This window comes from Streptococcus sp. SCPM-O-B-15277 (M60) (assembly GCF_058200335.1).
The window spans coordinates 56,666-114,336 of record NZ_JBYQGR010000005.1; the positions used below are offsets into that span (position 1 = coordinate 56,666).

Sequence of the window (57,671 nt, forward strand, 5' to 3'; positions counted from 1 at the left end):
GATACAGTAGAAGAAGGCCGAGTTATTCGAACAGATCCAAATGCTGGTTCAGCTCGCAAGGAAGGGACTAAAGTCAATCTTATTATTTCTTCAGGTCAGCAATCGTTTAAGATTGGAAACTATGTTGGACGCAAATCTACGGACGTCATAGCAGAACTGAAAGGGAAAAAAGTCCCTGAAAATCTCATTAAAGTTGTAGAAGAAGAATCAAGTGAAACAGAGGCAGGCCTTGTTATGAAACAGAGTTTGTCAGAAGGAACCACTTATGATCTCAGTAAGGCGACAGAGATTACTTTGACAGTAGCCAAGAAGGTAACAACTGTTCCTATGCCAAGTTATATTGGATCAAGCCTTGAATTTACCAAGAATAACTTGATTCAGATTGTAGGTGTAAAAGAGGCTAATATTGAAGTGGTAGAGGTCTCAACAGCTCCTGAAGGAACTGCTGAAGAGACTGTAGTTAGTCAAAGTCCAAAACCAGGTGAAGGTGTAGATTTGAATAAAACTCGGATTAAGATTTCTATCTATAAGCCGAAAACAACTACGACAACAACAAATCCTTTACAAGTAAATCCAAATCGTGGAGAGACTTCGCCACAGATTAGAGAACCTCAAACTACTACAGCTCCATCATCTAATGTTCCGTCTGAGAATCATAATGGTGATCACTAATCAATCTTTGTCACAGTTTTTGTGGCAAAGATTTTTTTTCCTTAAAATTTATGATAAAATAAAAGAAGTTTAAAAAGGAGGGGAACATGGACGAATCAAGAAAACTGAACGCAGTTATTGATCTCATTATGCTAGCAGGAACGATTCTGCTTCGCAATGGCTCTGAAATTTATCGTGTCGAAGATACTATGATTCGGATTGCGCATTCACAAGGCATTATGGATTGTAATGTTTTGGCCATGCCTGCAGCCATTTTTTTCTCCATTGAGAACACAAATATCTCTCGAATGAAACGAGTGACTTCCTCTTCCTATAATATCGAGAAGGTTTGCGATGTCAATCAGATTTCACGGCAGCTTGTATCAGGGCAGCTTGATTTGGAGACAGCCTTTATCCGACTCAAAGAATTGAATACCAAGCCCTCACCTTATACCAATGTTCAATTGACGGTTGCGGCGACCTTTAGTGCTCCTTTCTTTTCAATCATGTTCGGGGGGAATGTCTACGATGCCATTGGTGCAGGAGTGGCAACCATATTTGCTTTCACCTGTTCTCTTTACGTAGAAAAATTTATTCGTATTCCCTTTATGACAGCTTTTGCAGGTGCTCTTGTTTTTGGTTTGATTGCACAATTTTGGGCGCGCTATTCTGGCTTTCCTTCGACAGCTGATTTGGTCATTGCAGGTGCGGTCATGCCGTTTGTACCGGGAATTGCTCTGACCAATGCTGTTAGAGATATTATGACCAATCACATTAACTCTGGTATGAGCAAGATGTTTGAATCCTTGCTGGTTACCCTTGCCTTAGGGGCAGGCACCTCTGTCGCCCTCCTACTCATGAACTAATATGACTCTAACAACATTTTTATTGCAGGCTCTAGCTAGTCTGCTAGCTATTATCACTTTTTTAATCGTTTTAAACGTCCAACGTTCCATGCTCATTCCTGGCGGAGTTTTGGGAATGTCAATCTGGCTGCTCTATCTAATACTCAAGGAGCCAACTAATGTTATTTTGGCGACCTTTATTGCTGCGGTGATTGGTTCTTGTGTTAGCCAGATTATGAGTATTCTCTACAAAACTCCAGCAGTGGTTTTTGCCCTAGCTATTCTGGCACCACTAGTGCCAGGTTATCTGTCCTATCGAACCACTTCCTTCTTCGTTACAGGTGACTACGGCCATGCCATTTCTAGTGCCATGTTAGTCATGATGTTGGCTCTCGTTATCTCCATTGGAATGGCCAGTGGGACAGTTCTGTTGAAATTGTATCATTATCTCAAAAAGAATCGAGCTAGCTAAGACTCGATTTTTTCGTGGGTAGAGTGGCTGAAAGAATATGGATGCTCCGATGGAAATGAACTTGATTTGGGGAATCAAGTCTTTTTTCGCTCATTTGACTTCAATTGTGATAAAATAGAGGTGAACGAATTTTTACAATGAATGATAAAAATAGAGGTAAATATGACAATCGGTATTGATAAGATTGGTTTTGCGACCAGTCAATACGTTTTGAAATTACAAGATTTAGCAGAAACCCGAGGAATTGATCCTGAAAAATTGAGTAAAGGACTCCTTTTAAAAGAATTGAGTATCGCTCCTTTAACAGAGGATATTGTTACCTTGGCTGCTAGTGCAGGAAATTCTATCCTGACTGAAGAAGATAAGCAAGAGATTGATATGGTTATCGTAGCGACAGAATCTGGGATTGACCAGAGTAAAGCTGCAGCTGTCTTTGTACACGGTTTACTTGGAATTCAACCTTTTGCTCGTAGTTTTGAAATCAAAGAAGCTTGCTATGGTGCAACTGCGGCTCTTCACTATGCTAAGTTACACGTAGAAAATTCTCCTAAATCAAAAGTTCTGGTGCTGGCTAGTGATATTGCAAGATATGGTGTCGAAACTCCTGGAGAACCAACTCAAGGTGCAGGATGTGTTGCTATGTTGATTAGCCAAAATCCACGTGTGATGATTTTCAACAATGATAACGTTGCGCAGACTCGTGATATCATGGACTTTTGGCGTCCAAATTATTCAATGACACCATTTGTAAATGGAGTATATTCAACACAACAGTATTTGGATAGCTTAAAAACGACTTGGGAAGAGTACCAAAAGCGTTATGATTGCGACTTGAATGATTTTGAAGCTATTTGTTTCCATTTGCCATATCCAAAGCTAGCTCTCAAGGGATTGAAAAAAATTCTTGATAAATCCTTGTCTCAAGAGAAGAAGGACTTGCTTCAAAAGCACTTTGATGAATCTATTATTTATAGCCAAAAAGTTGGGAATATCTATACAGGTTCACTCTTTTTAGGCCTCTTGTCTCTTCTTGAAAATTCTGATAGTCTTAAAGCAGGGGACAAGCTAGCTCTCTATAGCTATGGTAGTGGTGCTGTATCTGAGTTCTTCAGTGTGGAATTGGTTGAAGGGTATGAACAGCAATTGCAGAAAAATCGCTTAGAATTGCTAGACCAGCGTCAAGCATTGAGCGTAGCTGATTATGAACGAATCTTCTTTGAGGAAGCAAACTTGGATGAGTCAGGTTCTGCAACCATGTCAGGCTATGAAGGACAGGACTATGCTCTGGTTGAGATTGTAGACCACCAACGTCGCTACAGCAAGGTTGAAAAATAATGAAAAAAAATTGGAATGGATTTGCTAAAAAATCAATTCAAGAGCGCCTAGAGCTTGTTAAGTCTCAGGCGCTTACTTCTATGGAAGCCCAAGAAAGTCTCGAGCAAAATGAAAATCTTAGTATAGCAGTTGCGGACCAACTGAGTGAAAATGTAGTGGGGACCTTCTCACTTCCATACTCAGTGGTGCCAGAAGTACTGGTAAACGGTCAAGAATACACCGTTCCTTATGTGACCGAAGAGCCATCTGTTGTTGCTGCAGCTAGTTTTGCTAGTAAGATTATCAAACGTGCGGGTGGCTTTACTGCTCAGGTTCATCAACGTCAAATGATTGGTCAGGTAGCTCTTTATCAGGTTTCAGATAGGGATAAAGCTTGTCAGGCTATTTTGAGTCAGAAAGCAGAGCTACTCGAACAAGCAAACCAAGCCTATCCATCTATTGTCAAACGTGGTGGTGGAGCGAGAGAGCTAAAAGTTGAGAAAATTTCTGGTGAGGCTAACTTTTTAGTGGTTTATCTCCATGTGGATACTCAGGAAGCCATGGGAGCCAATATGCTCAATACCATGCTTGAGGCTTTAAAACCTAGCTTAGAGGCTCTAAGTCAAGGGCAAAGTTTAATGGGCATTCTATCCAACTACGCGACAGACTCTCTAGTAACTGCAACTTGTCGGATTGCTTTTCGTTATTTGAGTCGCCAGAAGGATGAAGCGCGTGAACTAGCTGAAAAAATGGTTTTAGCCAGCCAGTTTGCTCAAGCAGATCCTTATCGAGCAGCCACCCATAACAAAGGAATCTTCAACGGGATTGATGCTCTCTTGATTGCGACAGGAAATGATTGGCGTGCCATCGAAGCAGGAGCGCATGCCTATGCGAGTCATGATGGTGCTTATCGAGGTCTCAGTCGTTGGACTATGGATTTGGAAACAGAAGAGCTAATCGGAGAGATGACTATGCCGATGCCGGTTGCTACCAAGGGTGGATCAATTGGTCTTAATCCTCGAGTAGTTCTCAGTTATGAGTTGCTAGGTCATCCATCAGCTAAGGAATTGGCCCAAATTATCGTATCAATTGGTCTTGCACAAAACTTTGCAGCTCTTAAAGCTCTTGTCAGCACAGGGATTCAGCATGGACATATGAAACTACAAGCAAAATCCTTGGCTCTTCTAGCAGGAGCCACAGAGACTGAAGTACCTAAGTTGGTAGAAAGCTTGATTGCTGAAAAAACTTTTAATTTAGAAAAAGCCCAAACTCTTTTGAAAAACTTAAGATCATAAGAAAAAACTCAGACGAAACTAGTCTGAGTTTTTTGTTTAAATACTTTTACCTGGTAAGAGACTAACTGGTAAGAAATAACCAGTCGTAGCAACTTCTTTCCCCTCGATTTTTTGAAGTAGTAAATCAACTGTCAGGCGAGCAATTTCCTCCAAAGGTTGTTTAATGGTAGTGAGGTGAGGATAGAAATTCTCGATAAAATAAGTTCCGTCATAGCCAATCACCTTAAGCTGTTCAGGAACAGAGATACCAAGCTCCTGGGCGATTTTGATAATGAGGATAGCTGTCAAATCATCCGATGCAAAGATGGCGTCGGGTTTTTGTTTGGTTAGGATATTTTTGATTTCCATTTCCTTACGAAGAGGAGAAAAATCACTGGAAACATTGATAATAGGAGCCTTTGGTAAGATCGAAGCGAAACCTGCATGACGAAGACCAGTTGGAGAGTTGGAATTGTCATTACCTGTAATCATGATGATCGATTTGGCTCCGGTTTTAGCCAAGGTCTGAGCGGCTAGGACTCCGCCAGCATAGTTATCAGAAGAAACAACAGGAATGTCTGGAGATAGGTTACGGTCGAATGAAATGATTGGAGCCGTCACGCGATTGTAGTCCTCAATCCCAAGGTTGTGACTTCCCGAAATGATACCGTCCACCTGGTTAGCTTCTAACATTTCGATGTATTCGCGTTCTTTTTCCGAATCGTGTTCACTATTACAGATGATGGTCTTGTAACCTTTTTTGAAGAGTTCGTGTTCCAATTTATCAATCAATTCAGCATAGAAAATATGGCTGATTTTAGGGAAAATCAAACCGATTAACTTGGCTGATTTACCTTGAAGACTGCGAGCTAGGTTGTTGGGTTTATAGCCCAGCTCACGCATAGCATCATTGACTTTTTGAATGGTTTTTTCTGACAGATAACCCTTTTTGTTGATGACACGTGAAACAGTAGTAGGGCTGACGCCAGCTAATTTTGCGACATCAGTTAGTTTTGCGACCATATTCTAATTCGTAGTATGTTCCAGTTGGGTTTCCAGATTTAATCACGATTCCATTTTGGTTCTCATGTGGGAAGACACGACCAGAAAATACTTTTTCTCCTTTATTAATGAAAATTTCAAAGACTGAATTATCGATGAAGATATTTACAGTAGCGGCTTGGTTATCAATTGGACATGAGCGAGTAGTTCCAAATTCTTGAGCATATTGCTCACCTGCTTGACTGCGGTCAACGGTTACTTGGCCATTGACAAGATCGAAATTGATAGAGAGCCCCTTGCCGTCTTTATCAGCAAGAAGGATGATTTCACTTTGGCTATTAGCCTCTAAGTTTAGTTCAAGTTCGTAGGTGTTCTTAGTTTCAAATCGATTTGAAAATTCCTCTTTTGAAGCACGGAGGTCCTTGATGGCTGCTACAGGATACTGATAGAGTTTTCCATCTTTAATAGTTAATTCTTTGACCAATGAGAAAGTTCCTTGGTGATCAAAGCGATCAGATGGATAAGACACATCTGGTAAACCAAGCCAACTAACAGCAAGGGCACGTCCATCAGGGGCATTGAAGGCTTGAGTGGCATAGGCTTCAAATCCATAATCAAGATTGTGAAGTTCAGACACATCTACCATACGAGCATTTTCTGGGTCAAAGGAAGCACCGATTTTATACATATTTGGATAGATATTGTCATAGTCAAGAACCTTTTTATCCAAACCTTGTGGGCAGTAAAGAAGGACAGGTTGTTCTCCGACAAAGACAAGATTTGGGCACTCCATCATATAAGCAGTGCGGTCATTGTTGAAGTCAAGGTCACCAACTTCTTGCCAGTTTGTATAATCATTATCGATAGCCTTATAGAGACGAACAAAACCTTTTTTCTCCAAGTCCTGACCACCGACGATAGCGTAGTATTGGCCTTTAAAGTTAAAAATCTGTGGATCTCGGAAGTGGTCAGTAGCATCAGTAGGTTGGTCAATCAAGATTTTATCAATTTTTTTAATCTTGCCATCCTTGTCCACTAAGGCACCAATCTGATAAGGGTGACGGATCCAGTTTTCATCACGGACATTTCCTGTATAAAATAGGAACAATTGATCGCCAAACTGCATAGCAGAACCAGAGTAGGCACCGTGGCTATCTAGTGGAGTATCAGGTAGAACTTTAACTCCAGTTTCTGAAAAATGAACTAAATCATCACTTTCAAGTTGCACCCAAGATTTTAAACCATGAGCGGCTCCGAAGGGGAAGTTTTGGTAAAAGACAACCCACTTGCCATCGAAATAAGAAAAACCATTTGGATCGTTTAAAAGACCTTGCTTTGGTTCGATGTGATAGCTTGTATGCCATGGAGACTGAGCCATATTTTCTTGAATTTGTTTGATTTCTTCTTGAGTCCAATCTTCATAGCGTCTGTAGCGACGTTCCGTTGTCCATTCCATTTATATTCCCTCCATAAATTCTACTATCTTTATAGTAAACGTTTCCTTTTAAAAAAGCAAGTCTTTTATATCGGATTTAAGAAAAAAATGTCAAACGATTGACAGAAAATAAAGGCGATGTTTTATGAAAATGAATGAAAATATGAAAGTTTTTGAAAATTATCTAGCAAAAACCTTTTAATAATAGGCAATTAACAAGAATATTCTATTCAAAAACCTCAAAAACAATCAAAAAATTAAAATACTAAAATTTTTTCTGCAAAACGCTTGACATATTTTAAAAACATGATAGAATTATATGCGTAGGGCGGATAAAATCGCTTTCAAACATTTTACAAATTTTTTATAAGGAGATTTTTGCAAATGACGAATACAGAAATTGCAAAAAAAGTCATCGAAGCCTTAGGTGGACGTGAGAACGTTAACAGTGTTGCGCACTGTGCGACTCGCCTTCGCGTTATGGTTAAAGATGAAGCGAAAATTAACAAAGATGCTATCGAGAGCTTGGAAAAAGTTCAAGGTGCTTTCTTTAACTCAGGTCAATACCAAATCATCTTTGGTACTGGTACAGTAAACAAGATGTACGATGAAGTCGTAGCCCTTGGTTTGCCAACTTCAACAAAAGCTGAAATGAAAGCAGAAGCTGCTAAACAAGGAAATTGGTTCCAACGTGCCATCCGTACTTTCGGTGACGTCTTCGTTCCAATCATTCCAGTTATCGTAGCAACTGGTCTCTTCATGGGTGTTCGTGGTCTCTTGACTGCTCTTGGAATGACACTTCCAGAAGATGTGACAACTTATACTCAGATCTTGACAGACACTGCCTTTATTATCTTGCCAGGTTTGGTTGTGTGGTCAACTTTCCGTGTATTCGGTGGTAACCCAGCTGTTGGTATCGTTCTTGGTATGATGCTCGTTTCTGGTTCACTTCCAAATGCCTGGGCTGTTGCGTCTGGTGGTGAAGTAACTGCAATGCAGTTCTTCGGATTTATCCCAGTTGTAGGTTTGCAAGGTTCAGTTCTTCCAGCCTTCATCATCGGGGTTGTCGGAGCTAAGTTTGAAAAAGCAGTTCGTAAGGTTGTTCCAGATGTACTTGATCTCTTGGTAACACCGTTTGTAACACTCCTTGTAATGTCAATTCTTGGATTGTTTGTTATCGGACCAGTCTTCCACGTTGTTGAAAACTACATTCTCATTGGAACTAAAGCAATTCTTAACTTGCCATTCGGACTTGGTGGTTTCTTGATTGGTGGAGTTCACCAATTAATCGTCGTATCAGGTGTTCACCACATCTTCAACTTGCTTGAAGTTCAATTGCTTGCTGCTGACCATGCTAACCCATTCAACGCTATCATCACAGCTGCCATGACTGCTCAAGGTGCTGCGACAGTAGCCGTTGGTGTGAAAACTAAAAATCCTAAACTTAAAACACTTGCTTTCCCAGCTGCTCTTTCTGCCTTCCTAGGTATTACTGAGCCTGCTATCTTCGGGGTTAACTTGCGTTTCCGTAAACCATTCTTCCTTTCATTGATTGCTGGTGCAATCGGTGGTGGATTGGCATCTATCCTTGGACTTGCTGGTACTGGTAATGGTATCACAATCATCCCTGGTACAATGCTTTACATTGGTAACGGACAACTTCTACAATACCTTCTTATGGTAGCTGTATCATTTGCACTTGGTTTCGCTCTTACTTACATGTTTGGTTATGAAGATGAAGTAGAAGAAGCTGCAGGTGCTGTTACTGAAGCAGAAACAGATCGTTTGGCTGAAGAAGCAGTAACTGGTGCTGTTGTTGCACCGAGCGAAGGCGTTATCCAAACACCAATCGTTGGTGATGTTGTTGCTCTTTCAAATGTGAATGACCCAGTATTCTCAAGCGGAGCTATGGGACAAGGTATCGCTGTAAAACCAAGTGAAGATGTCGTTTACGCACCAGCTGATGCTGAAGTGACAATTGTCTTCCCAACAGGACATGCTTATGGCCTAAGAACAGCTAACGGAGCTGAAATCTTGATCCACGTTGGTATCGACACTGTTTCAATGAATGGTGAAGGATTCAACCATAAAGTTGCTCAAGGTGACAAGGTTAAAGCTGGAGATGTTCTTGGAACGTTTGACTCAGCTAAGATTGCTGCTGCAGGTCTTGATAACACAACAATGGTTATCGTAACAAACACTGCAGACTTTGCTTCAGTAAATCCAGTTGCTTCTGGATCAGTTGCTAAGGGAGATGCAATCATCGAAGTTAAAGCTTAATAAATCAAAAAAACGAACAAATGTCATGTTTGTTCGTTTTTGCTTGAATGGTAAAATTTACAGAGGAAAATCTAAAATATTGAGCAATTTTCAGTCTGGAAATATGCTATAATAAAGAAAATAAATACAAGAGGTTTATCATGACAAAACTATACGGAAGTTTGGAAGCAGGCGGTACAAAATTTGTCTGTGCTGTCGGAGATGAAAACTATAACGTTGTAGAAAAGGTACAATTTCCTACAACAACACCTATTGAAACAATCGATAAAACCATCGAGTTCTTCTCAAAATTCGACAATCTTGCAGGACTTGCCATTGGTTCATTTGGTCCAATCGATATCGATAAAAACTCAAAAACTTACGGATTTATCACAACAACTCCAAAACCTAACTGGGCAAATGTCGACTTGCTTGGTGCTCTTCGTCGCGCTCTAAACGTGCCTATGTATTTCACAACAGACGTAAATAGTTCTGCATACGGTGAAGTGGTTGCTCGTAATAATGCCGGCGGTCGTATCGAAAACTTGGTTTATTACACTATCGGTACAGGTATCGGTGCAGGTGTTATCCAACGTGGCGAGTTTATTGGCGGTGTTGGTCACCCTGAGATGGGTCACTATTATGTGGCTAGACACCCAATGGATATTGAAAAAGAATTTAATGGTGTTTGTCCTTTCCATAATGGATGTTTGGAAGGTTATGCAGCTGGTCCAAGTTTGGAAGCTCGTACAGGTGTTCGTGGGGAAAACATTGAACTCAACAACTCTGTTTGGGATGTTCAAGCCTACTACATTGCTCAAGCTGCAGTAAATGCTACTGTAACTTTCCGACCAGACGTTATCGTCTTTGGTGGTGGGGTTATGGCTCAACAACACATGCTTGATCGTGTGCGTGAGAAATTCACATCCTTGCTAAATGGTTACCTACCAGTTCCTGATGTACGTGACTATATTGTAACACCAGCTGTTGCAGGTAATGGTTCGGCTACACTTGGAAACTTCGTTCTTGCTAAGAGCGTAGCAAAATAAGAATAAAAAATTAGAGGCTAGGACAAAAGTCCTAGCCTCTTTTTGATGTTGGATTGTCGAGCAAGACGCAGTGGTTGAGTGGGCTCTACTAGGCTGATTTCATCAGCTTTTACAGCCCTACTCAACTGTGCGGAGGTTGGACGACGAAATCGAATTCTAACGAATTACCGATTTCTGTCCCACTCTCTTTTTCTATTTTCGTTTCCTGATGGAAAATATTTTGCCAAGTTTCGTGGCGGCGCCAGATGCTGGTATGAATGGTATCACCGACTTGATATCGGATGAGTTTTGTTTTCTGGCTGATAGAGGTTAACTGAAGCTCTTTAATGGCAGAGGTTAATTCTTTTTCAGCCTTATAGGCATCCTTTCCCAGTTCATGTCCGTCCTGGCGGATATAAATGAAGTCTTCTGCAAGTAATTCTTCCAGTTGATTTCCTTGGTCAATCAGTTGCTCTCTCATGAGCAATTTTTTATAGACATTATCTAGGATTTCATCCTCAGGGATTGGTGCTGGTTCGATATGAATGTCTGTATCAAAGACACCAAAGCGTTCTGATAACATGGATTCGACCTGATCCGCGATTTCATGACTTTCAAAAACAGAGAGGTCTGGGTTCATCTCAAGTGTGATGTCCAGATAGATATTACTTCCGTAGGTACGACCGCGTTGTGATTTGACCTTGCTAATCTTAGGAATTTCCATGATAGCTTTTTGATAATCTTCTAGCAAGTGTTCATCAAAACCATCAGAAAGGCTGAAGGATGACTCGATAAAGATGTCATAGGCTGTTTTGAGGATAAAGAAGGTGATGATAATAGCGACCAACTTATCCACGATTGGATAGTTGAAGCTACTAGCCAGGATAGCAATAGAAGTTCCAAGAGATGTTACGGCATCTGACAGATTGTCCTTAGCTGCAGCCTTGAGGGCCTTTGATTTAGCTTGCTTACTCAGATGGGTATTGTAGAGATAAACGGCGAACATGATGATGGCAGAGATGACTCCCAGAGTCGCACCAAGTGGGTCAATGACCGTTTGTTCTCGGCTGAGTATCTTTTGGATGGTGTCACGTAGAACATCAAAGCCAACGTAAAACATGATGATGGAAGTGATGAGACTTGCCAAATCCTCGATTTTCCAGTGGCCGAAGCGATGATCTCTATCAGCCGGTTGGCGAGCCAAACGAATCCCGATGAGAAGGGCTACATTTCCAACAATATCTGAAACGTTATTAAAACCATCTGCTACCAAACTGGATGAATGGAGCAAATGTCCGGTCGCTAGCTTAGCTGCAGACAAGAATAGATAGGTCAAAATGCTGATAATGGCACCACGCTCAGCTAATTTTAAGTTTGAAACCGATTGATTCATCTAACTCCCCTTCTAGCATTTTAGTATTCTTTCATTATACTGGTTTTCCAAGGAAAATTCAAATGGAGGGGTTGGGGAGATTTGCATTGATTCAACAGATTTTTTGATTGAAATATGATAGAATATAAAGTAATCATAATTTTAGAGAGAGTTTTCCATGACCCATAAACAAATCACAGATAGAATGATTCGAATTGGTTTGCTGTTGCTACCATTTCTTATTTTTTATGGCTATAGAGTAGTTAAGGGGTTTGATTATCCAGTGGTTGATGATATCATGGTCAATCAAACCATATTATCTGGTGATAATATGTTGCTTCCCTATATTGGAATTTTGTTATCATCTGCTTTAGTATTTCTTCAACAATTATTTACAAATTGGAATATTTATTTTATTTTTTTAGCTCTCAGTTTTTGCTTGAGTTTTAGTATCTATTTGGAGTTCTTCTTTAGAAAGAAATATTATTTCTTACTTCCCTTAGTAGTTTTGCTTCAAATGGTTTTAATGAAGTATTTCTCGTTTTCAGTAATTGCTTACTTGTTATCGACAGCAGGGATACTATTATTATTTGACAGAAAATACGTAACGGGAATGCTTTTGTCTGTAATAGGTTTATCGATTAGGCCGCAAATTATTGCCAGTTTATTATTGCTTTTGCTTCCCTTCCTAGCTTTTGAAGTAATCAAAGGAAAAAAGAAAAAAGAATTATTCTTGTTATCTGCTGTCATTTTACTTATCTTTGCTTCCAATAAAATTTATACCTTAATGAGACCAGATGTTCAAGAATACCTTAATTGGAATACTCTAAGTACCAATTTGAGAGATTTCCCTGCGATTGAGTATGAGAAGCATGCCAAGGAATTTCATGAATTGGGGGTCAGTGAAAACGACTTATCTGCTTCAACCTACTGGTTGTTTGCAGAAAAAGATGCTTTGAACAATGAGTTGTTAACAAAAATTCAATCCGTACGTTCTTTCTCTGAAAAGTACTCCTTTAATGTATTTCAGATGGTAAAAGATTATTTCCAAAATATCATTTTGACAACCTTTCTTCTTGTTATGGTTGGCTGGTTTTTGTTCTTCAAGCCTAAGAAAGTCTATGGCTGGTTACTCCCCCTTGTTCCATTTGTACTAATCGGTGCACTATTTGTTAGGCAGAGAGTAGTAGAACGTGTCTATATCCCAATTATCATTAGCTTTTTAATCTTTTTTGTTTATTATGCACCTTTGTTTTACAATAAGCGTAAACTGTTGAAAAAAAGAGGAATTTTTTATAGTCTACAACTTGTAGGAATGCTGGCGAGTATGGCCTGGGTAAATAGTGTGGGACAAGAACTTTACTGGTTCCCAATCATTCAATCATCCATGGTATCAGAGTATCATGATGTAGTGGAAAAACATTCTGATAAATTGCTTGTTTTTGGCGGTTATGGAACACTTGTCAATTCTCAACCGAGCTTGGCTACGATTAGAAGGAAGCCTGATCAGTTGATTGAAAATACAACAACCTTAGGTAACTGGCAAACTTTTTCGCCACATTATTATCAATTAATGAAAAAGTATAATGTTGAGGAGCCTAGTAATCTTCTTTCTTCTGCTATTGATAATGAGAATATCCTATTCTTTTGGTCACCCTCTTCAGGAAAGATGGATCAAGTCAAGAAAATAATGAAAGAACATTACCAGAAAGATGTTTATTTTGAAGAAGTTGAGGTGGTCACTTCTGATATGAGTATCTATAAACTTAAAGCAGATTAAGGAGGGAAATATGAAAAAGCGAATTGGATATATTGACATGGCGAAAGGATTAGCTATTATTTTAGTAATTGTTGGGCATATATCCTTTACACCAAGCATGGGGAAAACAATTCTTTATCTATTTCATATTCCTTTGTTTTTCTTCTTGTCTGGCTTTACATTTTCAATTGATAAGTATGCTAATATTAGTAACTTTTTCTGGAATAAATTTAAAGGGATTGTTGTTCCATTCTTTCTAATGAATGTATTTGTATTTCTAGTGCAAATCTTTATTTTATATCCTGATCAAATCCTAAGTTTTAATCTGATTCAATTTGCAAAACAATTGCTTTTATCAGATAGATTGCATAATTATTTCCAATTATGGTTTTTAAATGTCTTGTTTTTATCTGAAATTGTATGTTATTTTGTTTTAAAATATGCTCGGAATAGAAACTTGCAAATAGGTGTTGCGCTTACCTTAGTGTTCCTTGTATTTGTAGGGCAAAAAGCGTATGAGTCTAACTGGTATTTAATTTGGAACTGGGATTTAGTTCCGGTAGCAACTATTTTTATTTTGCTAGGGTTCCTTGCAAGAAGATATTTAACAGAGATAGAAAAGTACCTAACTCTTAAGTTTTTACCGATTGCTGTAGTAATCAGTGTTGCAGTAGGGTTAGTAAACTATAAACTAAGTGGCTACAGAGTAGATTTATATTACCAACAAATTGGTAACTATTTGTTATTTTATATTTCTGCAATAGCAGGAATCTGGGCTACAATTACTTTGTTCAAAGTGATTCCAGAAGCAGAGTGGTTTAAATCAATTGGCAAAAAGACATTAATTTATTATGGTGTGCATTCACCAATTGTTCTTGTACTTGCTGAAAAATTAGTAGCACAATTAGCATCAAAATATACGGGCATATTCGTTAGCGGATATGTTTCAGCAGCACTCACAACAGTTTTAGCTGTTTTGGGATGTGAGATCATTGTACAAATTTTCAGAGGGACCAATTTCCCTTTTGGTTTAAAAGTGATAGGAGAGAAGAATGAGTAGAAATAATCCGATTTTATATATCGTGATTCCATGTTATAACGAAGAGCAAGTGTTGCCTCATACTAACCCAATGTTTATTGAAAAGATTGAATCTTTAATCAAGACTGGACAAGTGCATCCAAACAGTAAAGTGATGTATGTCAATGATGGTAGTAAAGATGCGACGTGGTTACTAATTCAACAATATGCAAAAGAAAATAGTCATGTTGTTGGTATTGCACAAAGCAGAAATCGCGGTCATCAAAGTAGTGTTCTTGCTGGTATGTACGAAGCTGCAGAATTTGCGGATATCGTGATTACCATTGACGCAGATGGTCAAGATGATATCAACTGTATGGATCAAATGGTTGCTGAATATAAAGACGGTTCAGAGATTGTTTACGGGGTTCGAGACAATCGTGATACTGATTCAGCATTTAAGAGAATCACAGCTGAAGGATTCTATAAGGTGATGCATTTATTTGGAGCAGATGTCGTTTTTAATCATGCGGACTATCGTTTAGTCTCCAAACGTTTTATTCATGAACTTGCTAAATTTAAAGAAGTAAACTTATTTCTTCGAGGCATTATGCCTCTTGTAGGATTTAAATATTCCTTCGTGACTTATAAACGACATGAGCGGATTGCTGGAGAAAGTCACTATCCACTCTCTAAAATGCTTGGTTTAGCAATGGATGGGATTACTAGTCTGTCTATTAAGCCCATTCGCTTGATTACTAGCTTGGGAGTTATGACTTCACTTTTTAGTTTTTTGTTGATCATCTGGGTTTTGTGGAGCAAATTTGCTGGTAATGTGGTAGCTGGATGGGCCAGTACCTACGCCATTGTAAGCTTACTTGGCGGGGTTCAACTCATTAGTCTTGGTGTAATTGGGGAATATATCGGAAAAATCTATCTAGAAACGAAACAACGTCCAAGATATATTATCAGCGACCGCACCTATGATGAGAGTGATGAGTAACCCCACCTCAAAACTTGAAAACTTTTGAATTTCTGATATAATAGAACTACTCAAGGGAGTAGCTGGCGGGTATCCGCGATAGTGTCGTCATTCCGAATTATTTCCGGCACTATATTAAACAGCGAGACTTGTTTTTTTTAAAAACAGGTCTCTTTTTTTGTAAAAAGAGGCCAAAAAGGAGGAGACTGTTTTGTCAAAAGAACAAAATAAAGATTTGTTTTACACGCAATCTTCTGAGGAAGTCCTAAAGAATTTGGACTCATCTATCGAAGGTTTGTCAACTGCTCAAGCTCAAGAACGCCTAGCGACATATGGGCGTAATGAGTTGGATGAGGGTGAGAAACGTAGCCTGCTAGCTAAATTCCTAGATCAATTTAAGGATTTGATGATTATCATCTTGCTTGCGGCAGCGGCACTTTCTGTGATTACAGAAGGGATGGATGGTTTAACAGATGCCATTATCATCTTGGCCGTTGTTGTCTTGAATGCAGCCTTTGGTGTTTACCAAGAAGGGCAAGCAGAAGCAGCGATTGAAGCACTGAAAAATATGTCTAGCCCCATGGCTCGTGTTCGTCGTGATGGCCATGTTATTGAGATTGACTCAAAAGAATTGGTACCCGGAGATATCGTCTTGCTTGAAGCGGGAGATGTCGTGCCTGCAGATATGCGTTTGCTGGAAGCAGCTTCTCTTAAAATCGAAGAAGCAGCTCTTACAGGGGAGTCTGTGCCAGTTGAAAAAGATGTGACAGGACTTGTTGAAGCAGATGCTGGTATTGGGGATCGCGTTAATATGGGTTACCAAAACTCAAATGTAACTTATGGTCGTGGTATTGGTGTCGTAACAAACACTGGTATGTATACAGAAGTTGGTAAGATTGCAGATATGTTGGCTAATGCCGATGAGACTGAAACACCATTGAAGCAAAGCTTGGAACAATTATCTAAAGTCTTGACTTACTTAATCGTTGTGATTGCGGTCATTACTTTCTTAGTTGGTGTCTTCGTTCGTGGAGAGCATCCATTAGAAGGCTTGATGGTTGCGGTAGCCCTTGCGGTTGCGGCGATTCCAGAAGGACTTCCTGCCATTGTAACTATCGTTCTATCTTTAGGAACAACTACTCTTGCTAAACGTAATTCTATCGTTCGTAAATTGCCAGCGGTTGAAACTCTTGGTTCAACAGAAATCATCGCATCTGATAAAACAGGTACTTTGACCATGAACCAAATGACTGTTGAGAAGGTCTACACCAACGGTCAATTGCAAAGCTCTGCAGCTGAGATTGCTCCTAGCAACAATACCCTTCGTATCATGAACTTTGCCAATGATACTAAGGTGGACCCATCTGGCAAGTTGATTGGAGATCCAACGGAGACAGCTCTTGTTCAGTTTGGTTTGGACCACAATTTTGATGTCCGTGAAGTTTTGAAGAATGAGCCACGTGTGGCAGAGTTGCCATTTGACTCAGAACGTAAACTTATGTCGACTATCCATAAGGAAGCAGACGGTACTTACTTTATCGCTGTTAAGGGTGCTCCTGACCAATTGCTCAAGCGTGTGACTCGTATTGAAGTTAATGGGGAAGTTCGTCCAATCACAGAAGAAGACAAGAATGCTATCCTCACAACCAACAAAGATTTGGCTAAACAAGCCCTTCGTGTCTTAATGATGGCTTATAAGACAAGCAATGAAATTCCAACCTTGGAATCTGAAATTGTTGAATCTGACCTCATCTTCTCTGGTTTGGTCGGCATGATTGACCCTGAACGTCCTGAAGCAGCAGAAGCTGTCCGTGTCGCTAAAGAAGCAGGTATCCGTCCAATCATGATCACGGGTGACCACCAAGATACAGCAGAGGCTATTGCTAAACGTCTTGGAATCATCGATCCAAATGATACAGAAGACCATGTCTTCACGGGTGCTGAGTTGAATGAACTCACTGATGAAGAATTCCAAAAAGTCTTCAAGCAATACTCTGTTTACGCTCGTGTATCACCTGAGCACAAGGTTCGTATCGTGAAAGCATGGCAAAAAGAAGGTAAAGTTGTTGCCATGACAGGTGACGGGGTTAATGACGCACCGTCACTTAAGACAGCTGATATCGGTATTGGTATGGGGATCACTGGTACAGAGGTTTCTAAGGGAGCTTCTGATATGGTCCTTGCCGATGACAACTTTGCAACCATTATCGTAGCGGTTGAAGAAGGACGTAAGGTCTTCTCTAATATCCAAAAATCCATTCAATACCTCTTGTCTGCCAATATGGCTGAGGTCTTCACCATCTTCTTTGCAACCCTCTTTGGTTGGGATGTGTTACAACCAGTGCATCTTCTATGGATTAACTTGGTAACAGATACGCTACCAGCCATCGCTCTTGGTGTTGAACCAGCTGAGCCAGGCGTTATGACCCACAAACCTCGTGGCCGTAAGTCAAACTTCTTTGACGGTGGTGTATTCGGAGCTATCCTTTATCAAGGTATCTTCCAAACCATGCTCGTTCTTGGTGTCTATGGTTGGGCAATTCTCTTCCCAGAGCATCAAGTTCAATCTGAAATCCACGCAGATGCCCTTACCATGGCTTTTGCAACTCTTGGTTTGATCCAATTGCTCCATGCCTTTAACGTCAAGTCTGTTTACCAATCAATCTTTACAGTCGGACTCTTCAAGAACAAGACCTTTAACTGGTCAATTCCAGTTGCCTTTGTCCTCTTGATGGTGACAATTTTGGTTCCAGGATTTAACAGCCTCTTCCACGTTTCACATTTGAGCTTGACTCAATGGATGGTGGTTGCTATAGGAGCACTTATGATTGTTATCCTTGTTGAAATTGTTAAAGCAATCCAACGAGCACTCGGAAAAGATAAAAACGCCATTTAAGCACTATGAAAAGTCATCTTCGGATGGCTTTTTTGCTTTTATATATGATAAATTGACAAAGATTTTGTGCTATAATCAAGTAGAATGATAAAGGTGGAGGAATAGTAGTTGGAAAAGAAAATTGTAAAAGATATGATGTTTTTATCGCAAGTATCCCAACCTGCGAGTCAAGAGGATTTGCCTCTAGCAAAGGATTTGCAGGACACCTTACTGGCTAATCGTGAAACTTGTGTTGGACTAGCAGCCAATATGATTGGGGTGCAAAAGCGCGTGATTATTTTTAATATTGGCATGATTCCCATGGTTATGTTTAATCCCGTTCTCAAGTCTTTTGAGGGGCCTTACGAAACCGAGGAAGGATGTTTGTCTTTGACAGGAGTGAGAGAAACAACCAGATATGAAAAAATTACAGTAAGTTACAGAGATGTTCATTGGCAAGAGAAGACCATTACCCTGACAGGTTTTCCGGCTCAGATTTGTCAGCATGAATTGGATCATTTGGAAGGACGTATCATTTAGGCTCAAATCCTTGGTGCTCCTAGAAAAATATGCTACACTAACACTATGAAAATTTTAATCCCAACTGCAAAAGAAATGAACACTGAAATCCCTAGTTTAGAGGCTAAACCATTGTGTCCTGAGAGTCAGGCTGTTCTGGATGAATTAGCTAGATATTCTGCCCAAGATTTAGAGAGTTTTTATAAAATCTCTGCCGAAAAGGCGCAAGAGGAGTATGACCATATCCAAGCCTTGAAAAATGGAACGGCTAGAAACTATCCTGCCTTGCACCTCTTTGATGGGCTCATGTATCGCAACATCAAACGGGATAATCTAACCCAAGCGGAGCAAGCCTATCTGGAGAAACACCTCACGATAACATCAGCTCTCTATGGTGTGATCCCGGCCTTTGCACCCATTGCTCCCCACAGACTGGACTTTTTGATGAAACTCAAAGTCGCTGGAAAAAGCCTGAAAAGTCACTGGCAGTCAGCCTATGAAGAGTCGCTGAAGGGTGAAGAACTAATCTTTTCACTCTTGTCTTCTGAATTTGAAAATGTCTTTCCAAAAGAAATCCGAGAGAAGATGGTGACCTTTAAGTTTATGGAAGAGCGAGATGGTAAACTAAAAATCCATTCAACCATTTCAAAAAAAGCCAGAGGTGCTTTCTTAACAGCCTTGATGGAAGGTCAGGTCACTTCGGTTGAAGAGATTAAAAAGCTCAGCTTTGCGGATTTCAATTATCGAGAAGACTTGTCTGGTGACAAGGAATTGGCTTTTGTGAAATAGATAGAAAATAGAGAGAGGGACAGAAATCGGTAATTCGTTAGAATTCGATTTCGTCGTCCCACCTCCGCACAGTTGAGTAGGGCTGTAAAAGCTGATGAAATCAGCCTAGTGGAGCCCACTCAACCACTGCGTCTTGCTCGACAATCCATAGACAAATGAGAGGCTAGGACTTTTGTCCCAGCCCTTTTTTGTAATTTGGTGCTCCTATTTTTAGTTTAGAATGGTAGGAATTTTCTCACAATTTTGGTATAATAGGACTATTAGAAAATTTCGAGGAGACAAACATGTCAGTTAAGATTGCTTTACTTGGATTTGGTACAGTAGCCAGTGGTGTACCATTCTTGCTAAAGGAAAATAGAGAAAAAATCGTTCAAGCAGCCCAGTCAGAAATTGAAGTAGCTAAAGTTTTGGTCAAAGATGATCAAGAAAAAGCACGCTTGCTTGAAGCGGGAAATGATTTTAATTTTGTAACAAATATCGATGAAATCTTGTCAGACAAAGACATCACGATCGTTGTTGAGTTGATGGGACGTATCGAGCCTGCAAAAACCTTTATCACTCGTGCGTTAGAAGCAGGGAAACACGTCGTAACAGCCAACAAGGACCTTTTGGCAGTCCATGGTGCAGAATTGCTTGAAATTGCTAAAACTCACAATGTTGCTCTCTACTACGAAGCAGCTGTTGCAGGAGGAATTCCAATCCTTCGTACCTTGGTTAACTCACTAGCATCAGACAAAATCACACGTGTTCTTGGTGTTGTCAATGGAACATCAAACTTCATGATGACTAAAATGGTAACCGAAGGTTGGTCTTACGAGGATGCTTTGGCAGAAGCCCAACGACTTGGCTTCGCTGAAAGCGACCCAACCAATGATGTGGACGGGATTGATGCAGCCTACAAGATGGTCATCCTTAGCCAGTTTGCTTTTGGGATGAATGTCAAGTTTGAAGATGTTGGTCACCAAGGAATTCGCAACATCACTCCAGAAGATGTAGCAGTAGCTCAAGAACTTGGTTATGTTGTGAAATTAGTTGGTTCTATCGAAGAAACAGCTTCTGGAATCGCTGCTGAGGTTACACCAACCTTCCTTCCTAAAGAACACCCACTAGCAAGTGTTAACGGTGTTATGAATGCTGTCTTTGTGGAATCTATCGGTATCGGCGAGTCTATGTACTACGGACCAGGTGCAGGTCAAAAACCAACTGCAACAAGTGTTGTGGCTGATATTGCCCGTATCGTTCGTCGTTTGAATGATGGAACAATTGGAAAAGCCTTTAATGAATACAGCCGTCCAGTGGTCTTGGCTAAGCCAGAAGATGTCAAAGCCAACTACTATTTCTCAATCTTGGCTCCAGACTCAAAAGGTCAAGTCTTGAAATTGGCTGAACTCTTTAACGCAGAAGATATTTCCTTCAAGCAAATCCTACAAGATGGTAAGCAAGAAGGTAAGGCTCGTATTGTCATCATCACTCATAAAATCAACAAGGCGCAACTTGAAAATATTACAGCAGCTTTGAAGCGTGTATCTGAGTTTGAACTTCTCAATACCTTCAAGGTTTTAGGAGACTAAGATGAAGATTATTGTACCTGCTACAAGTGCTAATGTGGGTCCAGGTTTTGACTCGGTTGGTGTAGCTGTAACTAAGTATCTAGAAATTCAGGTTTGTGAGGAACGTGAAGAATGGATGATTGAGCATCAATTAGGCAAATGGATTCCACGTGACGAGCGTAATCTTTTGCTCAAGATTGCTCTACAAATTGCTCCAGACCTACAACCAAGACGTTTGAAGATGGTCAGTGATATTCCTCTTGCGCGTGGACTCGGTTCTTCTAGTTCAGTCATTGTTGCTGGGATTGAACTGGCAAATCAATTAGGAAATCTTAAATTAACGGATCACGAGAAGTTGCAATTGGCAACTAAGATTGAAGGACATCCTGATAATGTTGCACCTGCTATCTATGGAAATCTGGTCATTGCGAGCTCGGTAGAAGGTCAGGTTTCAGCTGTTGTGGTGCCTTTCCCAGAGTGTGCTTTCCTAGCTTATATTCCAAACTATGAATTGCGAACTCGCGATAGTCGTGGTGTCTTGCCTAAGAAACTCTCATACAAGGAAGCTGTTGCAGCAAGTTCTATCGCCAATGTGGCAATTGCAGCCCTACTGACTGGAGATATGGTCAAAGCAGGCCAGGCTATTGAGAGTGACCTTTTCCATGAGCGTTACCGTCAAGAACTGGTGAGAGAATTTGCGACTATCAAGAAAATTGCCAAGAGAAATGGTGCTTATGCGACCTACCTCTCTGGTGCTGGTCCGACCGTCATGGTCTTGGCTGATCCTGACAAGATGCCTAAGATTAAGGCAGAGCTTGAAAAGCAACCTTTCAAAGGCAAGCTTCATGATTTGCAAGTAGATACACAAGGTGTTCGTGTCGAAGCAAAATAAACAGAACAATAGGATGGGGAAACTCTCTATTAGAGGGCTTCCTGTCCTTTTTTTGAAAATGAAACATGGGAATTGATACTCAATGAAAATCAAAGAGCAAACTAGGAAGCGAGCTGCAGGCTGCTCAAAGCACTGCTTTGAGGTTGTAGATAAGACTGACGATGTCAGTTACATATATCTACGGCAAGGCGAAGCTGACGTGGTTTGAAGAGATTTTCGAAGAGTATGAAATGTTTCCCATGTTTAGTGACCGACAGACGGTCAAGGAGGATTTGAAATGACAGAAATATATCTAGCAGGCGGTTGTTTTTGGGGCTTAGAGGAATACTTTTCCCGTATTTCTGGAGTATTGCAAACAAGTGTTGGTTATGCCAATGGTCAGGTAGAAACCACCAATTATCAACTGATCAAAGAAACAGATCACGCAGAGACTGTGCAAGTCATTTATGATGAAAAGGCAGTCTCGCTCCGTGAGATTTTACTCTATTATTTCCGAGTTATTGATCCATTATCTGTCAATCAACAAGGAAATGATCGTGGTCGTCAATACCGCACAGGGATTTATTACCTAGAAGAAGCTGATCTACCAACGATCAATACAGTAGTTCGCGAACAAGAACTCCTCATCGGTCGTAAAATAGCAGTGGAAGTGGAGAAACTACGTCACTACATCTTGGCTGAAGACTATCACCAAGACTATCTCAAGAAAAATCCTGGTGGTTATTGCCACATTGATGTGAGAGATGCAGAGAAACCATTGATTGATGCGGCCAACTATGAAAAACCGAGTCAAGCAGTGCTAAAAGAAAAACTATCTGAGGAATCCTACCGAGTTACCCAAGAGGCTGCAACGGAAGCTCCTTTTAGCAATGCTTATGACCAAACTTTTGAGGAAGGGATTTATGTCGATATCACGACTGGGGAGCCCCTCTTCTTTGCCAAGGATAAGTTTGCCTCTGGCTGTGGTTGGCCAAGTTTTAGCCGTCCTATTTCCAAGGAACTCATTCATTACTACCAGGACTTGAGTCACGGGATGGAGCGTATCGAAGTTCGTTCACGTTCGGGGAATGCTCACTTGGGTCATGTCTTCACAGATGGCCCTCGTGAACTAGGTGGATTACGCTATTGTATCAATTCTGCATCCTTACGTTTTATCGCTAAGGATGAAATGGAAGAAGCAGGCTATGGCTACCTACTTCCATATTTGAACAAGTAAAAAGATGGTGGTTTTTCCACCTTCTTCATTTTGGAATAGAAGGGACTTATGAAACACTTACTTTCTTACTTTAAACCCTACCTCAAGGAGTCGTTTCTAGCGCCCTTGTTTAAGTTGCTAGAAGCCGTTTTTGAACTCTTGGTTCCCATGGTGATAGCTGGGATTGTCGACCAATCTATCCCCCAAAAAGATCAGGGACATCTCTGGATGCAAATGGGTTTCCTCTTTGTTTTTGCGGTTATCGGCGTCTTGGTAGCCTTAGTTGCTCAGTTTTACTCAGCAAAGGCAGCAGTAGGATTTGCCAAGGAGTTGACCAATGACCTCTATCGTCATATTCTTTCCTTGCCCAAGGATAGTAGAGACCGCTTAACGACCTCGAGTTTGGTGACGCGTTTGACTTCAGATACTTATCAGATTCAGACAGGGATTAATCAATTTTTACGTCTATTTTTAAGGGCTCCTATTATTGTTTTTGGTGCCATTTTTATGGCCTATCGTCTCTCGCCTGAATTGACCTTCTGGTTTTTGGTCATGGTCTCCATTTTGTCCTTTGTCATTGTCGTGTTATCACGCTTGGTCAATCCTCTCTATAGTATTTTGAGAAAGAAAACAGACCAGCTGGTTCAGGAAACACGCCAACAGATACAAGGTATGCGTGTGATTCGTGCCTTTGGCCAAGAAAAACGAGAAATCGAGAACTTCCAAGTACTCAATCAAGTCTATACAGCTATCCAAATGAAAACAGGATACTGGTCCAGTCTCTTGACCCCCTTAACCTATTTGATCGTCAATGGAACTTTGCTGGTGATTATCTGGAATGGTTATATTTCTATCCAAGGGGGTTGGCTCAGTCAAGGTGCCTTGATTGCCTTAATCAACTATCTCCTGCAAATCTTGGTAGAGTTAATCAAACTGGCCATGCTCATCAATTCACTCAACCAGTCCTATATTTCTGCCAAGCGGGTTGAGGAAGTTTTTGCTGAAGAACCTGAGGATATTCATTCTGAGATTCAGGCAGGAAGAGTGTCTGGTGCCCAAGTTTTACAAGCCAGTCACTTGACCTTTACCTATCCAGATGCAGCTCAACCTTCTCTAAGAGATATTTCTTTTGGAATGAAAGAAGGGCAAATTCTTGGGATCATCGGTGGGACGGGTTCTGGTAAGTCAACCTTGGTTCAGGTTTTGATTGGTCTCTATTTGGCAGATAAGGGAAGCATTTCCCTTTATCGAGATGGGCGTAGCCCTCGAAATCTTTCTGAATGGCGTTCTTGGATGGCCTATGTCCCTCAAAAGGTTGAACTCTTTAAGGGAACTATCCGTTCCAACTTGACTTTGGGTATGGAAGAGACAGTTTCTGATCAAGAACTCTGGCAGGCTTTGGAAATTGCCCAAGCCAAAGATTTTGTCAGTGAAAAAGAGGGGCTCTTGGACGCAGAGGTTCAAGCAGGAGGCCGTAATTTCTCAGGTGGACAAAAGCAACGCTTGTCCATTGCCCGAGCAGTTTTACGCCAAGCACCTTTTCTTATCATGGATGATGCGACTTCAGCCCTTGATACGATAACTGAGTCTAATCTTCTAACGGCCATTCAGGAAAACTTGCCAAATACTAGTTTGATCCTGATTTCCCAACGAACTTCGACCTTGAAGATTGCGGACCAGATTCTTCTTTTAGAGAAGGGGCAACAATTAGCACTTGGAAATCATGAAGAATTGATGAAGACGAGTCAAGTCTATCGTGAAATCAATGCATCCCAACATGGAAAGGAGGACTAGAATGAAAGGCAAACATGCAAGTCAAGCCCTTAAACGCTTAGCAAAAGATTTAGCAAGTCATCCCATCCTTCTTTTCCTGGCTTTCTTGGGGACCATTGCTCAAGTTGCCCTATCCATCTATCTGCCAATCTTGATTGGACAGGTGATTGACCAAGTCTTAGTGACGGGCTCATCTCAGGTATTTTGGCAGATCTTCCTCCAGATGATTTTGGTGGTTATCGGAAATACGCTAGTGCAATGGGCCAATCCGCTCCTTTATAATCGCCTCATTTTCTCATACACCAGAGATTTGAGAGAAAAAATCATTGAGAAACTCCATCGTTTGCCGATTGCCCTTGTAGATAGACAAGGTAGTGGGGAAATGGTCAGCCGTGTGACGACTGATATTGAACAGTTGGCAGCGGGTCTGAATATGATTTTCAACCAATTTTTCATCGGAGTATTGATGATCTTGGTCAGCATCCTTGCCATGCTCCAAATTCATCTCTTGATGACGCTATTGGTTCTGCTCTTAACACCCCTGTCTATGGTCATTTCACGCTTTATCGCTAAGAGGTCCTACCATCTCTTTCAGAAGCAGACGGAGACTAGGGGGATTCAAACCCAGCTGATTGAAGAGTCACTTAGTCAGCAAAACATTATCCAGTCTTTTAATGCTCAGGAAGAATTTATCGAGAGACTTCATGAGGCAAATGACAACTACGCAGGTTATTCTCAGTCGGCTATCTTTTATTCATCGACAGTCAATCCTTCCACCCGTTTTGTTAATGCCCTCATTTATGCCCTACTAGCTGGTGTTGGAGCCTTGCGCATCATGGCGGGTTCTACTTTGACGGTTGGGCGTTTAGTGACCTTTTTGAACTATGTGCAGCAGTACACCAAGCCTTTTAACGATATTTCATCAGTCTTAGCCGAGTTGCAAAGCGCCTTAGCTTGTGCAGAACGTGTTTATGCTGTTCTAAAAAGTCAAGAGGTTACAGAAACAGGTCTTAAAGAATTGAACAGCGACCAAGTCAAGGGAGCTATTTCCTTTAAACATGTTTCTTTTGGTTACAATCCTGAAAAGATCTTGATTAAAGACTTGTCTATTGATATCCCAGCGGGTAGTAAGGTTGCTATCGTTGGACCAACGGGTGCAGGGAAGTCTACCCTTATCAATCTCCTCATGCGTTTTTACCCGATTAATTCAGGAGATATTTTGCTAGATGGTCGTTCGATTTACGACTATACTAGAGCATCTCTTCGACAACAGTTTGGGATGGTGCTCCAAGAAACTTGGCTTAAGCAGGGAACCATTCATGACAATATTGCTTTTGGCAATCCTGATGCTAGCCGAGAGCAGGTCATTGTAGCAGCCAAGGCAGCAAATGCGGATTTCTTTATCCAACAATTGCCACAGGGCTATGATACCAAGCTTGAAAATGCAGGTGAATCTTTATCTGTCGGTCAGGCTCAGCTTTTAACCATTGCCCGTGTCTTTCTAGCCATTCCTAAGATTCTGATATTAGACGAGGCGACTTCATCCATCGATACTCGGACAGAGGTGCTGGTTCAGGACGCCTTTGCCAAACTCATGAAAGGGCGGACAAGCTTTATCATTGCCCACCGTTTATCGACCATTCAAGATGCTGATTTGATTCTTGTCTTGGTCGATGGAGATATTGTCGAATATGGCAATCATGAGGAACTCATGACGAGAAAAGGTAAATACTATCAAATGCAGCAAGTAGCAGCTTTTAGTCCAGAGTAAATCGTAAAACGTTTTTAATCCAATAAACAACAAGAAGAGTTGCCTTCGGGTGACTTTTTTGTTACAATAGCTAGAAAAATTATCCAGTATGAATACTTATATAGAAAAGGAGCCTAGGGATGAAAGTCTATCAGAATGTAAATATCGTGACTTGTGACCAAGATTTCCATGTCTATCTAGATGGGATTTTAGCGGTCAAAGGATCTCAAATCGTCTATGTCGGCCAAGAGAAACAAGAAATCTTAGATCAAGCTGAACAGCTGATAGACTATCAGGGAGCCTGGATCATGCCGGGCTTGGTCAACTGCCATACCCATTCTGCCATGACAGGCTTGAGAGGGATTCGTGATGATAGCAATCTCCACGAATGGCTAGAGGAATATATCTGGCCAGCAGAAGCTCAGTTTACACCAGAGATGACCACAAAGGCTGTCAAAGAAGCTCTGACAGAGATGCTCCAATCAGGGACAACGACCTTCAATGACATGTATAATCCCAATGGTGTGGAGATAGAGAAGATTTATGAGGCTGTTAAGGCATCCAAGATGCGATGCTATTTTTCTCCAACCCTCTTTTCTTCAGACATGGAGACGACAGATGAGACTGTTGCCAGAACACGATCTGTTATCGAGACAATCAAAGGCTATCAGGATCCCAATTTCAAGGCCATGGTGGCTCCTCATTCGCCCTACAGTTGTAGTCGAGAATTGCTGGAAGCTAGCTTAGAACTAGCAAAAGAAGAAGACATTCCCCTTCATATCCACGTTGCAGAAACCCAGGAAGAGTCAGGAATTATCCTGAAGCGTTATGGCAAACGTCCAATAGCCTTTCTAGATGAACTTGGCTATTTAGACCATCAGGCTGTCTTTGCCCATGGTGTGGAGTTGAATGAAGCAGAAATTACCCGCTTGGCAGATTCGCAAGTTGCCATCGCTCACAATCCTATCAGCAACCTCAAACTAGCTTCAGGGATAGCACCAGTTGTTCAACTTCAACAAGCTGGAGTGCCAGTCGGTATCGCAACGGACTCCGTTGCTTCTAATAATAACCTTGATATGTTTGAGGAAGGACGCACCGCAGCCCTTTTACAGAAAATGAAGAGCGGTGATGCCAGTCAATTTCCAATAGAGACTGCCCTCAAGGCACTGACTATTGAAGGAGCTAAGGTGTTGGGAATGGAAGATGAGATTGGTAGTCTAGAAGTCGGCAAGCAAGCAGATTTTCTCGTCATACAACCGCAAGGAAAAATCCATCTCCAACCTCAAGAAAACATGCTGTCTCACCTAGTTTACGCTGTCAAATCCAGTGATGTTGATCATGTCTATATTGCTGGTGAACAAGTCGTAAAAGACGGTCAAGTGTTGACTGTAGAATTGTAAAAACTAGTATAAATTTACGAAATCTCATAGGAAATTTCTTGTGAGATTTTTAAAATTTTGCTAGAAATCAGGCGAGTAGATGTCTTGCAGAAATATATGGATCATAAATTCGAAAAACACCGATTAGATAAATAAAAAAAATTATGGTATAATAAAACGATACAATTAAAGGAGTATGTATGGACATTTCAGAAATTCGTCAAAAAATTGACGCAAATCGTGAAAAATTAGCTTCTTTCAGGGGGTCTCTTTGACCTCGAAGGTTTAGAGGAAGAAATTGCCATTTTGGAAAACAAAATGACAGAACCTGATTTTTGGAACGATAATATTGCGGCCCAAAAAACGTCGCAAGAATTAAACGAACTAAAAAATACCTATAATACCTTCCACAAGATGGATGAGTTGCAGGATGAAGTTGAGATTTTACTGGACTTTTTGGCAGAGGATGAATCCGTTAAGGATGAGCTAGTTGAGAAACTCTCTGAGTTAGATCAGATGATGACCAGCTACGAAATGACCCTTCTCTTGTCAGAACCCTACGATCACAACAATGCCATCCTTGAAATCCATCCTGGTTCAGGGGGGACAGAGGCTCAAGACTGGGGCGATATGCTCCTTCGTATGTATACTCGCTATGGAAATGCCAAAGGCTTCAAGGTTGAGGTCTTAGACTACCAAGCAGGTGATGAGGCAGGAATCAAGTCAGTAACCTTGTCTTTTGAAGGACCAAATGCTTATGGTCTTCTCAAGTCAGAGATGGGAGTTCACCGTTTGGTTCGTATCTCACCATTTGACTCTGCTAAACGTCGCCACACCTCATTTACTTCTGTAGAAGTTATGCCAGAGTTGGATGATACTATCGAAGTTGACATCCGTGAGGATGATATCAAGATGGATACCTTCCGTTCAGGTGGAGCAGGTGGACAAAACGTCAACAAGGTTTCAACAGGTGTCCGCTTGACTCACATTCCGACAGGGATCGTCGTAGCATCAACCGTCGACCGTACTCAGTACGGAAACCGTGACCGTGCTATGAAGATGCTTCAGGCAAAACTCTACCAGATGGAGCAGGAAAAGAAAGCTGCTGAGGTAGACTCGCTCAAGGGTGAGAAAAAGGAAATTACATGGGGAAGCCAAATCCGCTCCTATGTATTTACGCCTTATACAATGGTAAAAGACCATCGTACCAACTTTGAAGTAGCGCAAGTAGATAAGGTTATGGATGGAGACCTAGATGGTTTCATCGATGCTTATCTGAAATGGCGTATCAGTTAAAAGAAAGGAAGTCACATGTCAATCATTGAAATGAGAGATGTTGTCAAAAAATATGACAACGGGACAACAGCCCTACGTGGCATCACTGTAAATATCGATGCAGGAGAATTTGCCTACATCGTAGGACCTTCAGGTGCTGGTAAATCAACCTTTATCCGTGCCTTGTATCGTGAGGTCAAAATCGACAAAGGAAGCTTGCAAGTTGCAGGTTATAACCTCGTTAAGATTAAAAAGAAAGATATTCCGTACTTGCGTAGAAATGTCGGAGTAGTCTTTCAGGATTACAAACTTTTGCCAAAGAAAACCGTTTATGAGAACATTGCTTACGCCATGGAGGTTGTTGGTGAAAGTCGTCGCAACATCAAAAAACGTGTTATGGAAGTCTTGGACCTTGTCGGTTTGAAGCACAAGGTTCGTTCATTCCCGAATGAACTTTCAGGTGGTGAGCAACAACGTATCGCCATCGCGCGTGCTATCGTAAACAATCCTAAGGTTTTGATTGCCGACGAACCAACAGGAAACTTGGACCCAGATAACTCATGGGAAATCATGAACCTCTTGGAACGTATCAATCTTCAAGGAACAACTGTTTTGATGGCGACCCACAACAGCCAAATCGTAAATACCTTGCGCCACCGCGTTATTGCCATCGAGAATGGTCGCGTGGTACGTGATGAAGCGAAAGGAGAGTACGGATACGATGATTAGTAGATTTTTCCGCCATCTGTTCGAAGCTTTAAAGAGTTTAAAGCGTAATGGATGGATGACCATTGCTGCCATCAGTTCAGTAATGATTACCTTGACCTTGGTTGCTATCTTTGCTTCAGTTATTTTTAACACTGCGAAATTAGCAACTGATATTGAAAACAACGTCCGCGTCATGGTTTATGTTCGTAAAGACGTTGAAGACAACAGTGAAACCATTGTAAAAGAAGGCCAAACAGTCACGAACAATGACTACCACAAGGTCTACGATGCCCTCAAAGCTTTGCCAGCTGTTAAAAATGTAACCTTCTCAAGTAAAGAAGAGCAGTACCAAAAGCTGACTGAAACTATGGGTGACGAGTGGAAGGTGTTTGAAGGAGACGCAAACCCTCTCCATGATGCCTACATCGTAGATACCAATTCACCAAGTGATGTAAAACCAGTAGCTGAAGCAGCTAAGAAAATCGAAGGTGTCTCTGAAGTTCAAGACGGTGGTGCCAATACCGAACGTCTCTTCAAGTTGGCTTCCTTCATCCGTGTTTGGGGATTGGTCATCGCAGGACTCTTGATTTTCATCGCAGTCTTCTTGATTTCAAATACCATCCGTATTACCATCATTTCACGTAGCCGTGAAATCCAAATCATGCGTTTGGTTGGTGCCAAGAACGGTTACATCCGTGGCCCATTCTTGCTAGAAGGTGCCTTTATCGGATTGTTGGGAGCAGCCCTCCCATCGGCTTTGGTTTACTTGATCTATAACCGAGTGTTCCAATCTGTCAACCCATCCTTGGTTGGTCAAAACCTATCTTTGATTACACCGAATACCTTTATTCCATTGATGATTGGACTCTTGTTCCTCATCGGAATCTGTATCGGTTCACTTGGTTCAGGAATCTCAATGCGTCGATTCTTGAAAATCTAAGTCACATAACTTGATAAAACACATAAAAAAGTGGGATGTCATCAAGACTTCACAGCTCTTGATGCCCCGCTTTTTCTTTTGGTCTTGGTGCTCAGTCGCTTGCCAATTTTGGCTAAAGAGTGTATGATAGGAAAGGACCTTTTTACTAATATGAAAAATGAACAATGAATGAGGAAAAGATGAAACAATTTTTGGAAAAAGTGAGCATACTCTCCCTATCGTTAGTATTGATCACATCGTTTTCAATTTCGAGCGCCCTGCCTGCTATGTTTGACTATTATCAGGGCTATTCGACTGGTCAGGTCGAACTCTTGGTCAGCCTCCCATCATTTGGGATTATGGCCATGCTTTTATTGAACGGAGTTTTAGAGCGTATTTTTCCTGAACGCCTCCAGTTGACCTTGGGACTTTTGATTTTATCCATCAGCGGAACAGCGCCTTTCTGGTATCAGGGTTATTACTTTGTCTTTGCGACACGCTTGCTATTTGGGCTTGGAGTAGGAATGCTCAATGCCAAGGCCATCTCGATCATCAGTGAACGCTATCACGGGAAAACTCGTATCCAAATGCTTGGTTTTCGTGGGTCTGCCGAAGTCGTAGGAGCATCCATCTTGACGCTGGCAGTCGGTCAGCTCTTGGCCTTTGGATGGACTGCAACCTTCCTAGCCTATGCTGCAGGCTTGGTAGTCTTGGTGCTCTTTCTTCTATTTGTCCCTTATGGAAACGCAGAAGTTCATGAGTCCAAGCATCAGACAGAAGAAGCAACGAAACTGACTCGTTCCATGCTCCAATTGATTTTCTTCCTTGCTATTGCAGCCGCAGTGATTGTATGTACCAATACGGCCATCACCTTCCGCATTCCTAGTCTTATGATTGAGGCAGGATTTGGAGATGCTCAGTTGTCCAGTTTGGTACTTAGTGCTATGCAGTTGATTGGGATTCTAGCTGGAATCAGCTTTTCTTTCCTGATTTCGACCTTCAAGGAAAGACTTCTATTGGTCGCTGGTGTCACTTTTGGTATCGGACAAATCATCATTGCTCTTTCCCCTTCACTCTGGGTGGTGGTTGCAGGTTCTATCCTGGGAGGATTTGCCTACAGCATCGCTCTGACGACAGTCTTTCAGTTGATATCTGAGCGAATTCCTGCAAAACTCCTCAACAAAGCAACTTCCTATGCTGTTTTGGGATGTTCTTTTGGAGCATCATTAACACCCTTCGTTCTTTCAGGGATTAGCTTGGTGACTACAGATGGTCGAATGACCTTTATCATTCTAGGAGCATGGATGATTGCTACATCCATACTTGTTTCATTTTTATTGAAAAAAGAAGCCTAACAAAGAAAAACTCAAGGATGAATCCTTGAGTTTTTTGTGTATTAGCCAAACATTTGCCAAAAGTAATCGATGATGTAGGTCAAGCCATAAGTGTAAACGACCAGGGTAAAGGGCTTGGTCAGGATGATAATGGTCATATACCGCTTGAAGCTCATCTTGGTCAAAGCAGCCAACATGCAGAGAAAATCAGCTGGACTAACTGGCCAAATCATCATAAAGATAAAGAAACGGTCAAAGCGATTGCCCTCATCTAACCAACCGATATACTTGTCATAGGTGCGTTTGCTGACCATGGACTGAACAAAGGGTGCACCGTAGAGACGAACCAAGTAAAAGATAATGGCACAACCAATGACAATACCGATATAATTGTAAATGGTCCCGATGACATGCCCATAGATAAAGACACCTGCAACAGAGGTTAAAGCACCTGGAATGATAGGAACAACTGTCTGCAAAATCTGTAAAAAAATAAAGAGTGGTGGCCCCCAGACACCCGCCTGTTGGATAAAGGCAGATAGGGTTTCCTTAGAATGCAAGATACCAGCCTGATAGGCCCAGATACAGAATATTACAGTAGCAACTCCACCGACGATGGAGGAAATATGAATGGCTTGCTGTAGAAGGGGAGAAACAGCTTTCATTTCTTTCTCGTGTGACATGTAAACTCCTCTTGTGTAGTATGATTCTACTATACCATATTTTAGGGAGAAAGACTACAAGGTTTTTCTGAGGGTAGTAGGATCAGCAAGGCGTTTTCTGCTAGGAATATGATATAATGATAGCAAGAATATTGTCCCTGAAGGAGAGATATAGATGCAGGTAAAACCAGAACTGGAAATAGAAAAACAACTGATAAACCAGCTGGTAACTGGTGAAAGCCAATGGACTTATAGAGAAGACCTAAAAACAGAAGAACAACTATGGGACAATTTCTTTGAGAAACTAGCCCAAAACAACGTTGCTCTGCTAGCAGACCATCCCTTGACTGAGCAGGAAAAACGCCAAATTCAGAACCAACTCAACTTTGTCAGCTACTATGATGCTGCCAAGTGGTTGGTCGGAGAAAATGGCATTGCCAAAGTCGAGGTTCAAAGAGAAGATGCGAGCCTAGGCACCATCCGTTTGTCAGTCATTTGGCGTGACAATATCGCAGCAGGAAAGTCTAGCTACGAAGTTGTTAATCAAGTCCAACGAGAAAAAGTAAATCCACTGGACCAAGACCGTAGACTGGATGTTACTCTTCTCATTAACGGCTTACCCATGATTCAAATCGAGCTTAAGAGTTCCCAAGCAGCATTTATCGATGCTTTTCATCAGATAAAAAAATATGACCGTGAAGGGAAATTCCGTGGCATCTACTCTAGCTTGCAGATGTTTGTTGTCACGAACAAAGTAGATACTCGCTATATCGCTGCAGCTCGTGAAAATAAACTTAACAAGCAATTTCTAACCAAGTGGGTGGATAAGGACAATCATCCTGTGACAAATTTGACTAGCTTTGCTCACGAAGTCCTTTCTATCCCTCGTGCCCACCAGATGGTCATGCAATACTCGGTCATTGATGATAGCAAAAAATCTCTCATCCTCTTGCGCCCCTACCAGATCCATGCTATCGAAGCGGTGCAGGAAGCCTCTCGCCAGCAAGCATCAGGTTATGTTTGGCATACAACAGGTTCAGGGAAGACCCTGACTTCTTATAAGGTGGCGAGGAACCTCCTTCAAATTCCTTCTATCCAAAAGACGATTTTTGTAGTTGACCGCAGGGACTTGGACCAACAGACCACATCATCCTTCCTCTCTTATGCGACCAATGATGTCATTGATATCGATGAGACGGACAATACACATGATTTGGTCAAGCGACTAGGTAGTAATGATAAGCGTGTCGTGGTGACAACTATCCAGAAAATCACTACCATGATGCGCAAGTTTGACCAAGGCCTTTACCAACGAGATGCGGACAAAATCAAGGGACTCCGAGTGGCCTTTGTCGTGGATGAATGCCACCGTGCCGTGACACCACAAACACAAAAAGACATTAAAGCCTTTTTCCCTCAGTCTCTCTGGTATGGTTTTACAGGCACCCCCATCTTTAAGGAAAATAAACGCCAGCAAGTCGGCGACCTAGCTCAAACCACCCAGCAACAGTATGGAGACCGTCTCCATGAGTATACAGTCAAGGAAGCCATCCATGACGGAGCTGTCTTAGGCTTTAAGGTGGATTATCGCAATACCCTCATCACAGATCAGGCTGAAAACGACATACCTGATACGGTCTACGAAAATGAGGAACACATGCTGGAAGTCTTGGATGCTATTATCAATAAATCCCGCCAACAGCTAGGCTTCCAAAAAGGAGTGGGCAATACCTACAATGCCATCCTGACGGTCAAGTCTATCCCTCAAGCCCAAGCCTACTATGACCTTCTCAAAAGAGTCAAGGCTGGTCAGACACGGGTCAAGGTATCTGAGAGGGTCAAGATGGTCCTTCCAGACTTTCCAAAGGCGACCATCACCTACTCTGTCACTGAAAATGAAGAAGACTCAAGAGCCAACCAAGATCACATGAAACAGGTCTTAGAGGACTATAACCAAGAGTTTGATACTCACTTTACTATGGCGGATCTCCGTGGCTTTAATACCGATGTCAATAACCGCCTTGCCCGTAAGCAAGACAAGTATCTCTATCGCAATGAGCAGTTGGACTTGGTTATCGTGGTCAATCGTCTCCTAACAGGATTTGATGCACCTTGTCTATCGACCCTCTTTATCGATCGCAAACCCATGCAACCGCAGGACTTGATACAGGCCTTTAGTCGTACCAACCGGATCTTTGATTCTAGTAAGAGTTATGGTCATATCATTACTTTCCAAAAACCTATAGCCTTTAAGGAAGCAGTGGATAATGCCCTCAAACTCTACTCAAATGGTGGTGAAAATGATGTCCTAGCACCTAGCTGGGAAGAAGAAAAGAGAAACTTTTTGAGAAGTTGTAGTGACTTCCAAAATCTCATCACAGATGATCCCGAAGAAGGACTCCAAATCGAACAAATCTCTACACCTGAATTGAGAAAACTAGCCAAGGCTTATCAATCCTTTGATAAATACTTGGCTTCTATCCGAGTTTATAAAGAGTATGACGAGGAAGAAATCTATGCAGAGACAGGACTAACCGCAGAAGAATTGGAAAACTATCTAGGCTTCTATCAGAATATCCTAGCAGAGTTGAAAAGCCGAATCGAAGATGATAACGACGATGATGGACCTTTTGATATCCACTATGAACTAGAGTCTATCCAAGTAGATGAAATCAACTATGCCTATATCCTGACCTTGATCCAAAGCTTGATTGAGCAAGAGCAGAGTCCGGAAAAGAGTCTCAGTGTACAGGACAGAGAAGCAGTGGATACCTATATCCAAAGTCTGGAGAAGACCAATCCAAACCTTGCACAGATCATCTCAGAACTTTGGCAAGAAGTACAGGCAAATCCTGACCGCTACAAAGGTCAATCCATCGCCAATATCCTTGACCAGATGATTGAGGCAGTCATCCAGCAACATATCCAAGACTTTAGTAAGACCTGGTATGTGGGTGAAGATGAACTCCGCTACTATATCAATCACTACCGCAAGGGAGCGAAAAAACAACTAGGAGAAAGCCAACTGACTAAGAGTCAGCGCTACAAGGACTATAAAGTTGAGGTGACAGATGCCCTCAACCCACTCCTCTATAAAAAACAAATCAAAGAAGCCTATACTCAACTAATCGAAGAGGTGATTGAGCCGTTGAGAGTTGGGAGGTAAGGGAAACAATATACTGAATTTTGTTGTTTAAAAATTTTATATGTAAACTAAGATAAATTCAGTTAAAAACTGAAATGAGGATAATTTATGGTTACTACTATTGTAGATTTGGAACAAATTAAATTTGAAGATTCTGATACTCCACTTTTTGAAGGTGAAGAATTAGAACTGTCTCCAAAAAATTTTATTTTTGCAAGAAACGGATCAGGCAAATCAACATTAAGTAAAGCAATTTATAATCAAAAACAAACAGAATTCGACGTATATGTTTTTAATGGTTTTGACTCTTTGATAGGAGAAAATGAGAATCTAGATGCTTTTTCATTAGCAGTTAATGCAAGTGAAAAAGAGTCAGAAATAAAAGAGTTAGAAGATAGAATTACAAAATCAGAGCAAGAGTTATCTTTAGTTAAAAAAATGCTTGATGCAAAAAGTAGTGAGGATGAAGAACCGACTTTGTATGATGAGTGTTCAGAGAAAGTAAGATTGTTTAATGAACAAGATAGGAAAATACAAAGTTTTTATAAGAATTCCGCCCGAACTATTTCACTAAAAACGGGCCATATTATTGTGGAAAATCCGAAATCTTATAATAAAAATATTTTTGAATCAGAAATTACAAATGCTTGTCGTTTAGGGGAAACAGATATAAATCTTTATAAGAAGATATTGCAGAGCGTTCCTAAAGAAATTACTCCCATTAGCGAGAATGAAATTAATTTTGAAAAATATTTGAATGCTGTCAATGAAATTATTTCGAGTAAAGTTGTTGAACGAGTATTCATTGGTAGATTAGACAACCAAAGAAAAATTAATTTCGCTAAAGAAGGATTAGAAATCCATAAAGAAGAAAATATATGCTCGTTTTGTGGGAATGAACTTTCTGATGAAGTGTTGATGGAGTTGGAGAGATATTTTTCAGCAGATGAGGTGAAGAAACTTCAAAATCGAATTAAAGTTGGTAAAGAAAAAATTGCTAACTTGCTTAATGAGATTAAGGAAAATGTCAAGATTAGTACAGATGATTTTTTTCCGGATCTTAAAGATGAGGTTGAAAAAGAGAGTGAGAAAGTGAATGAGTCTCTTACAGCACAGAAATCCTATTTAGAAATATTACTTAAAACATTGGAACAGAAAGAAAGTAATCTCTTTGTGGAGAGTGAAGAGTTAGAGTTACCTATACCAAATAATGTGAATTATGGTGAGCTAAACAGACTAATTGAAGTAAACAATCAAAATGTTTTAGATATTAAAAACAAACAGAAAGAGGCAAGAGATGCAATTCGATATCATGAAATAAAATTGTTACTTGAGAATTTCCAATATGATGTTGAACTAGAAAGACTAACTGTTCTTAAGAGAGAAAAAGAGGAAAAAGAATTAGTTTATAGTCACAAAAAAAATGAAAAGGAAGAATTGGAACAAAATTTAGCTGAATATCGAATTCAGGTTGACAAATTAAAACCAAAAGCAGAAAAACAAGCTATTGAGAGAATAAATAAAAAACTTCGGTTAAAAGTTTCTTGGGAATTAGATCATGTAGACAATCAAAACCTTGGTTATTACAGAATAAAAGAAGGAAATCAATATAGAAGTGTAAAACAATTATCAACGGGTGAAAAAAATGTCATTGCATTTTTATATTTTATTGAGCGTTTGGAGGAAGTTAAAGAAGGACAAAAGAAGAATAAAATAATAGTATTTGACGATCCAATGAGTTCGAATGATGATAAAATGCAATACTTGATTATTTGGGAACTACAAAAACTTTATCAGAATAAAGATAGAGATAAATTCGATTCAAACCGAGATATCATGGTAATTCTAACTCATAATGTTCATTTTTATTTGAATGTTCAACCACATGGTTATTTTAAAGATGAAAAAAATAGAACTAAATATGATAAGAATAATTTTTACCGAATTGATCATCATGCATTTATTAAAATTTCAACTGAAAAGGAGGATTTTAAAACAAGTTATGAGGCTCTTTGGGTAGAACTGAAGGATTTGTATGAATGTGGTCATGAACTCTCAATGTTGAATACGATGAGAAGGATAATAGAAACTTTTATGAAGTTTAATGCATTGAAACAGGATATTTTTTATCAAGACAATGAGCAGTATTTGAAATTGTTTAATGTCAATTCTCATGGAATAGATGATCCATCTGCAGTTCAATATACAGAATCTATTGATGAAATGAGAGATCTTTTTTATCAGATTTTTAAGGATAATCATTATGAAGAACATTTTAAATACTATTGGAAATTTGATACTGGCTGTTAAATAAAGTGTGGGAGTATGGATGAAATTAAAAAAAAATGATAATGTGCCTGAAATTAGGTTCGATTCTTTTAAAGAAGAATGGGATAAAAAGAGATTTAAAGATTTTACAAAATTGTCTCAAGGTCTACAAATGGCAATTTCAAGTAGATTTTTAGAAGATGGAGAACATAGATATTTTTATATTACAAATGAATTTTTAAATCCAAATTCTACAAAGAAATATTATATCGAATCTCCATCTGAGAATGTTATTTGCACTGTAGATGATATTTTAATGACCAGAACTGGAAATACAGGAAAAGTGATTACAAATATTTCTGGTGCATTTCATAACAATTTTTTTAAGGTTGATTATGATAAATATGAAACCTCTAAAATGTTTTTATATTATCTTTTAACATCAAATGATATTCAAAAAGAAATCATAATTAGAGCAGGAAACTCAACTATTCCTGATTTAAATCATAGCGATTTTTACTCTATAAAAACCTCTGTTCCTGCTCTAGCTGAACAATCCGCTATCGGATCCCTTTTTCGTACCCTTGACGACCTTTTGGCGAGTTACAAGGACAATCTCGCCAACTACCAATCTCTCAAGGTGACCATGCTCTCTAAGATGTTTCCCAAAGCTGGACAGAGAGTTCCTGAGATTCGTTTAGATGGATTTGAAGGTGAGTGGGAAGTGCTACAATTATCTGATATTTGTCAAAAAGTAACAGAAAAAAACAAAGATAATAATTTTAATGAAACTTTCACAAATTCAGCGGAATTCGGAATTATTAGTCAAAGAGATTTTTTTGAAAAAGATATATCTAATGAAAAAAGTTTGAATACATATTATGTTGTAAGAAACAATGATTTCGTTTATAATCCAAGGATTTCAAACTATGCTCCAGTGGGACCAGTTAAACGAAATAAACTAGGAAGAACTGGTGTTATGTCACCTTTGTATTTTGTTTTTAGAATTACAAACTCAAATATTGATTTAAATTTCTTAGAAACCTTTTTCAATACTAATACTTGGCACAAATTTATGAAATTAAATGGCGATTCAGGTGCTCGGGCTGATAGATTTGCTATAAAGGATTCTACTTTTCTCACAATGCCTATTGCGTTTCCATCCCTCCCTGAACAACAAGCCATTGGCGCCTATTTCTCAAACCTCGATAACCTCATCAACTCTCACCAAGAAAAAATTTCTCAGCTAGAAACTTTGAAAAAGAAACTCTTGCAGGATATGTTTATTTAAATGAAAGGGACTAAATATGCCAGACACAACTTTTAAACGTGAAAAGAAAACAGATAGACCAGTTATAGCACTTTGCTATGATTTTGATAAAACTCTATCTCCAGATGATATGCAAGCTCAAGGATATATTCAAACAGTACAACCAGAAGGAAGTGATGTAATTGGTGATTTCTGGAAGGAGTCAAATAATCGTGCCGCAGCAAACAATATGGATAAAAACCTTGCTTATATGTATACAATGAAGAAAAAAGCACGTGGGCAAATTGTTTTTACAAAAGAAAAACTTGCGGACTATGGCTCTAAAGTAGCATTATTCGAGGGAGTTAAGGATTGGTTTAAGCGCATTAGAGATTATGGAGCAGAAAGAGATATTATTATCGAGCATTATATTATTTCTTCTGGTTTGAAAGAGATGATAGAAGGAACATCAATTGCGAATGAGTTTAAAGAACTATACGCAACATCTTTCTATTTTGATGAAGACGGGGTGGCTGTTTGGCCTGCTCAAGTAGTTAATTATACTAACAAGACACAGTTCCTTTTCCGTATCTCAAAGGGAGTACTCGATGTAAATGATGATGCTGTTAATGATTCTTTTGCACCAGATGAAATCAGAGTTCCTTTTCGGAATATGGTTTATCTAGGGGACAGCGATACGGATATTCCTTGTATGAAATTGGTAAATTCTCAAGGCGGATATTCTATAGGTGTTTTTAATCCAGATGAAAAGGATAAAGTGAAGGCGAAAAATAAAGTCTATAAAATGATGAGGGATAATCGTATTTCTTATTTTGCCCCTGCAGATTATTCGGAAGGTAGCGAGCTTGATGAACTAGTGAAATTGATCATTGATAAAACTGTGTACAACGAAAAATTGTACAAGAAAAAGTATATTAATCAGAAGGAAGCTATCGAACAAGAAAAACCAAGAGAAGAACAGGAGAAGATAGATTTAATCAACTCTTTAGAAAGTAGTGCTAGTTTCAAAAGTACTCATGCTATTATCGAGAAATTATCAAAATATACTAGTTGGAAACCAGAAGAAATAGAAGATCTCTTAGAAATTGCAGTGGAAAATACACAGGTATTACATATTTTGAATGACCAAGATATTAAAGAGTTTTACCAGTATCTAATTGAAAAACTTAGTAGTAATACTAAAGACTCAATTAGAAATAAAGTGGAAAAAATTCAAGAAAAGATTGAATCATAAATTGTAGACGAGAAGATTTAGGTGAGATATGGCGGAGAAAAATTTTATAGAACTAGATAAAATTGATACCTCAACTGCGGCGCAAAATTTTGCAAATTTATTAAACGAGAATAAGACGTATTTTTTGAATGGTACTTGGGGATCAGGTAAGTCTAATTTTCTAAAACAAGTTGACAATTTAAAACCTGTAAACAATAAAAAAAAAGTTAAACTAGTAACCATTGATTTTTGGAGATTAAATGACAGTCGTTCAACATTAGAGACAGTTTTTGCTAATTTACATCCATTTGTTTATTGGAGCTTAAGATTAATTATAATTCTATGCATTGCATTATCAATCCTAATGACTAATGTAGTTGATTTGGGTCTAAGTGTTTTTGTACCTACTTGGGTTATATTGGGTGCAGGAGTGGTTGCTTTAATAGTCGCAATCCATCAGTTTTTGAAAATAAAGTCAGACGGAATTTATAGTCGGTTATTGACGATAAATTGCCCTTCATTTAAGAACAAAGTCTTAGTTGTTGATGACTTTGATAGGATGACTCTGGCTCAACAGGAAGCAAGTTATAAAGTTTTTAGTTTATTAAATGGCAAACTTCCGATTATATTTGTTGGAGATATAGAACTTTTACATAAAAATGATAATAATTACCTTTCAAAAATTATAGACAGAAGATTTGATATTCCTTATGTTTTACATCCTATGAAAATATGGGGAGATTATTTTGAACAATTAGAGGAGAGATTTAAAATAAAGCTTTCTGATGAATTCAAGAGGGTCTTCATAAGGGACGTTAAAAATTTAAGAGACAGAGAACGTTTCAATGATTATGTTAATTTGGAATTAATCGGTCGTGATAAAAAGGAATATGTCCAAATTGAGCAACAGCTGGTTGTTCTTTATCTCTATCTTTACTATCAAGAAGCATATAAGTCTCTAAAGAATGGTAGGGAAGGAATTGAAATAAATTCAGATAAGATGTGGCTAATCCAAGAACTGCAAACCATTTTATTTGAACGAAATGATTTGTATCCTGTTTGTTATCACTCAAACTGTGAAGCGTATTTCATTAATGAAATACCATCTAATAGAAAAATTGATGAATTAATTTTGATTTTTAATAACAGGAAACAACTATCTACGGAAATCTTAAATAATCAGCAAGATTTCTTTGATTATATAAAAAATTTTGAGAATTTGACTGAGAATCAGCAAGAATTATTATTCCAACAAACATTAGAATTTTCTAAACTTGGAAAGAATAATATGCTGATGGATAGCATTATTCAAAAGAAAGTAAAAAAAGAGATTCCTGACTACAATCCGTCTTTTATTAGTACAAAAATGATTAAAGATGTGGCAGACTTTTTAAGATATAAATTAAGTGAAGAGGATTTATCTGAAATTTTTTATTTTATTATTAAGCACAAAATTTTTCAATATTATGACTTTAGAAATTCACAGATAGGAGAAGAATTGTATTCTAAAATTGAGCGTTTTAATAGAAAAGCACAAATATTATTGATTTATATCTATAGTCATAATATACAAGAGCGTTTTTCTGAATGGGACAATGAACTATTGCAGAAAATAGAAAACCTTGATACGGAAGATTTTCTCGATTTTTTGCTACAGATTGGATGTATTGTTAATAGTCAAGATTATGGTGATGAATTTCTTACAGCAAATAAAACATATACTACAAATTTTAATAATTTAGCTGGTGACACCTATAAAACAAGATCAGTTGAGATTTTTAAAAGTTTTTATAATAGGTTGATGAAACTTAATAACGAGGGATATGTAATAAAAGACCCAGAGTAAAATCTTAAAAGGAAGCTACTATAGTATTTGTTAGTCAGAATCTTAAAGATATTAAGAAGTTTTTGGTGGTCATTTGTCTGGTCGACTTGACTCATTTTATGACTGGAACAGATTTTAGGAGCACTTATAGGATTTCTTCCACAATCTAGAATTTAAGATTATTTAATCTGTGTAAAAGTATTGTTTATGAACTTACAGTATCTTCTATTCAGTTAGTCTTGATTCAAACGGTAGAAAGAGAAGTGATTGGTTATTCCTAAGCAATCACTTTTTGAAGAATATTTGCAAAACTTAGAAAGAAACATTATGGAAACAACACAAACTTCCCAGTCGCTCTATCAGGCCCTGTGGAACTCAGCGGATGTTCTCCGCTCTAAGATGGATGCCAACGACTACAAGTCCTATCTTTTGGGCATGGTCTTTTACAAGTATCTATCGGACAAGATGCTCTTTTTCGTGGCTGAGACTATGGAAGAGGGGACAGATAGTCTTGAGGATGCTCTTGAGGTCTATCGCAATTACTACGAGGATGCAGATACTCATGAGGATTTGGTCTCTGTCATGAACGATGAGCTCAACTATATCATCAAACCAGACTTGACCTTTACGGCTCTAGTAGCTCGTGTCAATGAGGGGACTTTTCAGCTGGAAGATCTAGCTCAAGGTTTTCGTGATATCGAGCAGAGTGACGACCTCTATGAAAATCTCTTTGAAGATATCGACCTCTACTCTAAAAAGCTAGGGGCTACTCCGCAAAAGCAAAACCAAACGGTAGCAGCAGTCATGAAAGAGTTGGCTGTGCTAGACGTGGCTGGTCATGCGGGCGATATGCTGGGGGATGCCTATGAGTATCTGATCGGTCAGTTTGCGACTGACTCGGGTAAGAAAGCTGGTGAGTTTTATACACCTCAGCCTGTTGCCAAACTCATGACTCAGATTGCCTTTTTAGGTCGTGAAGACCAGGAAGGTTTTACCATCTATGATGCGACTATGGGGTCGGGCTCTCTCTTGCTAAATGCCAAGAAATATTCTCATAAACCGCAGACAGTCGTCTACTTTGGTCAGGAGCTCAATACTTCGACCTATAACCTAGCTCGGATGAACATGATCCTACACGGCGTTCCTGTTGAGAATCAATTCCTACACAATGCCGATACCTTGGATGAAGACTGGCCAACTCAAGAGCCGACCAACTTTGACGGTGTTCTCATGAACCCGCCATACTCTGCCAAGTGGTCAGCAAGTTCAGGCTTTATGGCTGACCCTCGTTTTTCTCCTTTTGGGAAACTGGCACCCCAGTCCAAGGCTGACTTTGCTTTTCTCCTACATGGATATTACCACCTCAAGCAGGATAATGGAGTAATGGCTATCGTTCTTCCCCACGGTGTTCTTTTCCGTGGGAATGCGGAAGGAACCATTCGCAAGGCCTTGTTAGAAGAAGGAGCTATTGATACGGTTATCGGTCTACCAGCCAATATCTTCTTTAATACTAGCATTCCAACTACGGTTATCATTCTCAAGAAGAACCGTACCAACCGTGATGTCTACTTTATCGATGCCTCTAAGGAGTTTGATAAGGGGAAAAATCAGAATATCATGACGGATGCCCATATCGAGAAGATTCTGGAAGCCTATAAGTCACGTGAGGAGATTGATAAGTTTGCTCATCTAGCAAGCTATGAAGAAATCGTCGAAAATGACTACAACCTCAATATCCCTCGCTATGTAGACACCTTTGAGGAAGAAGAAGTAGAGCCACTGACAGACATCGTCAGCAAGATTAATGAGACCAATAAAGCAATCGAAAGCCAAACAGCTTCCCTGCTTGAAATGCTCGGTCAACTCCACGGAACCACACCAGAAGCCGATGCTGAGCTCAAAGAGTTTTTGAAAAACTTTAAAGGGTGATGGGGAATAGTTAGATACGTAAATCCTTTTTAAATCCCAGCCAAATTAACTTTTGGCTGGCTTTTATTTTTTATTCATGTTATAATTAAATTACCTAAAAGGTAATCTAAAATAAACAGAAAGGGACTTATGAAGCTTATCTATACAAACAAAACTGTTAAAAAGCAGTGCACAGAGCTGAGACAGGCGAAAAAGGATTTTTCGGATAAGGTTGCTGTAAAGTTGCATCTCTTGATCAACTTTTTGGAAGCAGCAGATTCTTTGGCCAGTGTGACAGCTTTTCCTAAATATCACTTTCACCAACTTAAGGGAAAGAGACAGGGACAGTTTGCTTTAGATATAGATGGTCGAAAGAGTTCCTATCGTTTGATTGTGGGTTTTCGTGAAGAGGACCTAGAAAAGGTATTTTCCAGTCCTATTGAAATTGAAATCCTAAAAATAGAGGAGGTCAGCAATCACTATGAGTAATAAAATTGTTGAATACAAAGACCTGATTGCTTTTCATCCAGGTCAGTATGTTGAAGAGTTGATTGAAGATTATAACGTAACGCAGAAAGAATTTGCGGAGCGTTTGGGAGTTTCAGCAAAGACTGTCAGCAAGCTCGTCAATGCGGAGGAGTCTATTAGTAAAGAAACGGCACATAAGTTAGCCAAGCTAAGTGGAGTTTCCATGCAAACTTGGCTCAATCTTCAAAACGCTTACGATGTAAAAGTTGCAGAAATTGTAGAACAAAAAGAACTAGAAGAAGGTAGCGAGAAAGAAATCTGCGAGATGATTGATTTCAAGTATTTTAAGGAAAAAGGCTACGTTCCAGACAAACGCTATAGCTTGAAGGAAAAGATTATCGAACTTCGCAAAATTCTAGGCGTGGCAAGTTTAGAAAATCTTACATCTTTTAACCATCTAGTGAGTTATCGGAATACGCGTGAATTTACAACTAAAAGTATAGTCAACTCCAATATCATGCTGGAGTTGGCATCTAAAAAAGCACGTGATACAACAACTACTAAGCTCAATCGCAAAAAGTTAGAGAAAAGCTTGCCTGCCTTGAGAGAGTTGACCAGACAGGATCCAGAAGCCTTTCCTCAACGCTTGTATGATATCTTGTTAGACTGTGGTGTTGTCCTAGTCGGTCTGCCTGCTTTGCCAAATGCTAATCTGAATGGAGCGACTAAAAAATTCAGTAATGGCAGTGCCTTGCTTTTACTCACGGATCGAAATAAAGTATCAGATATTTTCTGGTTCTCACTCTTTCATGAGATAGGACATATTCTGGAGAATGATTTTTCATCTGATGAAGGAAACAGCGAAACCTATCTTCGTTCTGAGGAACAGGCAGATCAGTTTGCAAAAGATTTCTTGATTAGACCAGAAGACTATCAAGCTTTTGTTGAAAAAGGAAACTTTGATAAGAAGGATATCATACGTTTTGCTGAGGAGATAGATATTCATCCTAGCGTCGTTTTAGGCAGATTACAAAATGAGGGTATTCTCGGTTTTGATCGTTTCCGAGAACTAAAAGAAAATTATTACTTTGTTTCTTGAATCTATGGAAATTTATAGAAGATAAAAAAGCTTCATACGGCTAGTACTTAGAACTTCTTTATTCACTCATTTTTATAGATATAACTTTGTTTCCGTATTTCCTGGGAACTAGTAGAAGTTAAGGAGAAATATGGAAAATAACAACCAACGTGCCCTTTGTCAGCAACTCTGGGCGGAAAATAAATACCTTGTTTTGAGCCATTCCAGCAATATTTACAAGGACATTCGTCAGTATCTCAAGCAAGAAGTGGTGGAGCTGAGTCAGGTTCAAGAGATGATTGACCGTGCCTGCCAGATTCCAGAGCACAGGGGTCAGGTTTGCAACTCCTTCCAGCATATTTGGGGCTATTTTAAAAAGCAAGCCAGCCTTGATGAACGCAAAGACTATATGCTTTTGCTGGACCGCTATCGCTTTGGTCAAGCTTCCAAGGAAGACTTGATTGCTAGGACTAGAGATTTGCTTGAACGATACCCAAATGCTTATCTGCAACATTCTACCTTGCTGAAAGGAGACTCCCATGAGACTTTGGCATGAGGATTTGATTTCACGACTTCCCCGTCCTCAGCTCTTGGGGCAGCATCGAGAGTGCTGTGCCCTTCGTGGCAATGGATGGGGCAGAAAACATGCGACGGTTGACTATGTCTTTACCCACTCGCCCTATCGTCTCTATACCTATCATTGCTTCATCATGGAGGAGATGGCTAGCCGTGGCTACAAGGTCAGTCCGGAGTGGCTGGATAAGAACTACCGTGGCAAGACCTGCCCTCCTTATCAAGACTTAGCAGAGGAAAAGCTGAAAAGTCCAATCTATAGTGAGCATGACTATGCCTACTATGAGGAGTGTCTGGACAATCTCCGTGAGAAAGGCATAGAGCTGGAGTAATAGTTAGGAAGTTCTCCAATATATAATTCTTTTCGTAATTTTTTCGAATCATAAAAATGAGACCTTTAGAATTTTCTAAGGTCTTCTTTTTATAAGTATTTGAATTTACTTTTAATAACTTTTAAGTTATAATTTAAAAAAGCCAAGCGTGAACTGAAGGACTTAAAGGAAAGAGGGTTAAGTGATGAAGAATAGTGCTATTGGGAGCAATTGGAAGAATATCCGGTCAGAACTTTTTACCAAGGAGGAAATCCTTGAAAGTGATATGCGGGTGGCTATCATGAGTGAATTGATCGAAGCCAGACATGAGCAAGGAATAAGTCAGAAAAAGCTAGAAGAACTTAGTGGAGTGAGCCAGCCTGTCATTGCTAGAATGGAAACAGGAAAGACTAGTCCTCAGTTGGATACGGTCTTAAAAGTTTTAGCCAGTTTAGGAAAGACACTAGCAGTCGTTCCACTTGAACAGGAAAAGACTTGATAGGGATGGAATGACTTGACTTGGTTTGCTAAAATCATTTACTGGATAATTTTACCTCCCGTCTGCACTTTTCAGGGAAATATCAGAATGACTAAAGGAAAATCAACCTATAGTCTTTTCTAATACCAAGCCATAGGTAGCTTTCAATTTACTGTCATTTTATAAAGAATATAGCAACCTTGAAAGGTTACTAATCTATATTTATCAAAGGATTTGGGGAATCTTCTCCAAATCTTTTTTTGTCTTTTAAATCGAGATATAGTTTCAAACTATATCAAAGCCTAATTTTTTACAATTATACAGACGCTTTCTTTTCTGTTAAGATAGTTTCAACAACAATTTTTGGAGGACAAAACATGTCAACTACAATTATCGGTTTCCCTCGTTTGGGTGAATTCCGCGAATTAAAATTTACAACTGAAAAATACTTTAGAAAAGAAATCTCAGAAGAAGAACTCTTGGCTGCTGCGAAAGAATTGCGTGCAAAACACTGGAACATCGTCAAAGAAAAAGGCATCACTGAAATTCCATCAAATGACTTTTCACACTATGACAACTTCCTTGATGCTGCTTTCCTTTTCAACGTAGTTCCTGCATCTGTTCAAAACTTGGAATTGTCTGATCTTGAACGTTACTTTGCTTTGGGACGTGGTTACCAAGGAGAAAAAGGGGATGTTCGTGCCCTTCCGATGAAGAAATGGTTCAATACGAACTACCACTATATCGTTCCTAAATTTGAAAAAGACACTCAAGTAAAATTAGCTGGTCACAAGATTTTCGATGAGTTCCAAGAAGCTAAAGAACTTGGTCTCAACACTCGTCCTGTCCTTGTAGGTCCATTCACATTCCTTCAATTGTCAGACTTTGAAGAAGGTGTGAAAGCAGAAGACTTCGTAGATAGCTTAGTGGCTGCTTACCAAGATGTTTTTGCGAAATTGGCTGAACTTGGTGCAACTCGTATCCAACTCGACGAAGCAGCTCTTGTAAAAGACTTGACAGAAGAAGAAAAAGCACTCTTCTTGAACATCTACAACAAGCTTTTGGCTGACAAAAAAGGTCTTGAAGTCTTGCTTCAAACTTACTTTGGAGACGTTCGTGACGTTTACGCTGACCTTGTGAAATTGCCAGTAGATGCGATTGGTCTTGACTTCGTTGAAGGTAAGAAAACTCTTGAACTCGTTAAAGGTGGATTCCCAGCTGATAAGACTCTTTATGCAGGTATTGTCAATGGTAAGAACATCTGGCGCAACAACTACGAAAAGAGCTTGGCTGTTCTTGAGCAAATCCCAGCTGAAAACATCGTTTTGACAAGCTCATGTTCACTTCTTCATGTGCCATTTACAACAGCTAACGAAGAATTTGAACCAGCTATCTTGAACCACTTTGCTTTCGCAGTTGAAAAATTGGATGAAATCCGTGACTTGGATGCTATCCGCAATGGTCAAGGTGCAGAAGCTCTTGCAGCAAACAAAGAACTCTTTGCGACTGAACGTGTTGGTGAAAATGCGGAACTTCGTGCCCGTATCGCAGGATTGACAGATGCAGACTACACTCGTTTGCCAGCCTTTGCAGAACGTGAAGCTATTCAAGAAGATGCCTTCAAACTTCCAGCTCTTCCAACAACAACTATCGGTTCATTCCCTCAAACGAAGGAAGTTCGTGCTAAACGTTTGGCCTTCCGTAAGGGTGAATTGTCACACGAAGAATACGATGCCTTCATTGCTGAAACCATCGACGAATGGATCAAATGGCAAGAAGAAGTTGGATTTGACGTGCTTGTACACGGTGAATTCGAACGTAATGACATGGTTGAGTACTTCGGTCAAAACTTGTCAGGTTACCTCTTCTCTAAGAATGGTTGGGTACAATCATACGGTATGCGTGGGGTTAAACCACCAATCATCTGGGGTGATGTGACTCGTCTCAACCCAATCACTGTGAAATGGTCTAGCTACGCACAAAGACGTACTGACAAACCTGTTAAAGGTATGTTGACTGGACCTGTTACCATCCTTAACTGGTCATTCCCACGTGAAGACATCTCTATCAAGGATTCTACTCTTCAAATCGCTCTTGCAATCAAGGATGAAGTTCTTGACCTTGAAGCTGCAGGCGTGAAAATCATCCAAATCGACGAGGCTGCTCTTCGTGAGAAATTGCCACTCCGTCGTAGCGACTGGTACGAAGACTACCTTGACTGGGCTATTCCAGCCTTCCGCTTGGTACACTCAACAGTAGCACCAGATACACAAATCCACACTCACATGTGTTACTCAGAATTTACAGATATCATCCCAGCTATCGACAACATGGATGCGGATGTTATCTCATTTGAAGCTAGCCGTTCAAATCTTGAAATCTTGGACGAACTCAAAGCTCAAAACTTCCAGACAGAAGTGGGTCCTGGAGTTTACGATATCCACTCTCCTCGTGTGCCTAACGAAGGCGAAATCGACCACACCATCGAAGCCATCCTTGCTAAAGTACCAAGCAAGAAAGTATGGATCAACCCTGACTGTGGTTTGAAAACACGTGGTATCCCAGAAACGAAAGAAAGCTTGATCCGCCTAGTAGACGCTGCAAAAGCTGCGCGTGAGAAATTGTAAGAAAAGACAGTTCTCTCTACACGGTTGATCAGTAAGAAATCAACTAGAAAAGGTTCATACATATGTCACGTCAAACACCGTCCCTCTCATTTGAAGTTTTCCCTCCAAACCCAGAAGTAGGCAATGACAAAATTATTGCAGCCCTGAAAGACATGCAGGGCTTGGCACCACACTTCATCAGTGTGACTGCTAGTAATAATAAATTTAATATCAAAGAGACGACGGTTCGTTTGGCAGACTATATCCAAAATGACTTGGAGATCCCAACCATTGCTCACTTGCCAGCTATCTATTTGACTAAGGATAAGGTGGCTGAGACCATTGCGGATTTGGATAAAGTTGGTGTTCAGAAAATCTTGGCTTTGCGTGGGGATATCATTCCAGGTGTTGAGCCACAGAAGGATTTCCGTTACGCCACAGACTTGATTGAGTTTATCACTGAGCAGGCGCCACATTTTGATATTATTGGAGCTTGTTACCCAGAAGGGCACCCGGATTCACCAAACCAAATCTCAGATATTCAAAATCTCAAGAGAAAAGTAGATGCAGGCTGTTCAAGTCTTGTCACTCAGTTATTCTTTGACAATGAGCGTTTCTACGATTTCCAAGACAAGTGTACCTTGGCAGGGATTGATGTTCCCATTCATGCAGGTATCATGCCAATCCTGAATCGTAACCAAGCTCTTCGTCTCTTGAAGACTTGTGAGAATATTCATCTCCCACGTAAATTTAAGGCTATCTTGGACAAGTATGAGAATGACCCTGAGTCACTCAGAGCAGCAGGACTTGCCTATGCCGTAGACCAAATCGTGGACTTGGTAACGCAAGACGTAGCAGGCGTGCATCTCTACACCATGAACAACGCAGACACTGCTCAGTACATCCACCAAGCAACCCATGCCTTGTTCAATCATCAACCTTAAAATAATCAAAAGCAAACCATTCTTCTTTTCATAGCAGAATGGTTCCTTTTTTATAGAAAAGACCGTACTTTTTGACAAAAATATGATAAAATAGACTCTGTACGTACTTGATACAAAGATGAGGGTATTTAGGTTATAAAGGTTTTTTAATAGTCAATTATTTTTTAATCAAAATCTGATAATTGGTGTCTATAAAAAATACGAACGAAGTGAGTGTAAAAAGATTCATAATTGAATTTTGGCCTCATTTCTTAGGAAAAAAGATAAGCTTCCTAGCACTCATCGAGTGCGGCGTCACCTTCCTATTTTTCTACAGAAATGTTCGGCAGGCCGAACCGTCCAAAATATCTTGATTTTTGTAGGCAAGGCGTATAATATTAACAATCCAAAGGGGATTAAAATGACAAAACATGTGTTTCAAACGACTTTTGCGGGTCGTGAGTTGATCGTAGAGACTGGTCAGGTTGCTAAGCAAGCAAATGGCTCTGTTGTCGTGCGTTATGGTGAGTCAACTGTCTTGACTGCTGCCGTCATGTCTAAGAAAATGGCAACTGGTGATTTCTTCCCACTTCAAGTCAACTACGAAGAAAAAATGTATGCGGCTGGGAAATTTCCTGGTGGCTTTATGAAACGTGAAGGACGTCCTTCTACTGATGCGACCTTGACAGCGCGTTTGATCGACCGTCCAATCCGTCCGATGTTTGCGGAAGGTTTCCGTAATGAAGTGCAAGTCATCAATACGGTTCTTTCTTACGATGAAAATGCATCTGCACCTATGGCAGCCATGTTTGGTTCATCATTGGCACTTTCTATCTCAGATATTCCGTTTGACGGACCTATCGCTGGGGTACAAGTAGGTTATGTGGATGGCCAAATCATCATCAACCCAACACAAGAACAAGCAGAGCAATCGCTTCTTGAATTGACAGTAGCAGGTACTAAACACGCCATCAACATGGTAGAGTCTGGTGCCAAAGAATTGTCAGAAGAAATCATGTTGGAAGCTCTTCTCAAAGGACATGAAGCTGTTAAAGAATTGATTGCCTTCCAAGAAGAAATAGTTGCGGCAGTTGGTAAAGAAAAAGCAGAAGTAGAATTGCTTCATGTAGATGCTGAATTGCAAGCTGAAATCATCGCAGCCTACAACAGCGACCTTCAAAAAGCAGTCCAAGTAGAAGAAAAATTGGCGCGTGAAGCTGCAACTCAAGCAGTGAAAGACCAAGTCACAGCAGTTTACGAAGAAAAATATGCAGACCACGAAGAATTTGACCGTATCATGCGTGATGTGGCTGAAATTTTGGAACAAATGGAACACGCAGAAGTGCGCCGTTTGATCACAGAAGACAAGGTTCGTCCTGATGGTCGTAAGGTCGATGAAATCCGTCCTTTGGATGCGGTTGTTGACTTCGTTCCCCGTGTGCACGGTTCAGGTCTCTTTACTCGTGGACAGACTCAGGCTCTTTCTATCTTGACTTTGGCGCCAATGGGTGAAACGCAAATCATCGATGGTTTGGATCCAGAGTACAAGAAACGCTTTATGCACCACTATAACTTCCCTCAATACTCTGTAGGGGAAACTGGACGTTACGGTGCACCTGGTCGTCGTGAAATTGGTCACGGTGCTCTTGGGGAGCGTGCTCTTGCTCAAGTATTGCCAAGCTTGGAAGAATTCCCATACGCGATTCGTTTGGTAGCAGAAGTCTTGGAATCAAACGGTTCTTCATCTCAAGCATCTATCTGTGCTGGCACTCTTGCCCTTATGGCTGGTGGTGTGCCAATCAAGGCGCCAGTAGCAGGGATTGCTATGGGTCTCATCTCAGATGGTAACAACTATACAGTATTGACAGATATCCAAGGTTTGGAAGACCACTTTGGAGATATGGACTTTAAGGTTGCAGGTACTCGCGACGGGATTACAGCCCTTCAGATGGATATCAAGATCCAAGGGATTACTGCAGAAATCTTGACGGAAGCTCTTGCTCAAGCCAAGAAAGCTCGTTTTGAAATCCTTGATGTGATCGAAGCAACTATTCCAGAAGTTCGTCCAGAATTGGCTCCAACTGCACCGAAAATTGATACCATCAAGATTGATGTGGACAAGATTAAGATTGTCATCGGTAAGGGTGGAGAAACCATCGATAAGATCATCGCTGAAACAGGCGTTAAGATTGACATCGACGAAGAAGGTAACGTATCTATCTACTCTAGCGACCAAGATGCTATCAACCGTGCTAAAGAAATCATTGCTGGTTTGGTTCGTGAAGCTAAAGTGGACGAAGTCTACCATGCCAAAGTTGTTCGTATCGAGAAATTTGGTGCCTTTGTCAACCTCTTTGACAAGACAGATGCCCTCGTACACATCTCTGAAATGGCTTGGACTCGTACTAATAATGTAGAAGATTTAGTTCAAATTGGTGATTTTGTAGATGTGAAGGTTATTAAGATTGATGAAAAAGGTCGTGTAGATGCTTCTATGAAGGCACTCTTGCCACGTCCTCCAAAACCTGAACGTTCAGAAGAAAAAGGGGATAAAGGTCATCGTCATGGCGATCGTCCTCGTCACCACCACAAGGACCACAAACCTAAGAAAGAAACTACAGAAACACCAAAAGACTCAGAATAAGAAAGGAGAAATGTATGGGATGGTGGCGTGAAACCATTGATATCGTAAAAGAAAATGATCCAGCGGCTCGCACTACCTTGGAAGTCTTGCTGACCTATCCGGGTGTCAAAGCCTTGGCTGCTCACCGTCTCTCTCATTTTCTCTGGAAACATGGCTTTAAGCTTTTAGCTCGTATGCACAGCCAGTTTTGGCGTTTTTGGACGCAGATAGAGATTCACCCTGGAGCTCAGATTGAATCAGGTGTCTTTATTGACCATGGATCAGGACTTGTGATTGGGGAAACAGCTATCGTTGAAAAAGGTGTTCTTCTCTACCATGGGGTTACTCTGGGTGGGACAGGTAAGGATAGTGGCAAACGCCATCCGACCGTTCGTAAAGGAGCTCTCATCTCTGCTCATGCCCAAGTCATCGGACCTGTAGAAATCGGTGAAAATGCCAAAGTCGGTGCCGCTGCTGTCGTTGTGGCAGATGTTCCTAGTGATGTGACGGTTGTCGGCATTCCTGCTAAGATTGTTCGTGTTCACGGGCAAAAGGATGAACCAACCATTCACGAAGTCGAAGAAAAACGTGAATACTACGTCAATAAACTTGAGCATGCTAGAGAAGCCAGTCACAGGTCGTCTGGTTTGTAATGAGAAGTGACTCTTTAATTAGGAGGTTAGGTCGATGCTATTAGAAGAATTTGAAAATGTACCTGCTGTTATCGAGCCAACTGATCGAAGCCTCCTTAGTGGTGGAGAAATCTGTGATACGATTATTTTATCTTTTAATGGAGAAATCGTTGAACGAGTAAAGCAGTTTGAAGATGTTTACGAAGGTGGCTATCTAACCAATCTAAATGGTAGATTTCCATGGTATATCTATGAAAAAGATGGGAGTAAGGTAGCAGTTGCTATAGCTACGATTGGAGCCCCGATGGTTGTTGGACTCTTAGAAGAACTCAAAGCAAGAGGATTTAAGAACTTTATTGTTTTGGGTTCTTGCGGAGTTCTAGATCAGTCTATTCAGGCAGATAAGATTATCCTACCAAGTTCAGCTCTACGTGATGAAGGTACAAGTTATCATTACGCTCCTGCAAGTGATGAAATAGCTTATGATGAAACTCTACTCTTAACCATAGAAGAAGCTTTAAACAAATCTGATATTGAGCACATTCGAACAAAGGCTTGGACCACAGATGCTTTCTATCGTGAAACAGCTGATAAGGTCAAACGTAGACTAGCAGCAGGTGCGACTGTTGTAGATATGGAAGCCTCAGCAATCATGGCTTGGGCACAATTTCGACAAGCAAAAGTTTATCAATTTTTTTATACAGCTGATTATGTTGACCATCATAATCATGAGTGGGATGCAAGATACGAAGAAAGAAAAGCAGATGCTATGACTTTCTTTGAGATAGCATTAGTAATTGCTAGAGAGTTGGATTGAAACGACTCTTTACGATAAACAAGATACAGAAAGGAGTCAGTGAGTGATTAAAATCTATGACACCATGTCTCGTGATTTGCGAGAATTTGTCCCAATCGAGGACGGCAAGGTTAAGATGTATGTCTGTGGGCCAACTGTATACAACTACATTCACGTAGGGAATGCCCGTTCGACAGTAGCCTTCGATACCATTCGTCGCTACTTTGAGTATCGTGGCTATGAGGTTGCCTATATTTCTAACTTCACGGATGTGGATGATAAGATTATCAACCGTGCTAAGGAAGAAGGTATCACACCTCAAGAAGTAGCGGACAAGTATATCGCTGCCTTTCGTGAGGACGTGACGGCTCTTGGTGTGAAGCCTGCGACTCGTCATCCTCGTGTAGTCGAGTTTATGGCTGATATCATCCGCTTTGTCTCTGACCTGATTGAAAAAGGCTATGCCTATGAGAGTCAAGGGGATGTCTACTTCCGTGTGGAAAAATCCCACAACTATGCTAAGTTAGCCAATAAAACCCTAGAAGACTTGGAGTTAGGTGCTTCAGGTCGGACAGACGAAGAAACAGCTCGAAAGGAAAATCCGGTAGATTTTGCTCTTTGGAAAGCAGCCAAACCAGGTGAGATTTCTTGGGACAGTCCTTGGGGTCCTGGTCGTCCAGGCTGGCATATCGAGTGTTCGGTTATGTCAACGGAGATTTTGGGTGATACTATCGATATTCACGGTGGTGGAGCTGACCTTGAGTTTCCACACCACACCAACGAAATTGCCCAGTCAGAAGCCAAGACAGGTAAGACCTTTGCCAACTACTGGATGCACAATGGTTTTGTCAACATTGACAATGTCAAGATGTCCAAGTCTTTGGGTAACTTTATTACGGTACACGATGCCCTCGAAACGATCGACGGCCAAGTGCTTCGTTTCTTCTTTGCGACTCAGCATTACCGCAAACCTATCAACTTTACGGAAAAGGCTGTGCGTGATGCCGAGACCAATCTCAAGTATCTGAAGAACACTTATGAGCAACCATTTACTGGAACTGTAGATGCAGAGGAGTTGCAAGCTTTTAAAGATAAGTTCGTAGCTGCAATGGATGAGGATTTCAATACAGCAAATGGTATCACAGTCGTCTTTGAAATGGCCAAGTGGATCAACTCAGGCAACTATGATGCAGCGGTTAAGGAAGCTCTTGCGGCTATGTTAGAGGTCTTTGGTATTGTCTTTGTCGAGGAAGTTTTGGATGAAGAGATTGAAGCTTTGATTCAAAAACGTCAAGAAGCGCGTGCTAATCGCGACTTTGCGACGGCTGACCAAATCCGTGACCAGCTAGCTGCTCAAGGGATTAAACTACTTGATACCAAGGATGGAGTGAGGTGGACACGTGATTGATGTCAATCTCATTAACGGGATTGCGCTAGCCTTTGAAGGAGATGCAGTTTACTCTATGTATATTCGTCGCCATCTCATTCTCAAAGGCATGACCAAACCCAATAAACTCCACCAAGAGGCAACCAAGTATGTATCGGCTAAGGCTCAGGCCCGCTTGATTTCCCTTATGTTAGAAGAAGAAGTTCTAACGGAAAAGGAAGAAGAAATCTATAAACGAGGCCGCAACACCAATAGTCATACCAAGGCCAAGAATGCAGATGTAGTGACCTACCGTATGTCGACTGGTTTTGAAGCGGTCATGGGTTATCTCCATATGACCGAAAATATGGAACGCCTCGAAACCTTGATTTCTTGGTGTATCCAAAAAGTGGAGGGCTAGGAAATGATTGCAAAAGAATTACTAGACTGGTTTCCACAAGCTCAAATCGTAGACCAACCAGTCGATAAGGAAGGCTATCTGACGCTTCCAGTATCCGCAAATCAGTGGGTTTTACTGGAAGAAGCTGGACTTAGTGAACGTGAGAAACAGTTGGTGGCTCTCTTAACCCAGCAGGAACAAACCATCTCTCTCAATCCATGGTATAGCTATTTGATTGAAGGCAAGGGACAAGCACCGCAGAGCTTTAAAAAGCTACAAGTTGTCTATTGTCACCTTTCTTATTACCAACAGGAAAACCTGACTTCTTGGTTGTATATGATGAGAACCCTCTTTCCTAATTGCGAGACAGTGCTTCAGGTGGGAGCTCAGGATTACCTATTTGTTCTCCAACAGGACAAATACACTTCTGTTCGCTCTATCTTGATGGATACCTTGGAAGCAGTAGAATACGATTTTGGGGTTCGCTTATCCATCATGCTGGGGCAGGTTTGGTCGCAAACAGGAAATCAGAGTTTGACAGATCTCATCAAAGCAGAACGTGACTTGTTCAAAAACTGGTGGCGACAAGGACACCAAGGATTCCACACGTTTTCACAGCTCTACCTTTGGAGTATGGGTGAACAAATGGTGGATCTTGGTTTGATCAAAGATTATCTACACCAGATGATTTTGGATCAGGATCAAATTCAAGAAATCATTCTCTCCTTATGGGAAAATAGTGCAGTTCTAACTAAAA

At 40.3% G+C, this 57,671-nt stretch carries 46 protein-coding genes (2 of these 46 running past the window's edge); 42 read left to right on the top strand and 4 right to left on the bottom strand.

Features of this window, described 5'->3' with window-relative positions:
* From pknB to AC3E9F_RS07360, 5 genes are all read left to right on the top strand, one after another.
* Nucleotides 1-672 carry the 3' portion of a Stk1 family PASTA domain-containing Ser/Thr kinase gene (gene pknB, locus AC3E9F_RS07340; protein ID WP_263394475.1) on the top strand. It extends 1,206 nt beyond the left edge of the window, so 672 of the gene's 1,878 nt are visible here — the last part of the coding sequence; the start codon falls outside the window, past its left edge; it ends in the stop codon at nucleotides 670-672.
* Nucleotides 673-758: 86 nt separating this feature from the next.
* Entirely contained in the window at nucleotides 759-1,517 is a 759-nt protein-coding gene (locus tag AC3E9F_RS07345) for a threonine/serine exporter family protein (protein WP_263394476.1), read from the top strand.
* Between the two features lies 1 nt (nucleotide 1,518).
* A complete protein-coding gene (locus AC3E9F_RS07350; RefSeq protein ID WP_049503410.1) occupies nucleotides 1,519-1,968 on the top strand; it encodes a threonine/serine exporter family protein in 450 nt (149 codons plus the stop codon).
* 162 nt (nucleotides 1,969-2,130) lie between these two features.
* Entirely contained in the window at nucleotides 2,131-3,303 is a 1,173-nt protein-coding gene (locus AC3E9F_RS07355; protein ID WP_490672964.1) for a hydroxymethylglutaryl-CoA synthase, read from the top strand.
* Complete coding sequence (locus tag AC3E9F_RS07360; RefSeq protein ID WP_490672965.1) at nucleotides 3,303-4,577, top strand: hydroxymethylglutaryl-CoA reductase, degradative; 1,275 nt, start codon at nucleotides 3,303-3,305, stop codon at nucleotides 4,575-4,577. Before AC3E9F_RS07355 ends, AC3E9F_RS07360 begins: the two co-directional genes overlap by 1 nt.
* A 36-nt stretch (nucleotides 4,578-4,613) precedes the next feature.
* Here AC3E9F_RS07360 and AC3E9F_RS07365 read toward each other — a convergent pair whose 3' ends face one another.
* Both AC3E9F_RS07365 and AC3E9F_RS07370 read right to left on the bottom strand, forming a co-directional pair.
* On the bottom strand, nucleotides 4,614-5,579 hold the full coding sequence (locus AC3E9F_RS07365; RefSeq protein WP_490672966.1) for a LacI family DNA-binding transcriptional regulator: 966 nt from the start codon (nucleotides 5,577-5,579) through the stop codon (nucleotides 4,614-4,616).
* Complete coding sequence (locus AC3E9F_RS07370) at nucleotides 5,560-7,014, bottom strand: sucrose-6-phosphate hydrolase (RefSeq protein WP_263394480.1); 1,455 nt, start codon at nucleotides 7,012-7,014, stop codon at nucleotides 5,560-5,562. Before AC3E9F_RS07370 ends, AC3E9F_RS07365 begins: the two co-directional genes overlap by 20 nt.
* Nucleotides 7,015-7,377: 363 nt before the next feature.
* On the opposite strand from AC3E9F_RS07370, the gene AC3E9F_RS07375 reads away from it, so the two are divergent.
* Complete coding sequence (locus AC3E9F_RS07375) at nucleotides 7,378-9,273, top strand: sucrose-specific PTS transporter subunit IIBC (protein WP_263394481.1); 1,896 nt, start codon at nucleotides 7,378-7,380, stop codon at nucleotides 9,271-9,273.
* Between the two features lie 140 nt (nucleotides 9,274-9,413).
* Nucleotides 9,414-10,301, top strand: a complete 888-nt coding sequence (gene scrK, locus AC3E9F_RS07380) for a fructokinase ScrK (protein ID WP_263394482.1) — start codon at nucleotides 9,414-9,416, stop codon at nucleotides 10,299-10,301.
* A 121-nt stretch (nucleotides 10,302-10,422) separates the two neighbouring features.
* Here the strand turns inward: scrK and AC3E9F_RS07385 are convergent, their stop codons facing one another.
* Complete coding sequence (locus tag AC3E9F_RS07385; protein WP_263394483.1) at nucleotides 10,423-11,673, bottom strand: cation diffusion facilitator family transporter; 1,251 nt, start codon at nucleotides 11,671-11,673, stop codon at nucleotides 10,423-10,425.
* Between the two features lie 157 nt (nucleotides 11,674-11,830).
* Here AC3E9F_RS07385 and AC3E9F_RS07390 point away from each other — a divergent pair, with 157 nt between their 5' ends.
* From AC3E9F_RS07390 to AC3E9F_RS07465, 16 genes are all read left to right on the top strand, one after another.
* Complete coding sequence (locus AC3E9F_RS07390; protein WP_263394484.1) at nucleotides 11,831-13,432, top strand: hypothetical protein; 1,602 nt, start codon at nucleotides 11,831-11,833, stop codon at nucleotides 13,430-13,432.
* Nucleotides 13,433-13,442: 10 nt separating this feature from the next.
* On the top strand, nucleotides 13,443-14,471 hold the full coding sequence (locus tag AC3E9F_RS07395) for an acyltransferase family protein (RefSeq protein ID WP_263394486.1): 1,029 nt from the start codon (nucleotides 13,443-13,445) through the stop codon (nucleotides 14,469-14,471).
* Nucleotides 14,464-15,432 carry a glycosyltransferase family 2 protein gene (locus AC3E9F_RS07400; RefSeq protein WP_263394487.1) on the top strand — a complete coding sequence of 323 codons (969 nt, stop codon included), beginning with the start codon at nucleotides 14,464-14,466 and terminating at the stop codon, nucleotides 15,430-15,432. The genes AC3E9F_RS07395 and AC3E9F_RS07400 overlap by 8 nt, the downstream gene beginning before the upstream one ends.
* A 190-nt stretch (nucleotides 15,433-15,622) precedes the next feature.
* Nucleotides 15,623-18,307: a cation-translocating P-type ATPase gene (locus AC3E9F_RS07405; protein ID WP_263394488.1), complete on the top strand. Its 2,685-nt coding sequence runs from the start codon at nucleotides 15,623-15,625 to the stop codon at nucleotides 18,305-18,307.
* Between the two features lie 108 nt (nucleotides 18,308-18,415).
* On the top strand, nucleotides 18,416-18,826 hold the full coding sequence (locus AC3E9F_RS07410; RefSeq protein WP_263394489.1) for a peptide deformylase: 411 nt from the start codon (nucleotides 18,416-18,418) through the stop codon (nucleotides 18,824-18,826).
* A gap of 45 nt (nucleotides 18,827-18,871) precedes the next feature.
* The gene (gene yaaA / locus AC3E9F_RS07415; RefSeq protein WP_263394490.1) at nucleotides 18,872-19,594 is read left to right on the top strand and encodes a peroxide stress protein YaaA; all 723 of its coding nucleotides are present in this window, start codon (nucleotides 18,872-18,874) and stop codon (nucleotides 19,592-19,594) included.
* A 284-nt stretch (nucleotides 19,595-19,878) separates the two neighbouring features.
* Nucleotides 19,879-21,165 carry a homoserine dehydrogenase gene (locus AC3E9F_RS07420; protein WP_263394491.1) on the top strand — a complete coding sequence of 429 codons (1,287 nt, stop codon included), beginning with the start codon at nucleotides 19,879-19,881 and terminating at the stop codon, nucleotides 21,163-21,165.
* Between the two features lies 1 nt (nucleotide 21,166).
* The gene (gene thrB / locus AC3E9F_RS07425) at nucleotides 21,167-22,036 is read left to right on the top strand and encodes a homoserine kinase (protein WP_214261593.1); all 870 of its coding nucleotides are present in this window, start codon (nucleotides 21,167-21,169) and stop codon (nucleotides 22,034-22,036) included.
* A gap of 277 nt (nucleotides 22,037-22,313) precedes the next feature.
* Nucleotides 22,314-23,252, top strand: coding sequence for a peptide-methionine (R)-S-oxide reductase MsrB (gene msrB, locus AC3E9F_RS07430; protein ID WP_263394492.1), 939 nt, complete (start codon nucleotides 22,314-22,316; stop codon nucleotides 23,250-23,252).
* A gap of 48 nt (nucleotides 23,253-23,300) precedes the next feature.
* On the top strand, nucleotides 23,301-25,025 hold the full coding sequence (locus tag AC3E9F_RS07435) for an ABC transporter ATP-binding protein (protein ID WP_490672967.1): 1,725 nt from the start codon (nucleotides 23,301-23,303) through the stop codon (nucleotides 25,023-25,025).
* A 1-nt stretch (nucleotide 25,026) separates the two neighbouring features.
* Complete coding sequence (locus AC3E9F_RS07440) at nucleotides 25,027-26,775, top strand: ABC transporter ATP-binding protein (protein WP_490672968.1); 1,749 nt, start codon at nucleotides 25,027-25,029, stop codon at nucleotides 26,773-26,775.
* A gap of 119 nt (nucleotides 26,776-26,894) precedes the next feature.
* Nucleotides 26,895-28,154, top strand: coding sequence for a TRZ/ATZ family protein (locus AC3E9F_RS07445; protein ID WP_490672969.1), 1,260 nt, complete (start codon nucleotides 26,895-26,897; stop codon nucleotides 28,152-28,154).
* 179 nt (nucleotides 28,155-28,333) lie between these two features.
* Nucleotides 28,334-29,429 (top strand): peptide chain release factor 2 gene (prfB, locus tag AC3E9F_RS07450; protein WP_115253954.1). Its coding sequence is split into 2 segments (ribosomal slippage): nucleotides 28,334-28,405 and nucleotides 28,407-29,429, totalling 1,095 coding nucleotides; the frame shifts between segments, so codons are not numbered across the junction.
* Nucleotides 29,430-29,444: 15 nt separating this feature from the next.
* On the top strand, nucleotides 29,445-30,137 hold the full coding sequence (gene ftsE, locus AC3E9F_RS07455; RefSeq protein WP_214261599.1) for a cell division ATP-binding protein FtsE: 693 nt from the start codon (nucleotides 29,445-29,447) through the stop codon (nucleotides 30,135-30,137).
* Complete coding sequence (gene ftsX / locus AC3E9F_RS07460) at nucleotides 30,130-31,056, top strand: permease-like cell division protein FtsX (RefSeq protein ID WP_214261600.1); 927 nt, start codon at nucleotides 30,130-30,132, stop codon at nucleotides 31,054-31,056. Before ftsE ends, ftsX begins: the two co-directional genes overlap by 8 nt.
* 179 nt (nucleotides 31,057-31,235) lie before the next feature.
* Nucleotides 31,236-32,390 carry an MFS transporter gene (locus AC3E9F_RS07465; protein WP_490672970.1) on the top strand — a complete coding sequence of 385 codons (1,155 nt, stop codon included), beginning with the start codon at nucleotides 31,236-31,238 and terminating at the stop codon, nucleotides 32,388-32,390.
* Nucleotides 32,391-32,431: 41 nt separating this feature from the next.
* Here the strand turns inward: AC3E9F_RS07465 and AC3E9F_RS07470 are convergent, their stop codons facing one another.
* The gene (locus AC3E9F_RS07470) at nucleotides 32,432-33,052 is read right to left on the bottom strand and encodes a TVP38/TMEM64 family protein (protein WP_049494282.1); all 621 of its coding nucleotides are present in this window, start codon (nucleotides 33,050-33,052) and stop codon (nucleotides 32,432-32,434) included.
* Between the two features lie 154 nt (nucleotides 33,053-33,206).
* Between AC3E9F_RS07470 and AC3E9F_RS07475 the strand changes: the two genes are divergently transcribed.
* The 19 genes from AC3E9F_RS07475 to AC3E9F_RS07565 form a co-directional block, all read left to right on the top strand.
* Nucleotides 33,207-36,197: a type I restriction endonuclease subunit R gene (locus tag AC3E9F_RS07475; protein ID WP_490672971.1), complete on the top strand. Its 2,991-nt coding sequence runs from the start codon at nucleotides 33,207-33,209 to the stop codon at nucleotides 36,195-36,197.
* 87 nt (nucleotides 36,198-36,284) lie between these two features.
* Complete coding sequence (locus AC3E9F_RS07480) at nucleotides 36,285-38,486, top strand: AAA family ATPase (RefSeq protein ID WP_263394498.1); 2,202 nt, start codon at nucleotides 36,285-36,287, stop codon at nucleotides 38,484-38,486.
* A 19-nt stretch (nucleotides 38,487-38,505) separates the two neighbouring features.
* Nucleotides 38,506-39,735, top strand: coding sequence for a restriction endonuclease subunit S (locus tag AC3E9F_RS07485; protein WP_263394500.1), 1,230 nt, complete (start codon nucleotides 38,506-38,508; stop codon nucleotides 39,733-39,735).
* Nucleotides 39,736-39,751: 16 nt separating this feature from the next.
* Nucleotides 39,752-40,948 (top strand): HAD family hydrolase, encoded by a 1,197-nt coding sequence (locus AC3E9F_RS07490; RefSeq protein ID WP_263394501.1) that lies wholly within the window; start codon nucleotides 39,752-39,754, stop codon nucleotides 40,946-40,948.
* 28 nt (nucleotides 40,949-40,976) lie between these two features.
* Nucleotides 40,977-42,773 (top strand): KAP family NTPase, encoded by a 1,797-nt coding sequence (locus AC3E9F_RS07495; protein WP_263394502.1) that lies wholly within the window; start codon nucleotides 40,977-40,979, stop codon nucleotides 42,771-42,773.
* Nucleotides 42,774-43,079: 306 nt separating this feature from the next.
* The gene (locus AC3E9F_RS07500; RefSeq protein ID WP_263394503.1) at nucleotides 43,080-44,681 is read left to right on the top strand and encodes a type I restriction-modification system subunit M; all 1,602 of its coding nucleotides are present in this window, start codon (nucleotides 43,080-43,082) and stop codon (nucleotides 44,679-44,681) included.
* A gap of 129 nt (nucleotides 44,682-44,810) precedes the next feature.
* Complete coding sequence (locus tag AC3E9F_RS07505; protein ID WP_263394504.1) at nucleotides 44,811-45,149, top strand: type II toxin-antitoxin system RelE/ParE family toxin; 339 nt, start codon at nucleotides 44,811-44,813, stop codon at nucleotides 45,147-45,149.
* Nucleotides 45,142-46,227 carry a HigA family addiction module antitoxin gene (locus AC3E9F_RS07510; RefSeq protein ID WP_263394505.1) on the top strand — a complete coding sequence of 362 codons (1,086 nt, stop codon included), beginning with the start codon at nucleotides 45,142-45,144 and terminating at the stop codon, nucleotides 46,225-46,227. Before AC3E9F_RS07505 ends, AC3E9F_RS07510 begins: the two co-directional genes overlap by 8 nt.
* Nucleotides 46,228-46,357: 130 nt before the next feature.
* On the top strand, nucleotides 46,358-46,762 hold the full coding sequence (locus AC3E9F_RS07515) for a YbgA family protein (RefSeq protein WP_263394506.1): 405 nt from the start codon (nucleotides 46,358-46,360) through the stop codon (nucleotides 46,760-46,762).
* On the top strand, nucleotides 46,746-47,111 hold the full coding sequence (locus AC3E9F_RS07520) for a TIGR02328 family protein (protein ID WP_263394507.1): 366 nt from the start codon (nucleotides 46,746-46,748) through the stop codon (nucleotides 47,109-47,111). The genes AC3E9F_RS07515 and AC3E9F_RS07520 overlap by 17 nt, the downstream gene beginning before the upstream one ends.
* Before the next feature lie 184 nt (nucleotides 47,112-47,295).
* A complete protein-coding gene (locus AC3E9F_RS07525) occupies nucleotides 47,296-47,589 on the top strand; it encodes a helix-turn-helix domain-containing protein (RefSeq protein ID WP_263394508.1) in 294 nt (97 codons plus the stop codon).
* Between the two features lie 356 nt (nucleotides 47,590-47,945).
* Entirely contained in the window at nucleotides 47,946-50,195 is a 2,250-nt protein-coding gene (metE, locus tag AC3E9F_RS07530) for a 5-methyltetrahydropteroyltriglutamate--homocysteine S-methyltransferase (protein ID WP_490672972.1), read from the top strand.
* A 62-nt stretch (nucleotides 50,196-50,257) separates the two neighbouring features.
* On the top strand, nucleotides 50,258-51,118 hold the full coding sequence (metF, locus tag AC3E9F_RS07535) for a methylenetetrahydrofolate reductase [NAD(P)H] (RefSeq protein ID WP_247912957.1): 861 nt from the start codon (nucleotides 50,258-50,260) through the stop codon (nucleotides 51,116-51,118).
* Between the two features lie 400 nt (nucleotides 51,119-51,518).
* A complete protein-coding gene (gene pnp / locus AC3E9F_RS07540) occupies nucleotides 51,519-53,741 on the top strand; it encodes a polyribonucleotide nucleotidyltransferase (protein WP_414290482.1) in 2,223 nt (740 codons plus the stop codon).
* Nucleotides 53,742-53,755: 14 nt separating this feature from the next.
* The gene (gene cysE, locus AC3E9F_RS07545) at nucleotides 53,756-54,373 is read left to right on the top strand and encodes a serine O-acetyltransferase (protein WP_263394511.1); all 618 of its coding nucleotides are present in this window, start codon (nucleotides 53,756-53,758) and stop codon (nucleotides 54,371-54,373) included.
* Nucleotides 54,374-54,407: 34 nt separating this feature from the next.
* Nucleotides 54,408-55,169: a nucleoside phosphorylase gene (locus AC3E9F_RS07550; RefSeq protein ID WP_006152602.1), complete on the top strand. Its 762-nt coding sequence runs from the start codon at nucleotides 54,408-54,410 to the stop codon at nucleotides 55,167-55,169.
* Nucleotides 55,170-55,212: 43 nt separating this feature from the next.
* Entirely contained in the window at nucleotides 55,213-56,556 is a 1,344-nt protein-coding gene (gene cysS / locus AC3E9F_RS07555; RefSeq protein WP_263394512.1) for a cysteine--tRNA ligase, read from the top strand.
* Nucleotides 56,549-56,935, top strand: coding sequence for a Mini-ribonuclease 3 (locus AC3E9F_RS07560; protein WP_263394513.1), 387 nt, complete (start codon nucleotides 56,549-56,551; stop codon nucleotides 56,933-56,935). The genes cysS and AC3E9F_RS07560 overlap by 8 nt, the downstream gene beginning before the upstream one ends.
* 3 nt (nucleotides 56,936-56,938) lie before the next feature.
* Nucleotides 56,939-57,671: the 5' portion of a PucR family transcriptional regulator gene (locus AC3E9F_RS07565; protein ID WP_263394514.1), read on the top strand. Its footprint extends 137 nt past the window's final position; 733 of the gene's 870 nt are visible here — the first part of the coding sequence; its start codon is at nucleotides 56,939-56,941; the stop codon falls past the right edge of the window.

What these genes read in the sequence shown, in the direction of transcription:
- AC3E9F_RS07345 (WP_263394476.1), top strand. Translation starts at nt 759, where the DNA reads ATGGACGAATCAAGAAAACTGAACGCAGTTATTGATCTCATTATGCTA.
- AC3E9F_RS07350 (WP_049503410.1), top strand. Translation starts at nt 1,519, where the DNA reads ATGACTCTAACAACATTTTTATTGCAGGCTCTAGCTAGTCTGCTAGCT.
- AC3E9F_RS07355 (WP_490672964.1), top strand. Translation starts at nt 2,131, where the DNA reads ATGACAATCGGTATTGATAAGATTGGTTTTGCGACCAGTCAATACGTT.
- AC3E9F_RS07360 (WP_490672965.1), top strand. Translation starts at nt 3,303, where the DNA reads ATGAAAAAAAATTGGAATGGATTTGCTAAAAAATCAATTCAAGAGCGC.
- AC3E9F_RS07365 (WP_490672966.1), bottom strand. Translation starts at nt 5,579, where the DNA reads ATGGTCGCAAAACTAACTGATGTCGCAAAATTAGCTGGCGTCAGCCCT.
- AC3E9F_RS07370 (WP_263394480.1), bottom strand. Translation starts at nt 7,014, where the DNA reads ATGGAATGGACAACGGAACGTCGCTACAGACGCTATGAAGATTGGACT.
- AC3E9F_RS07375 (WP_263394481.1), top strand. Translation starts at nt 7,378, where the DNA reads ATGACGAATACAGAAATTGCAAAAAAAGTCATCGAAGCCTTAGGTGGA.
- scrK (WP_263394482.1), top strand. Translation starts at nt 9,414, where the DNA reads ATGACAAAACTATACGGAAGTTTGGAAGCAGGCGGTACAAAATTTGTC.
- AC3E9F_RS07385 (WP_263394483.1), bottom strand. Translation starts at nt 11,673, where the DNA reads ATGAATCAATCGGTTTCAAACTTAAAATTAGCTGAGCGTGGTGCCATT.
- AC3E9F_RS07390 (WP_263394484.1), top strand. Translation starts at nt 11,831, where the DNA reads ATGACCCATAAACAAATCACAGATAGAATGATTCGAATTGGTTTGCTG.
- AC3E9F_RS07395 (WP_263394486.1), top strand. Translation starts at nt 13,443, where the DNA reads ATGAAAAAGCGAATTGGATATATTGACATGGCGAAAGGATTAGCTATT.
- AC3E9F_RS07400 (WP_263394487.1), top strand. Translation starts at nt 14,464, where the DNA reads ATGAGTAGAAATAATCCGATTTTATATATCGTGATTCCATGTTATAAC.
- yaaA (WP_263394490.1), top strand. Translation starts at nt 18,872, where the DNA reads ATGAAAATTTTAATCCCAACTGCAAAAGAAATGAACACTGAAATCCCT.
- AC3E9F_RS07420 (WP_263394491.1), top strand. Translation starts at nt 19,879, where the DNA reads ATGTCAGTTAAGATTGCTTTACTTGGATTTGGTACAGTAGCCAGTGGT.
- thrB (WP_214261593.1), top strand. Translation starts at nt 21,167, where the DNA reads ATGAAGATTATTGTACCTGCTACAAGTGCTAATGTGGGTCCAGGTTTT.
- msrB (WP_263394492.1), top strand. Translation starts at nt 22,314, where the DNA reads ATGACAGAAATATATCTAGCAGGCGGTTGTTTTTGGGGCTTAGAGGAA.
- AC3E9F_RS07435 (WP_490672967.1), top strand. Translation starts at nt 23,301, where the DNA reads ATGAAACACTTACTTTCTTACTTTAAACCCTACCTCAAGGAGTCGTTT.
- AC3E9F_RS07440 (WP_490672968.1), top strand. Translation starts at nt 25,027, where the DNA reads ATGAAAGGCAAACATGCAAGTCAAGCCCTTAAACGCTTAGCAAAAGAT.
- AC3E9F_RS07445 (WP_490672969.1), top strand. Translation starts at nt 26,895, where the DNA reads ATGAAAGTCTATCAGAATGTAAATATCGTGACTTGTGACCAAGATTTC.
- ftsE (WP_214261599.1), top strand. Translation starts at nt 29,445, where the DNA reads ATGTCAATCATTGAAATGAGAGATGTTGTCAAAAAATATGACAACGGG.
- ftsX (WP_214261600.1), top strand. Translation starts at nt 30,130, where the DNA reads ATGATTAGTAGATTTTTCCGCCATCTGTTCGAAGCTTTAAAGAGTTTA.
- AC3E9F_RS07465 (WP_490672970.1), top strand. Translation starts at nt 31,236, where the DNA reads ATGAAACAATTTTTGGAAAAAGTGAGCATACTCTCCCTATCGTTAGTA.
- AC3E9F_RS07470 (WP_049494282.1), bottom strand. Translation starts at nt 33,052, where the DNA reads ATGTCACACGAGAAAGAAATGAAAGCTGTTTCTCCCCTTCTACAGCAA.
- AC3E9F_RS07475 (WP_490672971.1), top strand. Translation starts at nt 33,207, where the DNA reads ATGCAGGTAAAACCAGAACTGGAAATAGAAAAACAACTGATAAACCAG.
- AC3E9F_RS07480 (WP_263394498.1), top strand. Translation starts at nt 36,285, where the DNA reads ATGGTTACTACTATTGTAGATTTGGAACAAATTAAATTTGAAGATTCT.
- AC3E9F_RS07485 (WP_263394500.1), top strand. Translation starts at nt 38,506, where the DNA reads ATGAAATTAAAAAAAAATGATAATGTGCCTGAAATTAGGTTCGATTCT.
- AC3E9F_RS07490 (WP_263394501.1), top strand. Translation starts at nt 39,752, where the DNA reads ATGCCAGACACAACTTTTAAACGTGAAAAGAAAACAGATAGACCAGTT.
- AC3E9F_RS07495 (WP_263394502.1), top strand. Translation starts at nt 40,977, where the DNA reads ATGGCGGAGAAAAATTTTATAGAACTAGATAAAATTGATACCTCAACT.
- AC3E9F_RS07500 (WP_263394503.1), top strand. Translation starts at nt 43,080, where the DNA reads ATGGAAACAACACAAACTTCCCAGTCGCTCTATCAGGCCCTGTGGAAC.
- AC3E9F_RS07505 (WP_263394504.1), top strand. Translation starts at nt 44,811, where the DNA reads ATGAAGCTTATCTATACAAACAAAACTGTTAAAAAGCAGTGCACAGAG.
- AC3E9F_RS07510 (WP_263394505.1), top strand. Translation starts at nt 45,142, where the DNA reads ATGAGTAATAAAATTGTTGAATACAAAGACCTGATTGCTTTTCATCCA.
- AC3E9F_RS07515 (WP_263394506.1), top strand. Translation starts at nt 46,358, where the DNA reads ATGGAAAATAACAACCAACGTGCCCTTTGTCAGCAACTCTGGGCGGAA.
- AC3E9F_RS07520 (WP_263394507.1), top strand. Translation starts at nt 46,746, where the DNA reads ATGAGACTTTGGCATGAGGATTTGATTTCACGACTTCCCCGTCCTCAG.
- AC3E9F_RS07525 (WP_263394508.1), top strand. Translation starts at nt 47,296, where the DNA reads ATGAAGAATAGTGCTATTGGGAGCAATTGGAAGAATATCCGGTCAGAA.
- metE (WP_490672972.1), top strand. Translation starts at nt 47,946, where the DNA reads ATGTCAACTACAATTATCGGTTTCCCTCGTTTGGGTGAATTCCGCGAA.
- metF (WP_247912957.1), top strand. Translation starts at nt 50,258, where the DNA reads ATGTCACGTCAAACACCGTCCCTCTCATTTGAAGTTTTCCCTCCAAAC.
- pnp (WP_414290482.1), top strand. Translation starts at nt 51,519, where the DNA reads ATGACAAAACATGTGTTTCAAACGACTTTTGCGGGTCGTGAGTTGATC.
- cysE (WP_263394511.1), top strand. Translation starts at nt 53,756, where the DNA reads ATGGGATGGTGGCGTGAAACCATTGATATCGTAAAAGAAAATGATCCA.
- AC3E9F_RS07550 (WP_006152602.1), top strand. Translation starts at nt 54,408, where the DNA reads ATGCTATTAGAAGAATTTGAAAATGTACCTGCTGTTATCGAGCCAACT.